The organism is Phyllobacterium sp. 628, from assembly GCF_014189505.1.
Lineage (GTDB): Bacteria > Pseudomonadota > Alphaproteobacteria > Rhizobiales > Rhizobiaceae > Phyllobacterium.
In genome coordinates, this window is record NZ_CP050302.1 from 57,672 (window position 1) to 115,342 (window position 57,671).

The 57,671-nt window shown below is 54.2% G+C and carries 54 protein-coding genes (1 of these 54 only partly in view); 28 read left to right on the plus strand and 26 right to left on the minus strand.

Annotated elements, in window-relative coordinates; translation table 11 throughout:
* Positions 1-1,464, plus strand: partial view of a VirB4 family type IV secretion system protein gene (locus tag HB779_RS20860; RefSeq protein ID WP_188346260.1) — the 3' portion only. 957 nt of this gene lie to the left of the window's left edge; only the last 1,464 of its 2,421 coding nucleotides appear in the window; its start codon lies beyond the left edge, outside the window; it ends in the stop codon at positions 1,462-1,464.
* Between the two features lie 197 nt (positions 1,465-1,661).
* Complete coding sequence (locus HB779_RS20865; protein ID WP_188346261.1) at positions 1,662-2,840, plus strand: type IV secretion system protein; 1,179 nt, start codon at positions 1,662-1,664, stop codon at positions 2,838-2,840.
* A 48-nt stretch (positions 2,841-2,888) separates the two neighbouring features.
* Here HB779_RS20865 and HB779_RS20870 read toward each other — a convergent pair whose 3' ends face one another.
* From HB779_RS20870 to HB779_RS20880, 3 genes are all read right to left on the minus strand, one after another.
* Complete coding sequence (locus HB779_RS20870) at positions 2,889-3,356, minus strand: N-acetyltransferase (protein WP_188346262.1); 468 nt, start codon at positions 3,354-3,356, stop codon at positions 2,889-2,891.
* 85 nt (positions 3,357-3,441) lie between these two features.
* Positions 3,442-7,572 carry a Pls/PosA family non-ribosomal peptide synthetase gene (locus HB779_RS20875; protein WP_371823951.1) on the minus strand — a complete coding sequence of 1,377 codons (4,131 nt, stop codon included), beginning with the start codon at positions 7,570-7,572 and terminating at the stop codon, positions 3,442-3,444.
* A gap of 401 nt (positions 7,573-7,973) precedes the next feature.
* Positions 7,974-8,936 (minus strand): dienelactone hydrolase, encoded by a 963-nt coding sequence (locus HB779_RS20880; RefSeq protein WP_188346264.1) that lies wholly within the window; start codon positions 8,934-8,936, stop codon positions 7,974-7,976.
* Positions 8,937-9,259: 323 nt separating this feature from the next.
* Here HB779_RS20880 and HB779_RS20885 point away from each other — a divergent pair, with 323 nt between their 5' ends.
* On the plus strand, positions 9,260-9,844 hold the full coding sequence (locus tag HB779_RS20885) for a DUF1349 domain-containing protein (protein WP_188346265.1): 585 nt from the start codon (positions 9,260-9,262) through the stop codon (positions 9,842-9,844).
* A gap of 68 nt (positions 9,845-9,912) precedes the next feature.
* Here the strand turns inward: HB779_RS20885 and HB779_RS20890 are convergent, their stop codons facing one another.
* Positions 9,913-10,641, minus strand: a complete 729-nt coding sequence (locus HB779_RS20890) for a pentapeptide repeat-containing protein (protein WP_371823955.1) — start codon at positions 10,639-10,641, stop codon at positions 9,913-9,915.
* Between the two features lie 179 nt (positions 10,642-10,820).
* On the opposite strand from HB779_RS20890, the gene HB779_RS20895 reads away from it, so the two are divergent.
* The gene (locus HB779_RS20895) at positions 10,821-11,276 is read left to right on the plus strand and encodes a MarR family winged helix-turn-helix transcriptional regulator (protein WP_188346266.1); all 456 of its coding nucleotides are present in this window, start codon (positions 10,821-10,823) and stop codon (positions 11,274-11,276) included.
* 54 nt (positions 11,277-11,330) lie between these two features.
* Here HB779_RS20895 and HB779_RS20900 read toward each other — a convergent pair whose 3' ends face one another.
* From HB779_RS20900 to HB779_RS20910, 3 genes are read right to left on the minus strand one after another with little or no spacing between them, the layout of a single operon-like run.
* On the minus strand, positions 11,331-11,972 hold the full coding sequence (locus tag HB779_RS20900; protein ID WP_188346267.1) for a ThuA domain-containing protein: 642 nt from the start codon (positions 11,970-11,972) through the stop codon (positions 11,331-11,333).
* Positions 11,973-11,991: 19 nt separating this feature from the next.
* Positions 11,992-13,092 carry a Gfo/Idh/MocA family protein gene (locus HB779_RS20905; RefSeq protein ID WP_188346268.1) on the minus strand — a complete coding sequence of 367 codons (1,101 nt, stop codon included), beginning with the start codon at positions 13,090-13,092 and terminating at the stop codon, positions 11,992-11,994.
* A gap of 37 nt (positions 13,093-13,129) precedes the next feature.
* Positions 13,130-14,335 (minus strand): ROK family transcriptional regulator, encoded by a 1,206-nt coding sequence (locus HB779_RS20910; protein WP_188346269.1) that lies wholly within the window; start codon positions 14,333-14,335, stop codon positions 13,130-13,132.
* A gap of 196 nt (positions 14,336-14,531) precedes the next feature.
* Between HB779_RS20910 and HB779_RS20915 the strand changes: the two genes are divergently transcribed.
* The 5 genes from HB779_RS20915 to HB779_RS20935 all read left to right on the plus strand — a co-directional run bounded on the left by HB779_RS20915 (position 14,532) and on the right by HB779_RS20935 (position 19,976).
* Positions 14,532-15,839 carry an ABC transporter substrate-binding protein gene (locus HB779_RS20915; protein ID WP_188346270.1) on the plus strand — a complete coding sequence of 436 codons (1,308 nt, stop codon included), beginning with the start codon at positions 14,532-14,534 and terminating at the stop codon, positions 15,837-15,839.
* 61 nt (positions 15,840-15,900) lie between these two features.
* Positions 15,901-16,776 (plus strand): carbohydrate ABC transporter permease, encoded by an 876-nt coding sequence (locus tag HB779_RS20920; protein ID WP_188346271.1) that lies wholly within the window; start codon positions 15,901-15,903, stop codon positions 16,774-16,776.
* The gene (locus HB779_RS20925) at positions 16,769-17,617 is read left to right on the plus strand and encodes a carbohydrate ABC transporter permease (RefSeq protein ID WP_188346272.1); all 849 of its coding nucleotides are present in this window, start codon (positions 16,769-16,771) and stop codon (positions 17,615-17,617) included. The genes HB779_RS20920 and HB779_RS20925 overlap by 8 nt, the downstream gene beginning before the upstream one ends.
* A 70-nt stretch (positions 17,618-17,687) precedes the next feature.
* Positions 17,688-17,993, plus strand: a complete 306-nt coding sequence (locus tag HB779_RS20930) for a phosphoribosyltransferase family protein (RefSeq protein ID WP_371823956.1) — start codon at positions 17,688-17,690, stop codon at positions 17,991-17,993.
* Positions 17,994-18,251: 258 nt separating this feature from the next.
* On the plus strand, positions 18,252-19,976 hold the full coding sequence (locus tag HB779_RS20935) for a radical SAM protein (RefSeq protein WP_188346274.1): 1,725 nt from the start codon (positions 18,252-18,254) through the stop codon (positions 19,974-19,976).
* Positions 19,977-20,107: 131 nt separating this feature from the next.
* Here HB779_RS20935 and HB779_RS20940 read toward each other — a convergent pair whose 3' ends face one another.
* The 3 genes from HB779_RS20940 to HB779_RS20950 are packed head-to-tail and all read right to left on the minus strand — an operon-like array spanning position 20,108 to position 20,947.
* Positions 20,108-20,431: a DUF982 domain-containing protein gene (locus tag HB779_RS20940; RefSeq protein WP_188346275.1), complete on the minus strand. Its 324-nt coding sequence runs from the start codon at positions 20,429-20,431 to the stop codon at positions 20,108-20,110.
* Positions 20,432-20,459: 28 nt separating this feature from the next.
* A complete protein-coding gene (locus tag HB779_RS20945) occupies positions 20,460-20,708 on the minus strand; it encodes a DUF982 domain-containing protein (protein WP_188346276.1) in 249 nt (82 codons plus the stop codon).
* Positions 20,708-20,947 carry a hypothetical protein gene (locus tag HB779_RS20950; protein WP_188346277.1) on the minus strand — a complete coding sequence of 80 codons (240 nt, stop codon included), beginning with the start codon at positions 20,945-20,947 and terminating at the stop codon, positions 20,708-20,710. The genes HB779_RS20945 and HB779_RS20950 overlap by 1 nt, the downstream gene beginning before the upstream one ends.
* Positions 20,948-21,080: 133 nt before the next feature.
* Between HB779_RS20950 and xth the strand changes: the two genes are divergently transcribed.
* Positions 21,081-21,860, plus strand: coding sequence for an exodeoxyribonuclease III (gene xth, locus HB779_RS20955; protein ID WP_188346397.1), 780 nt, complete (start codon positions 21,081-21,083; stop codon positions 21,858-21,860).
* Between the two features lie 94 nt (positions 21,861-21,954).
* Here xth and HB779_RS20960 read toward each other — a convergent pair whose 3' ends face one another.
* Together HB779_RS20960 and HB779_RS20965 are read right to left on the minus strand one after the other, a co-directional pair.
* A complete protein-coding gene (locus tag HB779_RS20960; protein ID WP_188346278.1) occupies positions 21,955-22,224 on the minus strand; it encodes a hypothetical protein in 270 nt (89 codons plus the stop codon).
* Complete coding sequence (locus HB779_RS20965; RefSeq protein WP_188346279.1) at positions 22,205-22,402, minus strand: hypothetical protein; 198 nt, start codon at positions 22,400-22,402, stop codon at positions 22,205-22,207. Before HB779_RS20965 ends, HB779_RS20960 begins: the two co-directional genes overlap by 20 nt.
* A gap of 295 nt (positions 22,403-22,697) precedes the next feature.
* Here HB779_RS20965 and HB779_RS20970 point away from each other — a divergent pair, with 295 nt between their 5' ends.
* Positions 22,698-24,788 carry a catalase gene (locus tag HB779_RS20970; RefSeq protein WP_188346280.1) on the plus strand — a complete coding sequence of 697 codons (2,091 nt, stop codon included), beginning with the start codon at positions 22,698-22,700 and terminating at the stop codon, positions 24,786-24,788.
* A gap of 256 nt (positions 24,789-25,044) precedes the next feature.
* On the plus strand, positions 25,045-25,953 hold the full coding sequence (locus HB779_RS20975) for a hypothetical protein (protein ID WP_188346281.1): 909 nt from the start codon (positions 25,045-25,047) through the stop codon (positions 25,951-25,953).
* Positions 25,954-26,089: 136 nt separating this feature from the next.
* Here the strand turns inward: HB779_RS20975 and HB779_RS20980 are convergent, their stop codons facing one another.
* Entirely contained in the window at positions 26,090-27,091 is a 1,002-nt protein-coding gene (locus HB779_RS20980; protein WP_188346282.1) for a DNA topoisomerase IB, read from the minus strand.
* 235 nt (positions 27,092-27,326) lie between these two features.
* On the opposite strand from HB779_RS20980, the gene HB779_RS20985 reads away from it, so the two are divergent.
* Together HB779_RS20985 and ligD are read left to right on the plus strand one after the other, a co-directional pair.
* Positions 27,327-28,175 (plus strand): Ku protein, encoded by an 849-nt coding sequence (locus tag HB779_RS20985; RefSeq protein ID WP_371823952.1) that lies wholly within the window; start codon positions 27,327-27,329, stop codon positions 28,173-28,175.
* A 3-nt stretch (positions 28,176-28,178) separates the two neighbouring features.
* Entirely contained in the window at positions 28,179-30,725 is a 2,547-nt protein-coding gene (ligD, locus tag HB779_RS20990; protein ID WP_188346284.1) for a DNA ligase D, read from the plus strand.
* A gap of 6 nt (positions 30,726-30,731) precedes the next feature.
* Here the strand turns inward: ligD and HB779_RS20995 are convergent, their stop codons facing one another.
* The 3 genes from HB779_RS20995 to HB779_RS21005 form a co-directional block, all read right to left on the minus strand.
* A complete protein-coding gene (locus HB779_RS20995) occupies positions 30,732-31,538 on the minus strand; it encodes a Ku protein (RefSeq protein ID WP_188346285.1) in 807 nt (268 codons plus the stop codon).
* Between the two features lie 158 nt (positions 31,539-31,696).
* Positions 31,697-32,326 (minus strand): L,D-transpeptidase, encoded by a 630-nt coding sequence (locus HB779_RS21000; RefSeq protein WP_244642794.1) that lies wholly within the window; start codon positions 32,324-32,326, stop codon positions 31,697-31,699.
* Positions 32,327-32,342: 16 nt separating this feature from the next.
* Positions 32,343-33,380, minus strand: coding sequence for an EscU/YscU/HrcU family type III secretion system export apparatus switch protein (locus HB779_RS21005; protein WP_188346286.1), 1,038 nt, complete (start codon positions 33,378-33,380; stop codon positions 32,343-32,345).
* Positions 33,381-33,546: 166 nt separating this feature from the next.
* Between HB779_RS21005 and HB779_RS21010 the strand changes: the two genes are divergently transcribed.
* Positions 33,547-34,311, plus strand: coding sequence for a lipopolysaccharide assembly protein LapB (locus HB779_RS21010; protein WP_256440680.1), 765 nt, complete (start codon positions 33,547-33,549; stop codon positions 34,309-34,311).
* An 8-nt stretch (positions 34,312-34,319) separates the two neighbouring features.
* Here the strand turns inward: HB779_RS21010 and HB779_RS21015 are convergent, their stop codons facing one another.
* The 7 genes from HB779_RS21015 to HB779_RS21045 all read right to left on the minus strand — a co-directional run bounded on the left by HB779_RS21015 (position 34,320) and on the right by HB779_RS21045 (position 40,187).
* Positions 34,320-34,691 carry a hypothetical protein gene (locus tag HB779_RS21015; RefSeq protein ID WP_244642798.1) on the minus strand — a complete coding sequence of 124 codons (372 nt, stop codon included), beginning with the start codon at positions 34,689-34,691 and terminating at the stop codon, positions 34,320-34,322.
* Positions 34,692-34,764: 73 nt separating this feature from the next.
* Positions 34,765-36,036 (minus strand): type II and III secretion system protein family protein, encoded by a 1,272-nt coding sequence (locus HB779_RS21020; RefSeq protein ID WP_244642800.1) that lies wholly within the window; start codon positions 36,034-36,036, stop codon positions 34,765-34,767.
* A 105-nt stretch (positions 36,037-36,141) separates the two neighbouring features.
* A complete protein-coding gene (gene sctV, locus HB779_RS21025) occupies positions 36,142-38,253 on the minus strand; it encodes a type III secretion system export apparatus subunit SctV (RefSeq protein WP_188346289.1) in 2,112 nt (703 codons plus the stop codon).
* A 2-nt stretch (positions 38,254-38,255) separates the two neighbouring features.
* A complete protein-coding gene (locus HB779_RS21030) occupies positions 38,256-38,615 on the minus strand; it encodes a lipopolysaccharide assembly protein LapB (RefSeq protein ID WP_188346290.1) in 360 nt (119 codons plus the stop codon).
* Positions 38,596-38,991: a hypothetical protein gene (locus tag HB779_RS21035; RefSeq protein WP_188346291.1), complete on the minus strand. Its 396-nt coding sequence runs from the start codon at positions 38,989-38,991 to the stop codon at positions 38,596-38,598. The genes HB779_RS21030 and HB779_RS21035 overlap by 20 nt, the downstream gene beginning before the upstream one ends.
* Positions 38,992-39,009: 18 nt before the next feature.
* A complete protein-coding gene (locus HB779_RS21040; RefSeq protein WP_188346292.1) occupies positions 39,010-39,915 on the minus strand; it encodes an FHA domain-containing protein in 906 nt (301 codons plus the stop codon).
* A gap of 101 nt (positions 39,916-40,016) precedes the next feature.
* On the minus strand, positions 40,017-40,187 hold the full coding sequence (locus HB779_RS21045) for a hypothetical protein (RefSeq protein WP_162700357.1): 171 nt from the start codon (positions 40,185-40,187) through the stop codon (positions 40,017-40,019).
* A 358-nt stretch (positions 40,188-40,545) separates the two neighbouring features.
* Between HB779_RS21045 and HB779_RS21050 the strand changes: the two genes are divergently transcribed.
* From HB779_RS21050 to sctT, 12 genes are read left to right on the plus strand one after another with little or no spacing between them, the layout of a single operon-like run.
* On the plus strand, positions 40,546-41,217 hold the full coding sequence (locus tag HB779_RS21050) for a type III secretion protein (protein ID WP_188346293.1): 672 nt from the start codon (positions 40,546-40,548) through the stop codon (positions 41,215-41,217).
* 11 nt (positions 41,218-41,228) lie between these two features.
* Positions 41,229-41,414, plus strand: a complete 186-nt coding sequence (locus HB779_RS21055) for a hypothetical protein (RefSeq protein WP_188346294.1) — start codon at positions 41,229-41,231, stop codon at positions 41,412-41,414.
* Positions 41,415-41,449: 35 nt separating this feature from the next.
* Positions 41,450-41,863, plus strand: coding sequence for a hypothetical protein (locus HB779_RS21060; RefSeq protein ID WP_188346295.1), 414 nt, complete (start codon positions 41,450-41,452; stop codon positions 41,861-41,863).
* Between the two features lie 16 nt (positions 41,864-41,879).
* Positions 41,880-42,677: a type III secretion system inner membrane ring lipoprotein SctJ gene (gene sctJ / locus HB779_RS21065; protein ID WP_188346296.1), complete on the plus strand. Its 798-nt coding sequence runs from the start codon at positions 41,880-41,882 to the stop codon at positions 42,675-42,677.
* Positions 42,674-43,324: a hypothetical protein gene (locus HB779_RS21070; protein ID WP_188346297.1), complete on the plus strand. Its 651-nt coding sequence runs from the start codon at positions 42,674-42,676 to the stop codon at positions 43,322-43,324. Before sctJ ends, HB779_RS21070 begins: the two co-directional genes overlap by 4 nt.
* A complete protein-coding gene (sctL, locus tag HB779_RS21075; protein WP_188346298.1) occupies positions 43,321-43,932 on the plus strand; it encodes a type III secretion system stator protein SctL in 612 nt (203 codons plus the stop codon). The genes HB779_RS21070 and sctL overlap by 4 nt, the downstream gene beginning before the upstream one ends.
* A gap of 4 nt (positions 43,933-43,936) precedes the next feature.
* Positions 43,937-45,274: a FliI/YscN family ATPase gene (locus HB779_RS21080; RefSeq protein ID WP_188346299.1), complete on the plus strand. Its 1,338-nt coding sequence runs from the start codon at positions 43,937-43,939 to the stop codon at positions 45,272-45,274.
* Between the two features lie 26 nt (positions 45,275-45,300).
* The gene (locus tag HB779_RS21085) at positions 45,301-45,759 is read left to right on the plus strand and encodes a hypothetical protein (RefSeq protein WP_188346300.1); all 459 of its coding nucleotides are present in this window, start codon (positions 45,301-45,303) and stop codon (positions 45,757-45,759) included.
* 2 nt (positions 45,760-45,761) lie between these two features.
* The gene (locus HB779_RS21090) at positions 45,762-46,811 is read left to right on the plus strand and encodes a FliM/FliN family flagellar motor switch protein (protein WP_188346301.1); all 1,050 of its coding nucleotides are present in this window, start codon (positions 45,762-45,764) and stop codon (positions 46,809-46,811) included.
* Positions 46,804-47,457, plus strand: a complete 654-nt coding sequence (gene sctR / locus HB779_RS21095) for a type III secretion system export apparatus subunit SctR (RefSeq protein WP_188346302.1) — start codon at positions 46,804-46,806, stop codon at positions 47,455-47,457. Before HB779_RS21090 ends, sctR begins: the two co-directional genes overlap by 8 nt.
* A 5-nt stretch (positions 47,458-47,462) precedes the next feature.
* Complete coding sequence (gene sctS / locus HB779_RS21100) at positions 47,463-47,729, plus strand: type III secretion system export apparatus subunit SctS (protein ID WP_182550183.1); 267 nt, start codon at positions 47,463-47,465, stop codon at positions 47,727-47,729.
* Between the two features lie 20 nt (positions 47,730-47,749).
* Positions 47,750-48,559 (plus strand): type III secretion system export apparatus subunit SctT, encoded by an 810-nt coding sequence (sctT, locus tag HB779_RS21105; RefSeq protein WP_244642803.1) that lies wholly within the window; start codon positions 47,750-47,752, stop codon positions 48,557-48,559.
* 9 nt (positions 48,560-48,568) lie between these two features.
* On the opposite strand, the gene HB779_RS21110 is transcribed toward sctT, so the two are convergent.
* Positions 48,569-49,066: a PaaI family thioesterase gene (locus HB779_RS21110; protein ID WP_188346304.1), complete on the minus strand. Its 498-nt coding sequence runs from the start codon at positions 49,064-49,066 to the stop codon at positions 48,569-48,571.
* Between the two features lie 518 nt (positions 49,067-49,584).
* Positions 49,585-50,055, minus strand: a complete 471-nt coding sequence (locus HB779_RS21115; protein ID WP_188346305.1) for a hypothetical protein — start codon at positions 50,053-50,055, stop codon at positions 49,585-49,587.
* A gap of 206 nt (positions 50,056-50,261) precedes the next feature.
* Between HB779_RS21115 and HB779_RS21120 the strand changes: the two genes are divergently transcribed.
* Positions 50,262-51,077, plus strand: coding sequence for a helix-turn-helix domain-containing protein (locus HB779_RS21120; RefSeq protein ID WP_188346306.1), 816 nt, complete (start codon positions 50,262-50,264; stop codon positions 51,075-51,077).
* Positions 51,078-51,145: 68 nt separating this feature from the next.
* Here the strand turns inward: HB779_RS21120 and HB779_RS21125 are convergent, their stop codons facing one another.
* Positions 51,146-57,562 (minus strand): DUF4781 domain-containing protein, encoded by a 6,417-nt coding sequence (locus HB779_RS21125; RefSeq protein ID WP_188346307.1) that lies wholly within the window; start codon positions 57,560-57,562, stop codon positions 51,146-51,148.
* Positions 57,563-57,671 lie beyond the last annotated feature (109 nt).

Here is a 57,671-nt window from a genome sequence, read left to right on the forward strand (position 1 = left end):
AGCCAGCTCAACAGCGCGCGTGATGAGCTTTTGAGCTCGCGCTCCATTTATGGCAATCACCACCTTTCCATAATGTGTCTGGGCGACGACAAGCAGGAGCTCGACCAATGTATCCGCTCGGTCGGTGCAACGCTGACGGATCAGGCGATTATCTGGCTGCGCGAGGATTTGAACTGTGAACCGGCATTCTGGGCACAGTTGCCGGGAAATTTCTCCTATATTGCCCGGTCTGCAATGATCTCGTCCAAGAATTTCGCCGGTTTTTTGTCACTGCATAATTTCCCGAGCGGCAAGCCAAGCGGCAATCATTGGGGCAGCGCCATATCTCTGCTCGAGACAACCAGTCAGACCGCCTACTTCTTCAATTTCCACGTGCGCGATCTCGGCAACTTTACCATGATCGGCCCATCCGGTTCGGGTAAGACCGTAGCGCTCTCTTTTCTTATGGCGCAGTCGCAGCGCATCAAGCCAACGCCCCGCTGCATCTTTTTCGATAAGGATCGCGGTGCAGAGATTTTCATTCGCGCGCTGGGTGGCAATTATGAAATCCTGCAACCGGGCGTTCCCTCAGGGTTCAATCCGCTTTGTCTGCCGGATACGGGTGCCAATCGCGAATTCCTGCTTCAGCTTTTCTCGTTGATGCTGCGCCGCCCGAACGGTGAGCCGCTCCCCGCCAGCGAAGAGAGTGTCATCCGGGCAGCCATTGGCCAGATCTTTGCATCTGGCCCCGAGGCACGTTCGCTCAATGTCTTCGGCTCCTTGCTGCGCGGACGAATCCGGGCGGGCGACGATGACCTTCTCGCACGATTTGATAAATGGTTGCGTCCGGACCAATTGGGCTGGCTGTTCAACAATCCGGAAGACCGCTTCACCTGGTCCGATGTCGCGGGTTTCGACATGACCAAGATACTTGATGACCCGCTGACCCGCAGTGCTGCCCTGATGTACATTTTTCACCGGCTGGATGAGTTGCTCGACGGAAAACCGCTGCTGATCTTCCTCGATGAAGGGTGGCGTCTTCTGGACGACGGGGTCTTTGCCGCTTTCATCAAGGACAAGATGAAGACAATCCGCAAGTTCAATGGCGTGGTGGGTTTCGGTACCCAGAGCGCATCGGACATTGCTTCTTCAACACTTGCCAATACGCTGATCGAACAAAGCGCCACACATATCTTCTTCCCCAATCCGCGTGCGGACCTGCAAAGCCACAGCACTGGCTTTGGCCTTTCAGCCCGGGAGATTCAATGGATCAGGACTGCCGATCCGGCAAGCCGGTCTTTTCTGATCAAACATGGACAGGAGTCGGTCATTGCGCGGCTTCGGCTAAGCGGCATGGACGATCTCATCAAGGTTCTGTCGGCACGCGCTGAAACAGTTGAAGAACTGACTGAACTACGAAGCAGGCTCGGCGACGACCCGCAGAAATGGCTCCCTGTCTTTTGCAAATCTGGAGACAAGATATGAAGATTTCCAACCTTGGCCTGCTGGTTGGCATCATGATGGTTTGTACCGCCTGTGCGAGCGGTCATAAACTCAAAATGCCCTGTTCCTTGTCTGTCTTCTCATCCGCGTTTGCAGCCGATGATTGCGGTCCGTTGAGACCGGTGAACCAAGCCATATTCACCTTCTTCAATCCTTGATCGCAGGAGCTTCCAGCCTCAATGGAGACGACGCCCAACTACATTGCCCAGATGTCAGACAGTATCGACCAGCTGGGCAAAAGCTTCACGGCGTCGACCTATGGTGCGTTTGCGAGCGAGATCGCCCCGGTCTTTTCAGGGCTTCTCGTGCTCTATCTGGTGTTTTGGGGCTTCCGTTTCTGGCAAGGCAGAGGCGAACGCAGCGTTATCGAAATTGTATTTCGTCTCTTCCGCATCGCCGTCATTTTCTCGATTGCCACCGGATGGGGCCCTATCCAGACCGTAGTGTATCGCATCATCACCGATATCCCATCCTCGGTCAGTTCCGTGATGATGAACAATATCATCAATGTCGGGCGCGGTTCCATGTCTCAACAAACAGTGGAACGGGATCTCTACGATTTCTATCGCATTGCCATGCTGGCATCGGCGCGAATATCCGGCCAGTCTCCAGCCGCGGGCAAACCGGCAGCACCGGCAGGAAAATCAACAGATCCTGCCGCTCAGCCTGCACCAGCCCCCGCACCTGCACCAACAGGTAATTCAGCCCCCCCTCAAGATACCCTGACATCGTCAGTCCATTCGGGCATTGTCTGGATCGCCGCCGCGCTGTTTGTGGGATATGCCGTCTTCATGATGCTGTTCTGTAAACTGGCGCTTTGGGTCGTGCTTGCTTTGGCTCCCGTTTTTATTGTTCTTTTGCTGTTTCAGGGCGTATCGCGGTTTTTCTCCGGCTGGCTGACCACCGCCGTCCAGACCATGCTGATCCCAATTTTCTTCTATGCATTCCTGGCTTTCTTCCTCATTGCCATCAAGGATATTGTCATTGCTCTGAAAATATCGATGGACCACGGGGCGATACCAGGCACCAAAGAGATTGCACCCTTTGTATTGGTCTGTTTCTCCGGCCTTTTCCTCCTGATACAGATCATCCCTTTGAGTGCGCGGATTGCAGGCGGTGCACAGCAATGGATCAATGATGCTATTCAGACCGGGGCAGCCCGCGCCTTGGGTGCTTTTCCGTCCGCTATGGGGCGAAACGGTGCGCGTGGAGCATCGGCGAAATCATCACAAGGCAATGCCGGGATGCAAGCCTCGCCCCTGGGCGGGCCACCCACCGCATCTGAAGTCAGTGATACGCTGATACGCGATATTCAGGACCGCAATCTTGCGATCAACCGGCAAACGCGTAACCGTTAGACCAGGTTTCGCGTTATAGAGCGGAGTATAGCCGATCATCCTTCCAACCTAAATTGGCAGGTCCAGATTGGCGATCATTTCTCCGTCTTCGTCGAGGCCTTCTTCCAAGAAGCCCGCTGTGCGATAGAGGTGCCGTGCGCCTTTATTCTCAGGCTCATAGCAAATCGAAACGTGTCTGACATGGCCGAGGCGCCTGATTTCCTCAAGCAGCTCGCGCAATGCAGCCCTGCCATAGCCCCTGCCCTGGAAGGCCCGATCAATCATGAAGCGGTAGATTAGTGCTTCATCATCGTCGATAGGTGCCTCGTACATCAGGAAGCCGACCACACGGTCTTCCGCCAAAATGGCACGTGGCCGTGCGTCCGCATCCAGAGCGGCCTCATCCAGAGAGTCCGCATTGTTCGCAACGAAATCCAGCTGCTCATAAGCAAGCTGCAGGGATGTAACCAGTTTACGGTTTGCCTCGGTGACCGCAACCAGACGAATTTCTGCTGTCTGCCGGTGCTGCTCAGTCAAAACATAACCTCCCGCTCAATTCCGTAACGTGCCGGCAAACCAAAAGCGGCGACCGGCTCAACGAACCATATGGCCGGTCCGACAATCAAGCCGATACTTTGGAGCGATCCTGTCGAACAGGGGTCACGAACCGATGCAGCTTGGCTGGATTACCACGCCAGATGGAGTTCGGTTCTAGCACTTCGCCCTTCATGACGAAGGAGTCTGTATCGATCATCGATCCATCTCCCATCACGACGCCATAGTGGACAAAAGCCGCAGGTCCGAGCGTACAGCCTCTGCCGATGCGGATGAAATCAGACTTGAACGCGCCCTCTTCCAGCGAATGGGCCTGAATGACGCAGCCTTCGTTGAGAGTTACGTCATCGCCGATTTCCACCAGTGAACGTTCGGTAAGATTGCTGCCGCCGTCATAGACCCTTCGGCCCACTTTGACACCAAGCATACGCAGGATCATAGGGCGCAACGGCGTACCGGCAAACAGACGGGTAATGGGCGAATCCGACAGTTTCCAATGGCGTTCGTGGTGCCAGAAAGTAACGTCATAGATTGTCGTCATCTGTGGCTTGAGCTTGCCAAACCCGAGACTTGCCCGCTCCAACAGAATATAGAACGGAATGGTGATCGCTGACGTCGCAAGTACGGCGACAAACAGCGCGATCTCAGCCCATTCGGTATAATAGTTGAGAGCGCGGTCCCAGATCACCAGTGTGACAAACAGCATAACCCACTGGGCCGCCAGAAACAGAAGCGCGGTCATGAAGTTATAACGGTTCTTGAACGTCAGGCGATACTGTCTGTCCTCTTCGCTGACACCAGCAATGAGCTCCTTGTCGCGATTCACCATGCGCGGGATTTCAAAGGACGGCGAACCGAGAAGACCGACATTCTCGCGCACTGGCCCGTCGATAGGGATCATCACCTTGGTGCCAAGCAGGCAATTGTCGCCTGTCTGTCCATCCGGAGGGTAGTAGATGTTATTACCCAGATAGTTGCGTTCGCCGATCTTCGTATGTTCAAGCCTGAATGCGGAAGCAGATTTGTGCATGTTGATCATGAAAAGTCCGTCGGACACCATGGTTTGGCTGCCGATCTCGCACAGGAGCGGGTTTTCATGTTGCTGGTTGCTGCCAAAGTTGGAACCTGTTTGGACAACTTTATTCAGATTCCAGCCGATGGAACGCATGTAATGGACAATTGCAGAACTATCGCCAAAAAGAATATTGAGAACGCGGGAATTGCTGCTGAGTTCGACGACGGTCTGCAGCCAGTAACGGAAACCGTAGAGTGTATAGGTACGCCCGGACCGCAAAACCAGACTGATCAGGCGAGGCATGAAAACCGCCGCGATAAACGCCACGGCAATATAGCCAAGCAGCGTAACGGTGGTGCCGATCGCGACAATGCCGATTGTTTCCTGATAATCGTCACTCACATTCTGCCAATAGCTGTGGAACAGAAGCGGAAGTGGCGTGACAATGGCGAACAGCCCGAACAGCTGTACCGCTTCAAACAGTACACGCCGGACATTGGACGGATTGATATTGCGGACTTTGCAATAGTCGGCGGTGGTGCGTACGGCTGGAGACCCGTGCCAATGCTCGTAATCAGGAATGCTCTGCCCGCGCTGGAGCGAAGAAGCATGGCCAAGCTGGGTGCGATCACCCATTGTGGTGTCGATGTCGAGCGTGGACCCGACGCCCACAAAAGCGTCGTGACCAATGGTCAATGGACCGGTATGAATGTAGCCAGCCTGAGCGCGATAGCCAAGGATCATGGATTCCTTGCGCAGAATAGCGTTGTCACCAATCGATATGAGATCCGTGCACACCGGTACGGTGCGGCATTCAATAACAGTGTTTCGTCCAAGCTGGGTGCCGAGGAGCCGTAAATAAAGGTTATAAAGCGGGCTGCCACGGAACAGAACAACCGGCGCGGTACGGATCAGTGTCTGAACCACCCAAAAACGATAGTAGCGCATGCCCCAAATGGGGAACACTTCCGCCTTCCAGCGTCCGATGAGCAGCCATTTTGCAACAATGGCAACACCGGACATTCCAAAGAACACGCCTCCTGAGAGCAGCACGCAACGCAGGTAGAGTTGCAGCGGTTCGTCGAGCTTGTCATAGGTCCAGTCAAGGCCCTTATTGAAAGCCCACAATCCGATATAGCTATAGAGCCCATAGAACAGCATCTGTGCCGCTCCACAGGTCCAATAGGCAATGTTTGACGCACGGTGCGTGAGAACAGTCTCGTTGACAGCTGCTGTCATCTCTTCCGGTTTGCACAGGTGCTGCGCGAGGCGGGCCAAGGTCGGATAAAGATAAATGTCCCGCATGGACGTTGTCGCCCATTCTTTTCTTGTACGTACACGCGCACAAAAGCGGGCCATGAGCAGGGAATTGGCGCCAAGATCATCAAAGAAGTTATCCTCCATGGACACTTCATCGAATTTCAGCACATCGGTCAGCGCGTTTGCGAGAAAACGTTCGTCGTCATTGCTGGGTGGCACAATTGTTCGATCAGCCGACAGCCGAAGGCTTGTCGGTTTGGGCAACTGGCGAAGATCGGCCTTGTTCGAAACCGTCATCGGGATCGCAGACAATTCTTCCAGATAGGACGGCACCATATAGTCAGGCAGACGCCGTTTCAGCTCTGCTGCAATGTCCGAACGCAAGATCGGTGGCAGCCCGGACTTGGATGCATAATAGGCAACGAGTTCCACACGGCCAGGCTCAACTTCCCAGGTTGTGACGGCAGCTTGCGCAATCGCTGGCTGATCCAGCAGCACCGCCTCAATCTCACCAAGCTCGATCCGGTATCCGCGGATTTTCACCTGGGTGTCTATGCGCCCGTGATATTCGATCTCGCCACTATCGTTGATCCGGCCGAGATCGCCTGTCCGGTAAATGCGCTTGGATGGATTGTTCGGCAGATTGAGAAAATCAGGGATGAATTTCTGTTCTGTCAGATCAGGCCTGTTGAGATAACCGACCGCGAGCCCGATACCGGCAATGCCGACCTCGCCCATGTCGCCCGGCGCGGTAAGTGCTGGCGCCGTGGGATCGATAATGACAATGGAATACGTTGGCAGCGGCGAACCAATTGTCACCGCTCTGTCAGGCGTGAGCACACCCATCGTTGCGGTAATGGTGGCTTCCGTCGGACCATAGGTATTGAGGATTTGCCGTCCCGGCTTCGACCAGCGTACAACGAGATTGTGGGAGCAGGCCTCGCCGCCGACCAGCAGCACCCGCAAGCTGGGCACATCGCTTTCAATGGAAGAAAGCAGGGTTGGGCTGCAGGCCATGCAGGTAATTGTGTTCGCACGCAGGAAATCCGCGAGTTCCTCGCCCACAAGCGTGAGCTGACCCGGCGCAGGCACCACCGTCGCACCAACGGCAAATGGCACCCATATTTCTTCGGCAGAAAAGTCGAAGGCGATGGTCATGCCCTGATAAACGCGGTCACCCGCCCGGTATCCATAAGATGCGGCTGCAACCCGTACAAAGTTGCAAATGCTCTGATGCCTGATGGCCACGCCCTTGGGCCTGCCTGTGGTGCCTGACGTATAGAGGATGTAGCAAATGTCATCCGCAGTGGCAGCCGCCGCAGTCAAAGGCAGCGGTGCATTGGACATCGCCGAGATTTCAGCGGCGGCACCGTCAATAAGAATGTGTGGCACGGGAAGCTGTTCAACACGGGACGTGTAGACAGCGATGGTAATCACCAGACTGACATTTGCATCTTCGATGATGAGCTTCATCCGCTCTTCGGGAAAGGCAGTGGCAAGTGGAACGAATGCTGCTCCGGCCTTCATGACGGCGAGCAATGCAATATAGGTTTCGGCAGACCGGTCGAGAAGGAGCCCTACCCTGTGCCCCGGCAGAACACCCTTGTCGATGAGGACGCGAGCAAACTGATTGGCACGCTTGTTTAATTCCGAGTAAGTCCACACCCGGCCGTCAGAAATCACAGCTGGTGATGAATCATAAGCGACGGCAAGCTGTTCAAAATACCTGTCGAGCCGGTCATCCGGCCGACCTGCATCAGCAAAGTCAGCACCTGTCAGAATTTGCGGACGTGCGATCATTCCGGAATCGGAAGCATTCTTTGGTGCCTCAACGCTTCCAGAACCAGCGTTTACTGCAGGTTGATCATTTGAATTATCCGCCGCACTCTTGCCGAGTCCGCCGCCATCAACACCGTGATCCATATCCATACTCTCTAGTCATAGGCCGAGCATGGCCGGTCCTATGTTCGCGCAAGCGTCATGCTGTTTCTTCAGCAAGCATTGTTTATCGGCTGGCTGTATGTAGCGGCCGCAACCGGCCTACTATCACGGACGCGTGAATACTCCATGCGGCCACAAAAGAAAAGCCCGCAACTATAAGTAGCGCCACTCTGAAGCCCGCTTTATGAGCAAAAAGAGCCGGACCTGATGGTCCGGCCAAATTGTGAAGGCCAAAGCCTTCCCTGGGGGGAACGTCGGTGCAACTGGAGTCAATCACACCGACAATTTTGGATGTAGGCTCTTGATCGCATACATGCAACCAGAATGTCTGTTTGCTCGGGATAGATTACGGCCCGATGAGACTTACCGGTGCCTGTCTGCGCTTACAGATTGTCTAGGAAAAACGACCCGACTTTCTTCTCAACCTCCGCGTGAACGGCAGCCCGATCAACGCCCTGCGCGTCCTTACACACGTCCGGAGCCTCTGACATAAGAGCCGGGGGGCAGATATCTGTAAATACGAAATGCCCGCCCCGCACATATTGAAGAGGCGGCGATACCGGCAGATCAGCGATAAGTCCACGCGTATTGTCCTCACCCAGCAAGCTATGCTTGGGCCGGAACAAAAAGACCGGCATGCGTACTTCTTTCAACCCGTCGCGATTGAACAGAACACTGAACGGATCAAGCAAAACCAGCGCTTTCAGGGAAAGATGAGGGATCTTGGACACCGGGCCAGCTTGCTTGGATGCGGCATCACTTTTATCCCCGCCGGGGCCGCCGCTGCAGGACAGGATATCGTCTGTATGGGCCGCACAATAATCCGCGAGCTGCACAAAATCGGGCTTGCCGCCTGCCAGTCCCAGCGAAACAGCGCCCCCAAGCGAAAAGCCAATCATACCAAGCTTGTCTGCCGCCGCATGTTTGTTGAACCGTTGATCTGCCACCACGGTTTTAAACGCTTCGTCTACTTGAAATATCCGGGTAAGAAATCGGGATTTTCCATGCATTGGAGCAACCACGATGAACCCCTGCCGGGCAAGGGAAATCGAAAGATCGCGCAGTAGCAGCGGACTACCACCCGTCTTCCCGCCGCCATGTGACATCAACAGAACCGGAAACGCCCCATTCGCTACGGCGGCGTCGCGAGTCGCCCGAATCGGGAATGGGCCAACCTGCCAAGCCACCTCTTCTGCCTGTGTTGGATACCAGACAAATACATCGAAAGGCTCATCTGCACTCACAGTTATGCGCGCGACGCCGGCATGGAATGGCAGCGGCCGTGCCCACACAACCGATACAAAACATGTAAGCAGAATAGTCAGAGCCAAGATAAGTACACGCATGATCGCTCCTGATCGTGGCGATGAGATGGGCTTTGGCAAAGCATGAACAACTTGCTTCATGGACATGACTACGTGTTGTCGCGGTTGTCAAACCACTGTGGTGTATCTTCTATGCCGGCGCGAGCAAGTTGATCCAGATGCCCAATAGTTAAATTTACTCAAGACGACGCATATCCAATGCAGGGCGCTTCCAAGCAGTTATAAGAACACGGAAAACTCAGGAAGTGTCAACGACACCGTATTATGATGCAACCAGAGAGTGAATACCCTACGCTCGAACAAAGATGAATTGATCCGCACATATACTCCTTCAGGAAAACGCAATGACTTCGACATTCGACAACGGGACATGGCTGAACGAACCGAAGCATTGGACTTCGGATGCCTCCGGCCTGACGCTGACAACTGACGAAAAGACTGATTTCTGGCAGGAAACCTATTACGATTTCAAACGTGACAGCGGCCACTTCCTCGGATTACCCGCCAATGACCGTTTCACCGCGACAATCCGCGTTCAGGGCGAGTTTCGCACGCTCTACGATCAAGCCGGTCTAATGGTTCGCATTGATGAAACCCGCTGGGTCAAGACAGGCGTTGAATTCACCGATGGCGAACTGTTCCTCAGTACGGTGATCACAGACGGAAAGTCCGATTGGTCCGTGTCGCAGCCGCTCCAAAACCACGAAGACTTTTATCTTCGACTGACTCTGGCAAACGGCTCCATGCGCATTCAATGTTCGCAGAACAAGACACGCTGGCCGCTCTTGCGCCTTGCCCCCTTTCCGCTCGCCCCAACCTATCTTGTCGGACCAACGGCCTGTACGCCGGAACGCAGCGGTCTTACCGTACGCTTCTCGGAATTCTTCATTGGCCCGGCCATTACCACTGATCTGCACGATTTGAGCTGACGGCCCCTTTTTCAACAAGAGACCAGTCGGATGGGATAGATTCCTCGCGCTTCAACTTTAGAGGTTGATTAGTCGGGATCATCCGCCGGACAAGGCCAGCTCGGTGGTGCCGATAATCCACGGGGAAGTTTTGTGGCATTGTCTCCGCAGGCCAAATCGATCTGCGCTTGTTGCAGCCCTTGCACCATTGTCAGATTCAGGCCTTCAATTCGCGTGCGGAACATGAAAGCTTTGTCGAAATTAATCGTACCGTCGATAACGGCGCCTGTAAGATCAGCCCTGGACAGATTGGCGAAAGAGAATTGGACTCCAGACAGGTCTGATTTTTGGAAATTCGCCCGGCCAAGCTCGGCTCTCTCAAAACTTGCGCCTTTCAGATTTGCGGCACTAAAATTGCTGCGTTGAAGTTCGGAACTATTGAACGTCGCGTTCTCGGCTGAGATATTTGAAAAGTTTGACCGATAAGCTTCGACACGATTGAAATTGGCGTTGGAGGCTTTTGCCTTGGCAAGCGATGATTTCATCAAACCAGATTTTTCGAAGTTCGCTGATTTCACATTCGCGCCACTAAGATCAGTCCACGTGAAATCCGTACCCGACAAATTTGCGCCTTCCAGATTACTATCCGGGATGATGATATTTCGCTTGTTGCACTCACTCCAGTCTAGACCGGGGGCAGCGGTGCTGCCACAATCTGCGGCGGATGCGAGGTTGGGTACCATTGCCAGCATGAAACATGCTGCTGCAAAGGTTAAGCCGACGTCCCGCCTCTTTGTATTGCCAAAAATGTGCAACATATCACTCCATGTAATACCGGGCTTATAGCCAATTCCCGCCAAGTCACCTCATCTTAGTATAAATGGTGGAGTGTAGGTTGCATATTCAAGTGCAGACCCAAGGCTGCCTTCAAGCTCTTTGACGAATATACATAGGCACGTATATAAATGGCCCGAATATATAGTTAAGTTGGGAAACGATGATAGACTGGGACATATTCGCCAACCCCGCACCGCTCATCAATATGGCATCACGGAGCTTCGCCAAGCTTGGAGAACGCCGGGTAAAGGCTTTGGGCTTTAGTATTGGTCAAATGCCGGTCCTTTATCTTCTGCGGGACGGCGGAGCGATGTCGCAAAAGGAATTGGCGCAGTTTGCCAAGATTGAACAACCGTCGATGGCGCAGATGCTCGCACGAATGGAGCGTGATGGTTTAATCAAACGCACCCCGGATCCGAATGATGGCCGGAGCAGTCTGATTTCATTGACAGAGGAAGCATTGGTCAAGCTTCCCGCCGTACGGGAAGCCTTGCAAAAGGGGAGAAAAGAAACATTCGCTGACTTCAGTGTTGACGAAATTTCGACGATGGTCAGCCTCTTGCAGCGGCTTAACAAGAGACTTGACCAACTCGTAGAGCACGATGAGGCGGACTAGGACCAGGTGATCCATTTGAATGACCGTTGAATGGATTTCATGGAACTCTGGGTATCAGCGCGCGGCCCAATTGGCTCCCCGCTGGAATATTGTTCGCATCTGCGGGACTTCAAATTCCTTGGCAACGTGTCCAAGCGCGGAATAGAAGACCCGGCCTTTGCCATATTTCCGCTTCCAGACAACCGGCATGACGACGCCGTCAATCCAATAGGCATGATCGCCGTTGAATGTCGTCGTTGCGAGCACTTCATTGGAAGGATCAACATGCATGTAATATTGTTCTGACGTGTAGGGAAAATCTTCGATCCCGAACATGACTGGATCTTCCGGTTTCGTTACATTGACCGTGTAGTCGATAATATTACCGGGATGAGCAACCCACTGGCCGCCGATGATGAATTGATATTCGACACATTCGCGAAAGGCGTCCCCAGCCCCACCATGATAGCCGGCTATTCCGACGCCATTTTCGACCGCTGCAGCAAGGTTCTTGGCTTCCTCCTTCTCGATCTTTGACATTGTCATGATCGGCACGATCAGACTGAGATCATGGATCGACGGATCCGCGAAAGCTTCGGTACTGTGCTCGACATAAACCTTGAAGCCATCGCTCTCTAGAATATCCTTGATGATGACAGCGCATTCCTGCGGTTCATGGCCACTCCAGCCGCCCCAGACGATAAGTGCTTCACGCATATTTTTTCCTCCTGAAACTTTATTGTCCGATCCGTCCGTCAACCAATGAATCAGCCAGCGGAGCCGGGCGCTCGGTTGTCGTCGTGATCGTCACGGTTCGAGCGGTTTGCGAGGCTATTTCAAACGCCTCCATAACTTCCAGAACGTGCAACGCCAGGGCTCCATTTGCCCTGTGCGGACGGTTTGACCGAATAGCGTGCGCCATATCCGCCACGCCCAGAGACCGGTAATTTCCATCCGCATAGGGATGGCGCGTATCCTTGTTCTCGAACGCGCCACCCTTTTGCAAATATTCGATCTGGCCGCCAAAATGATTTGGATCGGGAACGATCAGCGTCCCTTCCGTGCCATAGATTTCGAGCGGCACATGTTTATGACCGGCCACGTCGAAACTCATGCCGATCTGCACAATTGCGCCATTGGCAAAAGCCAGAACGCCGGCCACATGCGTCGGCACTTCTACGGGAATATGCTCGCCCTTGCGCGGTTCACTGGTGATGATGCGCTCCTTGCGCGGGGCGAATGCAAACCCCGCCACCTGCGCGACAGGCCCGAGCAAATTGACCAGATTGGTGATGTAATAGGGACCCATGTCGAGCATGGGCCCGCCACCAACCTCATAATAAAAGTCCGGGTTGGGATGCCATCGCTCGTGACCCGGACACATAAAAGTTGCCGTCCCGCCGACCGGCAGCCCGATAGCACCTTCATCAAGAATAGCGCGGGCAGTTTGATGTGCGCCGCCCAAGAACGTATCGGGTGCCGCTCCGATCCGCAGTTGCTTTATCTCGGCAGTTTCCGCGAGCTTTTTACCTTCGGCGAAATTGATGCCCAACGGTTTTTCCGAGTAAGTATGTTTTCCGGCATCGAGAGCCTGAAGTCCGACGGCAACATGGGCTTTTGGAACGGTCAGATTGACGATGATTTCAATATCGGGATCCGCCAGCAACGCAGCCACATTTGTAGCGGGTATGTGGAACTCTGCTCCCCTGGCACGCGCCATGTCTTCATTGAGATCGGCGAGCCCGACAACATTCAGGATCGGAAAAGACGCCATCGCCTTCAGATACGCGCTTGAAATATTACCGCAGCCGATAATACCTATGCCGACAGGTTTCATTCCATTTCCTCCCGAATGCACGTGTAAGCCAACATGATTAAAGTCCTTGGGCTGGTCCTGTGGTTCCCCAAGGGGATTCGTAAAGTTCACACAGCGCCACCACTGCCGCGCCTTGTGCCCATATCTCTTCCGCCGAATGATCGAAGACCAGTTCCGCGACGTTCTTGAGCGATGGTGGCATGGCAGCCGCATAAGCTGTGCTCATGCTCTCAAGGAAGGGCTTGCCCAGCATGAGACTTGATCCCAGAACGATGATGCGCGGCGGGGCGAACAGCGTCACGATGTTGGCAAGCGCTATTCCGACGGCCTCCCCCGCATTGGCCGCTGCGCTGACAAGCGCATTGTCTTCCGCTTCAATAAGGCCTTGGGCATGCTGCATTCCGCGCCCCAGTTGAATGGCTTCGGCAAAGCGGCTTGCTGCCGGATGGGCACCCAGAATGGCACTTTCGCCAGCCTTGCTTGACAGACGCACCGGCCCCTCAGGACCCATACCAAGGACAAGATCACCAAGATTATGATTCAACCCACCAGCGCCCCGGAACAATTGCCCGTCATGCAGCACGCCGAGACCAAGGGTGCGCTCCAGCGAAACAAGAACGACATCGTTCAGATCGCGCGCCTTGCCGAACCAGTGATGCGCCAGCGTTACAGCATGGGCATCGCTTTCAACGATCGTCGCGGTTCGCAGCCGCTCGGTCATTTCGGCAGCAAAATTCACTTCCGTATCGCGAAACACCGGGCTTGTGAGGACACGGCCCGTCCGGTGCTCGATCACTCCCGGCAGACCGATGCATACGGAATCAATTTCATCGAGTGACAGACCCGCATCAACAACGCAGCGCCGCACCCCGTCCTCGATCAAGTCGGCAATGACGCCGATCGGCTGCCGGTCAACCCGCAGGTCAAGCGTCAAAGCGGAACGCACCTCTCCCTTGAAATTCGTCACAACGAACGTCATGCGGTTCGACGCTATCTTAGCGCCCACGACCCGCGCAGCGTCCGGGTTGAGTTCCAGCATCACCCTGGGCCGGCCGCGAACAGCGACATCGCGCAAGTCACCTTCATGCCGCGTCAAAATCAGACCGTCATCAAGCAAGGACGCCGTGATCGCCGAAACGGTCGTCGTTGATAACTCGCTCCGTTCGCTGATTTCTATGCGGGATATCGGCCCATGGCGGCGGATCGTGTCCAATATGGTGAAGCGATTGATCGCTCGCATCAGTTCTGGGTCTGCGGTTTTCATCGAACTTACCGGGCAGTTGAAGGCGCATGCGATGATACGCTATTTTAGACGTGATGCGGAATAAATAGCAGGCCGCATCCCTTCCATGTCAAGCGAATAAAGCAGCGATCGCAATTTTTGGTTGACATCCCGCAATTATTCCTTTGAATTAATCCGCATTAAGGAAAAATTCTCTGGTTTCTCGGGAGGAGAAATTATGAACAGGATTATGAGCATCGCCCTCAAAGGCGAGCGTATAGCCGTGCGCGCCGCGACGACTGGATTAGCCTTGATGCTGTGTGCGACAGCAGCAAACGCTCAAACTGTGGTCAAGTGGCTTCATCTGGAAACAGATCCGCGATACGTCGCCATCTGGAATGATATCGCCAAGAAATACGAAACCGATCATCCGAACGTCGATGTCCAGATGCAGTTCCTGGAAAATGAAGCATTCAAGGCAAAGCTTCCCACCCTGCTCCAGTCACCCGATGCTCCGCATATTTTCTACACCTGGGGCGGCGGCGTTCTGAAGCAGCAGTCGGAAACCGGCTCCCTCATGGATCTGACAGCCGCCATGCAAGCCAAGGATGGCGCGTGGGGGAAATCCTACAATCCTGCAGCGATTCAGGGCCTTACCTTCGACGACAAAATATGGGCTGTTCCCATGAAAATGGGCACCGTCAGTTTTTTCTATAATAAGGCGCTTTTCACCAAGGCAGGGATAGATGCGACTGGCATCAAAACCTGGACCAACTTCCTCGATGTTGTAAAGAAAATTAAAGCTGCAGGGATCGTTCCCGTTGCGGGCGGCGGCGGCGAAAAATGGCCTCTGCATTTCTACTGGAGCTATCTCATCATGCGTGATGGTGGCAAGAATGTGTTTACCGCCGCAAAGAATGGCGAAGGCAAGGGCTTTCTCGATCCGGCCATCATCAAGGCTGGCGACCAGCTTGCGGAATTTGGGGCACTGGAGCCATTCCAGCCAGGTTATCTCGGCACAACATGGCCACAGGCACTTGGCCTGTTCGGTGATGGAAAGGCCGCCATTATCCTCGGCTTTGAGAACACGGAAGCCAACCAGCGCAACAATGCAGGCGATGGCAAAGGCCTTGCCCCAGAGAACATCGGACGCTTTGCCTTCCCGGTCGTTGAAGGCGGCGCGGGGGCAGCCACTAACACATTGGGCGGACTTAATGGCTGGGCTATATCAAAGGACGCGCCACCCGAAGCACTCGACTTTCTGGCTTATCTGACCAATGCCGATAATGAGCGCGTTATGGCCAAAGCAGGCATGCTGATTCCCGTTGCCATTGGCGCAGAAGACGGTGTCGTGAACCCGCTTGTGCACCAATCAGCCGCACAGCTTGCCGCCTCAACCTGGCATCAGAATTTCTTTGATCAAGATCTTGGTCCGTCGGTTGGCCGTGTTGTCAATGATGTTGCCGTTGAAATCACCTCCGGCCAGATGAAATCGCAGGACGGTGCCCAGATGATTCAGGACGCTTTCGAACTGGAAAAGTTCTGAAGCTGCATCCGCCCTCAGCCGCAATATCGCCGGACAAAATGCCCGGCAAGGTAGGACGCGCATGACTGATTTGACCGTATCAACCCCGCTGTTACCCTCAGCAGAATTGGTAAAGGCCGGAAGGTCCGGTAATCCATGGGCGCGTGGGCGGCTTCCGGTGCTTCTGCTGTTTCTGCCGCCAGCTATCCTGCTCTTTACCCTCTTCGTTATTCTGCCGATGGGTGAAGCGGCCTGGTACAGTCTTTATCATTGGAATGGGTATGGCTCGCCACAGCAATTCATCGGATTGCGCAATTTTCAGGTCCTTTTCAACAATGCAGCGTTTACCCAGGCGCTGTGGAACAATGGTCTGATCATTCTGGTGTCGATAGTGATCCAGATTCCACTGGCAATTTGGTTGGCCATGATGCTCGCCCATCGCATTGCGGGTGTTGTGGTGTTCCGTCTCATCTTCTTCCTGCCCTACATTCTGGCAGACGTCGCAGCGGGCTTGATCTGGCGCTTTGTCTACGACGGTGACCGCCACCTAGCGATTTATGCGGTACTTGCCGTTATCGTCTGGAAATATTTCGGCTTCCACATGATGCTGTTTATCGCCGGACTGCAATCGATAGACAAAAGTGTGCTGGAAGCGGCCGAAATAGACGGCGCAACCGGCTGGCAAAAGTTCCGCCATGTCACCCTTCCTCTCCTGGGTTCAACCGTACGCCTGTCGATCTTTTTTGCGGTAATCGGTTCGTTGCAGCTGTTCGACATGATCATGCCCCTCACGGGTGGTGGTCCGTCCAACTCAACGCAAACCATGGTGACTTTCCTTTATACTTACGGCGTCACCCGTATGCAGGTTGGTCTGGGCAGTGCGGTCGGCGTCGTCCTCTTCGTCATTTGTGTCACCCTCGCCTTTGGCTACAAACGGATATTTATGCGCAATGACTGATGCAGATACCTCCACGCGCACAAGCGTAGCCACCCGCGTCTATCTCTATGTCGCGTTGTCGATCATTGCCGTTCTGGTGCTGATCCCGCTTCTGACAACCGCGCTTGGCGGATTCAAGTCACTGGGCGAACTTCGCACCAACCCGTTCGGTCTGCCATCGACATGGTATTGGTCGAACTACACGGATATTCTTTTTGGTGACCGCTATTGGCGGCAAATGGTCAATTCTCTTATTATTGCTGCTTTGACCGTATTTCTGACCCTGGCCGTCTCGGCGATGGCAGCTTTTACTTTTGCTCATGTCCGGTTTTTCGGCTCCGGCTTTTTGCTGAACTATTTTCTCGTGGGGCTCATGTTTCCGGCAGCGACCGCCATCCTGCCTCTGTTTATCCGCATCCGCGATCTTGGGCTCCTTGACTCCTACTGGGGCGTTGTCCTCCCACAGGTCGCCTTTGGACTAGGCATGAGCATCCTGCTGTTTCGCAACTATTTCCGCAATCTGCCGGAGGAACTGTTTGAGGCCGCCTTCATCGACGGTTGCGGCTATATTCGTTTCTTCTGGTACATTTCACTTCCCCTTGCCCGTCCCATCATCGCAACGGTTGGCATCATCTCGTTCGTAGGGAGCTGGAATAGCTATATCCTGCCCCTCATCATGCTGAACTCCGAAAGCAAGTACACATGGCCGCTTGGGATCATGGTGTATCGGGGCGAATACGGCACCAATTGGCAACTTGCGCTAGCCTTTATCACCCTTACAATTCTTCCCACGATCATAGTCTTTTTCATTGCCCAGAAACATATCATTGCCGGGCTGACGGCTGGCGCCGTCAAATCTTAAATCGAATGTGCTGGAGTGACCACGCGGTGTCGCGTTCTCCCGTGATGACCCCAGCTTCGGCTATCCCTCCATCACCAGCTCCGGCCATACGAAGCAGCTTTTCATTGATCCCCGGATGTTGCCGCTTCTGTCGGGCAAGCGCGTGGCGCTGATTGACGATGTCATCAGTTCAGGAACATCGATTGTTGCAGGCCTGAACTTGCTGAAACTCTGCAATATCGCTCCGGTCTGTATCGGCGCGGCCATGCTGCAATCCAGCAGATGGATCCCCCTACTCAATACCGTTGACCCACGATGGCCTGCTTTCACCCGTGGCGTGATCAGGTCACCTATACTGAAACTTGATGCAATGGGCGGCTGGCTTCCCGAAAGCTGATACTAGCACCGAAATTTACGGTTCGATTTTTGGGTTTGGGCGACTTTGTTCGAGGCGTTGTGTAGAAAGGCATCAAAATATTTGGGTAATAAGACCCGTAAATAGCCATTCCCATTCTTGCTATACTGACATCGTGGTAACATTTAAGAAAAACTCTGCCATACTCAAGAAGAAGCCAAGAAAATACTGGCAACGCCTCATGATAAACGCTAGGCTTCATTTAATATTCCATGAAACTCCTTAATATAGGCCCCTTTCATGCTCGATGTTCACCTGATCAGGCCAACGCGTTACGATCTCGACGGCTACCCGTTGCAATGGTGGCGTTCTCTCGTCCCAAGCAATTCGCTTGCCTGCCTGACCGGCATCGTCGAGGATGCGGCAACCCGCAACGTGCTCGGCGAGGGCGTCGGCATCACCGTGCATGCCCGGGATGAGATTCACGCTGATATCAGGCTTGAGGATATTATCGCCGCAGCTCGGCGCGGAGACCGCACGGTTTTTGTCGGGCTTGTCGGGGTCCAGACCAACCAATATCCGCGTGCGCTCGATATTGCCCGCATCCTCAGGCGCGAGGGCATTGCGGTCTGTATTGGCGGGTTCCATGTCTCAGGTTGTCTGGCGATGCTGCCGGGGCTGACACCGGAATTGCAAGAGGCAATCGATCTGGGAGTGAGTTTGTTCGCTGGCGAGGCCGAGGATGGCCGCATCGATGACGTGCTGCGCGATGCCTATGCGGGCACGCTCAAGCCGCTCTACAATTACCTCAAGCACACGCCTAATCTGGCAGGCGCTCCGGTTCCGGTTACCGCCGAGGCTGATATCGAGCGCAGCGTCGGAAGGTTCTCAAGCTTCGATCTTGGGCGCGGCTGCCCCTTCGAGTGTTCGTTCTGCACCATTATCAATGTCCAAGGCCGCAAGAGCCGGTTCCGCACGCCAGACGACCTGGAGCAGATCATCCGCAATAATGCTGCCCGTAACGTTACCCGCTTTTTCCTTACCGACGACAATTTTGCCCGCAACAAGAACTGGGAACCCCTGATCGACCGGGTGCTCAAATTGCGTGAAGAGGGACTGCGTATCAGCTTCACCATCCAGGTCGATACGCTTGCCCATCATATTCCGAACTTCATCGAGAAAGTTTGCCGGGCGGGCGCGAACCAAATCTTCATAGGGCTCGAAAATATCAACTCTGACAGCCTCGAATACAGCAAGAAACGCCAGAACCGCATCGAGGAATATCAGGAAATGTTCATGGCCTGGCGTCAATCCGGCGCCTTGATCACCTGCGGTTATATTATTGGATTCCCGAACGATACCTATGACTCCATCATGGCCGATATCGAAAAGATCAAGGAAACGATGCCTATTGATATCCTCTATGTGAATTTTCTGACGCCTCTTCCCGGGTGCGAAGATCACCGCAAGGCGATCGATCGGGGCGACTGGATTGATGGAGACCTCAACAAGTTCACACTCTCGCATCGGGTCACGCATCACAACCGCATGACGGATGAAGACTGGGAGGCGGCCTACCGCGATGCCTATGCGAGTTTCTACAGCTGGGAGCATATGGAGCGCATTCTCAAGCGGCGCCATGTTCTGGGCGCCCCGGCACCGCTGACGACGATGCATCGCCTCATTTGTCATCGCGAGACCCAGCGCCTCGAAGACGTTTCGGCGATGGAGGGCGGGATATTCCGGATTCGCCGCCGCCGTCAACGCCGGCACGGCATGGCAATCGAACCGGCAATTTTGTTCTATCCAAAGATCGGCTGGAAAAGCGTCCACGCGGTTGCAGGCATCCTGGCGACTTATGTACGGTTGCGCTTGATGCGAAAACGCATCCGCGCCAATCCCGCCAGAGGAGCCTACAGGGATGCATCCCTGCAGATAGCCGGTACTGCGGGCGCGGATTTCGGGATATTGCAAACACGCCTCACGGAGCACGCGGAACGGCGCATCAAACGGGCCAACGCATAATCGATGCCAGTGTCATCCAATTGAATGAACTTGGAGGGCAGAAAGCCGTGGCCTGCGTTTAAGGGCGGCATATATCGTCATGATTGAGCTGTGACACCGTGACGAGAGCCTCTGACGCGGATTGAAACGCGTCAAGATTGCTTGTTGGGCTCATGGGCAGATATTTTCTGCTCGATCGCTGGGGCGATCATTTGCGGGCCTGTCCGCTCCGCGACCAGTATATGAATTTCCTGCGCCGCTTCCACAAAGGCAATTCGCGCATTGTGGCCGGATGTTGTGCCTGCAATAGCACTTCGACATGCTTCACAGGCAGCGGCATGTCTTGCAGTTGGGTTTTTCGACCAGTGTTGCGTGAGCAAGGTCAGAGCATCGCGGGCATCGCGCACCACAAGTATGCGTCCGCTCCGCGCTGATTTCACGGTGACATAGTCAAACGTGTTCTTTTCCATAATCATGAAATGTTCAATCGGGGAAGTTGTTCCATCAAGAACCATTCACAAATATATCGGCGGTCTTCGCTGCCTCAACGAAAGCGGCCCTTGCGTCCATTATGCTTTGCTGCCCCTCCATCGCATCCAGACATACCTTTTGCGCAGCAAGATAAGTCGGTCCATGCCGGGCGGGCCAATCGATCAACAAAAATTCGGCCGCTTCTTCCACCGAATGAATAATCCTTTGCTCCCCCGAACTCTTCATTTCTATTGTAACGGGCTCAAAGAGGAGGGTGTGCATCAGCACGGCTCCACGCCGGCGTGTTGCGCCTTCTCGGTTACGAGAGAGTCAATGGCTCGCCGCACTTCATGATAGCTCCAGCCGCTTATCTCGGCTTCGTCAGCAATAACCCGAATATCGCTCGTCGAGACTTCTCCCAAAAATCTCTCGCGCAGGACTTCCATGCAGTGATCATGGCGTTGCTGAGGCGTTTTATATTCGTGAGGAGTGAGCGGGCCTGCGATTGTCGCATATATCATAATAGTACCTCCCTTTAATCGACTCCCTAACGCCGCGCGGCAGGTTCAGTTCCACATGGCGAGCCTTGCCGGCCACCGCCGGAACGTTTCAGGCCGATGGGCATTTGACATGGAGGAGCAGGAGTACGGAGCCGTGAAAATCGCAACTTTCAACGTTAACGGGATCAACGGGAGGCTGCCTGTACTACTGAAATGGCTCAATGAATGTGAACCGGATGTGGTTTGCTTGCAGGAGTTGAAAGCGCCGAACGAAAAGTTTCCGGCAGACGAGCTCGAACGGGCGGGTTATGGGGCGGTTTGGCATGGGCAAAAAAGCTGGAACGGTGTTGCCATTCTGGCCCGCGACATGGTTCCCATTGAGACCCGCAGAGGATTGCCGGGAGAGCCTGGAGACAATCACAGCCGCTATATCGAAGCCGCGATCGATGGCATCGTCATCGGCTGCATATACCTTCCCAATGGCAATCCTGCCCCCGGCGCAAAGTTCGATTACAAGTTACGTTGGTTCGAACGGCTGACGGCTTATGCGGCCGAACTGCTGGCTCTTGAAGTCCCGGTGGTGCTGGCCGGTGACTATAACGTCATGCCGACGGATCTGGATGTTTATGCCCCTGAACGGTGGCGGGATGATGCGCTGTTTCGTCCGGAGGTCCGAACAGCATTTCACGAGCTGGTCGCGCAGGGATGGATTGATGCGTTACGGCACCTTCACCCGGATGAACGCGTCTACACTTTCTGGAAATACTTTCGCAACGCATTTGCCCGCGACGCAGGTTTGCGGATTGACCATTTCCTTGTCAGTCCTGCGCTGGCGCGAGGTCTCAATCAAGCAAAAGTGGACAGAACAGTTCGTGGTTGGGACCATGCAAGCGACCATGCACCGGCCTGGATAGAACTCAACAAATCAAAATAGTTTCAAGGAGAAACAATCCATCATTGCGTTTCGAGGATTGGCGGCAATTTCAACTTGCCGACACATCCCTCAATGCCAGTGCTTTCGCCGCATTCTAATCGTTGAAACGACGGCCCTCCCGCTCGGGATCGCGGGCGATTTCACGCTCCTCATCGTCATCGGGCAAGGCCTCGTCACTTTCCTGATACGAATTATCGTCATCATCCTCGGATAAATCGCCTGCGTCCTCCGACTCCACCAGGTGCTCGCCTTGAATTGCCAGTTCGTCCTCTGCAATCCTATCTTCATTCAAAAATTGATCTTCAATTTCTTCCGGCTCAGGGCGGAAAGTCGATCTGTCTTTATCATCGGGTTTCGTTGGCATGGAATGAATCCTTTGTTTCAAGTTCGGTCAAGCGATCGGCCGGTTCTTCACTGCGCATGGAATTATGCATCTGCACTCGCGATGAGTTGACACCGCGCACTTGCATTGCAAGAGCGATCACAGCGCCAAGCACAACGGGACCACCCACCAGAGCAAGTACCCATAGAAAATCTTCCATCACCGGGTTCCTTCCCCGGCAGACTGGTCGAGGGCATGCGGGGCAGGCTTGCCTCGGGACGGCTCCTGAATCGGTACGAGCCAAAAATATGCTGCCAAACCTATGATGAGGACAGCAACTCCGATGAGTACTGGTTGCATACGCATTTGTGCCTCCGGTTTTATGGATAACCGTGCAAGGGCGAGATGGTTCCAGATACTCTGCCGCGCCTGTTATTTCTCGTTGCCTCTGCAATCAGGAACCATAGCTGTCATGCGCCGTTAGACTGTATTCAATCAAACCGGAGCATTTTCTCATGAAAAGCACATTCGACACCGATCGAGGCAATGGCGGCGAGACCCATCAACATGTGCCGGAGAAAGGTCCACATAATGCCACGGACCATCTGACGACAAATCAGGGCATCCGGGTCAAAGACAATCAGAACAGTTTGAAATCCGGCGAACGTGGACCAACATTGCTGGAAGATTTCGTTCTGCGCGAAAAGATCTTTCATTTTGACCACGAACGTATTCCCGAACGCATTGTTCATGCCCGTGGCTCGGCCGCACACGGATATTTCGAACTTTATGAATCATTGGCTGACATCACAAAAGCTGACATCTTTCAGCGGGCGGGTGAGAAAACCCCGCTATTTACGCGATTTTCCACGGTTGCCGGTGGTGCAGGGTCGGTTGATACGCCCCGGGATGTCAGGGGATTTGCTGTCAAGTTCTATACCAAAGAAGGAAACTGGGACCTCGTCGGCAACAATATTCCCGTCTTCTTCATTCAGGATGCCATCAAGTTCCCGGATTTGGTGCATGCGGTAAAGATGGAAGCTGACCGCGCGTTCCCGCAAGCCGGAAGTGCCCATGATACATTCTGGGATTGGGCATCGCTGATGCCGGAGACGACCCACATGTTGATGTGGGCCATGTCCGATCGCACCATTCCCCGGTCGCTGCGTATGATTGAAGGTTTCGGCATTCACACCTTCCGGCTGGTCAATGCGAAGGGCAAATCGACTTTCGTCAAATTCCATTGGAAGCCAAAGCTTGGACTTCAGTCGACGGTCTGGGATGAGGCATTGAAGCTTCAGGCGGCAGACAATGATTATCATCGCCGCGATCTCTGGGAATCCATCCAATCCGGCAATTACCCGGAATGGGAGCTTGGCATGCAGTTGTTTGATCAGGAATTTGCTGATGCTCAGCCCTATGACGTACTCGATGCCACAAAGCTCATTCCCGAAGAGGTCGTTCCGATCAGGCTAGTCGGGCGGATGGTTCTTGACCGCAACCCGGACAATTTCTTTGCGGAAACCGAGCAGGCTGCATATTGCCCGGCCAACATTGTTCCAGGCATTGATTTCTCCAATGATCCCCTTCTTCAAGGCAGGCTCTTCAGCTATCTCGACACACAAAAATCCCGGCTCGGGACCGCAAATTTTCATCAGTTGCCCATCAATGCACCGAAATGCCCGGTCATGAATTTTCAACGGGACGGTCAGATGCAAATGAATGTTCCCAAGGGACGTGCCAATTATGAGCCAAACAGCTTGGCTGATCACAACGAGGAAGGCGGCCCGCGTGAATGCCCGGTGACGGGTTTCAGCACATTCGAAGGACGGCCTGAGCATAGCGAAGAGGGTGACAAACTGCGCATTCGTGCCGAACTGTTCGCCGATCATTACAGCCAGGCGCGTCTGTTCTGGCAGTCGCAACAGCCTGCGGAACAAGCTCATATCGCGTCGTCATTTGTCTTCGAATTGTCGAAAGTGGTTCTTGAGCAAGTCGCGCCACGTATGGTCGCCAATTTGCGCAACGTCGACGAGGATCTGGCGAAACGTGTTGCAAATGGTCTTGGTATAGACTTGCCGAAAAAGAACGTCGCTGCGCGTGCGCCCGTCGATATGGCTCCCTCACCTGCTCTGAGTATCCATGCCAATATGAAGGAGACTTTGGCAGGCCGCACGATTGCCGTGCTTGTAGCAGACGGTACAGATGCTGTAGCTTTGGCCACACTTAAAAAATCCATCGAGAAAGCCGGCGCCACATGTGCAGTCGTGGCTCCAAAGATCGGTGGAGCAACCCTGTCCGATGGCAAGAAAATGAAAGCCGACGGTCAGTTGCAGGGCTCGCCCTCGCAGCTGTTTGACGCAGTTGCCGTTTTGACAACGAAAACCGCAACTGAAACTCTTTTAAAAGAAGGAGCAGCACTCCAATGGGTGATGGATGCCTTCGGACATTTGAAAGCGATTGGATACACTGCCGACTCCAAGCCGTTGCTTGATAAAGCGGGCGTTACGCCTGATGAGGGTGTGACGGATGTTACCAAAGGTTTCGTGGAAGCAGCCACTAAGCGATACTGGGCACGCGAGCCGAGTGTACGTACCTTGGCCTAAGACTATGGCTTCAACAACGCCATCATGGCGTTGTTGAAGCCCGCTTTATGTCCGCATGGAACCAATTGCCCGCAATAACCCTTTAATGAAGAGCGGGAGACAGAAGCATCTGTTCTCCGCCACAGAGGCAACAATGCCTTGGCACATTAAAAACATGCAGGAGGTTTCTATGGGACGCGGCATTCTTCTTTGGCTACTCGGAGTTCCACTTCCAATCATTCTTATCCTCTTCCTGTTCATGCGATAGGAGAGCGATATGTCCCTCACAGAATTAAACGCTGGGGCAAGTTCCGGCATAGAATCCAGTGCAAGCGCCGTCAGCTGGGGACCGATCATCGCCGGTGCCGTAGCAGCCGTCGCAATCACGATCCTGCTTACACTCTTGGGCTCGGGCTTCGGATTGACCATGGTCTCACCTTGGGCTTCCGAAGGGTCGTCAGCGGCAACCTTTGCAGTCTCAACGGCCATTGGCCTCATTGTCATCCAGTGGATTTCAGCTGGCGTTGGCGGTTACCTGACGGGGCGGCTACGGACGAAATGGTCTGGTGTCCATAATGACGAAGTGTACTTTCGCGATACGGCACACGGCTTTATCGCTTGGGCTTTGTCGACGTTGTTTATTGTTGCAGTCCTTGGATCGGCAATCACATCAACCATCAGCGGCGGCGTTCACACTGCGGCGACAGTCGCTTCGGGTGCGGCAGGCGCGGCAACATCGGCTGCGGGATCAGCTTCCAACGATTCCTCAGTAACCTATTTCGTTGATAGTCTTTTGCGACCCGCAACCATACGGTCCGGTTCGTCTGAAGGATCCGAAACCGCCACATCACAGGTCTCCCGCATTCTGCTGAATGCTGCAGCGACAGGAACACTCCCTGCAGACGATCGCACTTATCTCGATCAGGTCGTAGCCGCACGCAGCGGTTTGTCGGAAGCAGATGCCAAGGCACGTGTGGATGCAATCCTCGCCCGCATTGAAGCCGCAAAAACAACGGCGAAAGAAGCCGCTGACAAGGCACGCAAAGTTGGCGCAACCACAGCGTTCATGGGCGCTTTCTCCTTGCTGATCGGTGCATTTATTGCAAGCGTTGCTGCGGCACTTGGCGGTAAACAGCGCGACGACGATGAAGCCTATTCGTCCGGGTCAAAGACCGCGTATAAATAACTCACGTGGTGATATCAAAGGCCGCTTGTCCAAATTGGCAGGCGGCTTTTTTGCGCCCCGCCATCACCGGATATCAAACAGCTTGATGCTCCGGTTAACACACCGCAGGTTGGGGCTCAGACACTGGTCTTGTCACTTAGCAGCGCTCAAGCAGACGCATGAGCGCTGTTTCAGCCATGTTCAGGCCTTTGCGAAAAGGTCCACGCAATAGGGAAAAGGAGAGTTCATTACGAATGAAGGCTTCTGTTACAAGCGGATGAACGTAACTTGACCGTGTCACTGCCGGGGTATTGCGCAAAAAGGTGCTTACATCCCGCATCGCTGCAGCAATTGCCCGCTTTTTTGCCGTGTCGGTTTTAGCATCAACTCCGGCAAGGAAAGCCAGCGCCCGCGCCGAACCATGAAAGGTGCGGAAGTCCTTTGCGCTGACTTTGGAGCCGGAAATTTCCCGAAGATACTCGTTGAGTTCTGTCGCCTGCAGCGCGCGCCAGCCCTGTGCCGTCTGATATTGAAAAAGTCGGCCGCGACGTGAAAACGTTTGCAGCCCCCTAACCAGTCCCTTGTCTTCCACAACAACGAAATTCTTCTTTTTTGATTTACCGGCAAACACAAAGCGCGCGACATTCCCTTCAATTTTAAGATCGCTCTTTTTGAGCGTGGCTATGCCACGGCCACCATCCTTTGCATATTTCTCATGCCCTGCGCGGAATACACTTTTGTCCACAAGCTTCACCGCAAGAGCGACAATCGATGCCTTCGAGTTCTTTTGCTGGATGGCTCGCGATGTCCGTTTGCGAATGAGAGGCAATGCTTTTCCGAAAGCGAGAAGACGCTGGGTCTTGATCCGATCTCGAACATCCACCCATTTGGAATGATAAATATATTGACGCCGTCCGAGGTCGTCCTGTCCGACAGCTTGAATGTGACCGTCTTCTTCTTCACAACATCGAACAGAAGTCCAGGCGGGTGGGATAACCAAGGCGTCAAAACGTTTCCTGAGAACCACGCTGACGGCGCGTCCACTATTTCTGATGTAGGTAATCCCTTTAGAAGATGTATGCCGGCTTATTTCAAACGTATCTGGATCGACGATTTTCAATCCTAATGCAGTTGCTGCTTCTCGGTATTCTGGCTGCATGTGTGCCCTTTTGATAACCAAAGACCTTTCTGTGCAGAAAAATAGTATCGCTCACTGTTTTTCCTCACTCCTTGGAACAGAAGCTACAAAGAGGGATTTGGTTCCCCGGCAACTGCATCGATAGAGAGGCCCGTCGTCTTTACGCATTTCTCCCGGGCCTAAGTAATCAAACGTCGTGTTGAGGAACAAAATCGCGTCAAAGACATTTTCCATTATGGAAACAAGGAGTGTTCCTGTGCCGCGTGCCAATTGGAAGGGATTCCTCAAAATTGCCGAGCTTAGCTGCCCGGTAGCCCTCTATACTGCCGCCTCCACATCGGATCGAATTGCCTTTCATACGCTAAACCGGGCCACTGGACATCGGGTCCGCAGGCAATACATTGACAGCGAAACGGGAAAACCTGTCGAATCCGAAGATCAGGTCAAGGGTTACGAAATAGGCAGCGACGATTATGTCGTATTGGAACCGGACGAAGTGGCTGCGGCTGTTCCTGAGAGTGACAAGACATTATCCATTGAAGCCTTTGTCAAAGTCGATGCCATAGACGATGTCTATATGGATAAGCCCTACTATCTGTCTCCCTCAGACTCATCCGCGAATGAAGTATATAATCTTGTTCGCGAAGCCATGAAATCCACGCAATCGGTTGCGCTGGTACGAACGGTTCTGTTCCGGCGAATGCGCACGGTTCTCATCCAGGCCCACGACAATGGACTGATCGCGACGACGCTTAATTTCGATTACGAGGTACGTTCCGCGAAAGACGCTTTTGACAGTATCCCTGAAATGAAAATCAGCGGTGAAATGCTGGATCTGGCCAAGCACATTATTGGCACGAAAAAGGGCACGTTTGATCCTGAGCAGTACGATGACCGCTACGAAGCAGCGCTTGCCGATCTGGTCAAAGCCAAAATGGAAGGCAAAACACTTACTGTTCCCAAACGCGCAAGCGAAGCCAAGGTTGTCGACCTCATGCAGGCGCTGCGTGAAAGTGCGGGTATCAAGGCTGGGAAATCCAGCACCAAAGGTCAAAAGAAATCCGTGAAAAAGCCTGCAGCCTCCACGCAGAAGAAGGCGGGCTGATCCATGGCCGTATTGGAGACATACCATCAGAAGCGCGATTTTTCGAAAACGCGTGAACCCAAGGGCTCGAAAGGCAAGAAGGCCGGAAACAGTTTCGTCATCCAGAAACACGATGCTACGCGCCTGCACTATGATCTGCGGCTGGAGATGGACGGTGTGATGAAAAGCTGGGCTGTTACACGCGGCCCAAGTCTTGTGCCAGCTGAAAAACGTTTAGCCGTTCACGTGGAAGATCATCCGATTGAATACAATGCGTTCGAGGGGACCATTCCCAAGGGCGAATATGGTGGCGGCACTGTCATCATTTGGGATCGCGGTTATTGGACGCCTGTTGATGACGCGGCCAAGGGATATCAAAAGGGTCATCTCGAATTCGAGCTGCATGGTGAGAAGCTGCATGGCCGCTGGCATCTTGTGCGCATGCAGCGCAAGCCACGGGAAAAGCGTGAGAATTGGCTGCTTATCAAATCCGAAGACGATGCGGCACGGGACGCAAGCGATCCTGATATACTGGAAGAACGGCCGGAATCTGTCAAAACGGGCCGTGTAATCGATGAAGTCGCGGGCGAAGAGCCGGGATGGTCGTCAAAAACTGGGAAGATTAGCGGAAAAAAGCGGCACCTTAAGTCGCCGAAGACACCGGCATCAAAGACTGAGCAGGTCGAACTCGATCCTTCCGAGTTGAAAGGGTCCAAAAAGGGAGCGCTGCCGCGCTTCATTGAGCCAACCCTTGCCACGCTGTCACAAAAGCCACCCGCAGGCGCAGAATGGATTCACGAGGTCAAGTTTGATGGCTACAGACTGCAGGCGCATATCCATGCGGGGAAGATCAAGCTTTTCACCCGGACTGGCTTGGACTGGACGGCAAAATTCGGCAAGGAATTGGTTTCCGCATTTCAGGCGCTGCCTATTGGCAATGGGCTCATCGATGGCGAGCTCGTTGTCGAAAACGCCTCCGGCGCATCAGACTTTTCCGCTCTGCAGGCAGCGCTGAGCAATGATGACAGCAGCTGTTTCCGTTTCTATGCCTTCGATCTGCTTTACCTCGATGGCTACGACTTGAGAGCTGCACCATTGATCGAACGAAAATCGCTCTTGCAGCAGGTTGTCGGATCGGACGAAGGCTTGATCAAATACAGCGGTCATTTCGAAGAGGATGGCAAACTTGTCCTGTCCCATTCATGCCGCCTTGGTCTGGAAGGCATCGTATCCAAACAGCGCGATGCTCCCTACCGGTCGGGACGCGTGAAGACATGGATAAAATCCAAATGCTCGTCGCGGCAGGAATTTGTCATTGCCGCATACACGCCGTCATCGGCATCACGCAAGGCAATCGGCTCACTGGTCCTTGGCGTCTACGCAAAAGGCAAGCTTGAACATGTGGGTCGTGTCGGCACCGGTTTTACTGCACAATCGGCGGGAGAGCTGTTTCATAAACTCAGCGGGCTGCGCATTCAGGAAAGTCCCTTTGCTGAAAAGCTGAGTGCGATCGAGAGCAGGAATATCCGTTACATCAGGCCGGAGCTTGTAGCTGAAGTTGAGTTTCGCGGGTGGACGGCCGACGGAAGCCTGCGTCACGCTTCGTTTCGCGGATTACGGGAAGACAAGGTAGCAACGGACGTCATCAGGGAAACGCGCAAAATGTCTGCCACACCCAAACAACCGAAACGGACAGTCCAACTCACGCATCCCGACCGTATTTATTGGCCGGATGCGGGTGTCACCAAGGAGGGACTGGCTGATTATTACACGGAGGCCTGGCGGTACATCGAACCTTTCATTGCAGGCAGGCCGCTGGCGCTTTTGCGCGGTCCGTCCGGCATCGACGGACAGCTGTTTTTCCAGAAGCATGCATGGAAAGGCCTGAATGCCAATATCGATCTGATCAAGGATCCAAAGGACAAGGCGGGCGAGCCGCTTATCAGCATCAATGATCTGGATGGGCTCATGGCTCTGGTTCAATCCGCCGTGCTGGAAATCCATCCATGGGGGTCAACACTCAAGGATTGGGAACACCCGGATATGATCATCATGGATCTGGATCCGGGTCCAGATGTCGGCTGGCAGACTGTCATTGACGCTGCATTGGAAACCCGTGACAGGCTCAAGCAGTTTGGCCTCAAATCCTTTGTTAAAACATCAGGTGGAAAAGGACTGCATGTGGTTGCGCCGCTCCAGCCGAAAGCCACATGGCCAACCGTCAAAGCCTTCACCAAAGCCATCGCCGATGCCATGGCTGCCGATGATCCTGACCACTATGTTGCAACGGTGACGAAATCAAAACGGCAGGGGAAAATTCTGATTGATTATCTGCGCAACCAAAGAGGTTCGACCGCTGTCGCGCCCTATTCGACGCGGGCACGTGCAGGTGCACCTGTTTCCATGCCGCTTGGTTGGGATGAACTCGATCTTTCCATCGGACCAGCCTATTTCACTGTCGGTAACGCGATGACGCGCATCGACGCATTGGCCAGCAATCCGTGGGAGGATTTCCACAAAGCGGCGAAGCCACTGCCAGCGGCAAAGCCCGGCCGCAAGCCAAGCTCATAGGTTGGGTCAGCGCTTCTTCGGGGCCTTGGCTTCGGCAGCGAGACTTTTCTTCAACGCGTCCATGATATTGACGACATTGCTTGGACGTTCCGGTTGGACTTCGGCTTTCGGAGGCTTCTTCCTGCCCTTCTTTCTCGCGCTGATAATATCCAGCAGGCGATCCTGAACCGGATCATCCAGCATCAATGTATCCCAGGGTTTGGTTCGTTCCTTGATCAGATCGGTCATAAGACCAAGGGATTTTGCGTCGGGTTTTGCGGTCTTTATGTCACCGAAATATTCGCTCTTGTTGCGCACCTCGTCGCCATAGCGAAGCGTCCATACAATAATGCCCTTATCTCTTGCTTCCAGCATGACCGCGCGCTCCCGGCGATAAAGTACAAGGCGGGCTATGCCAACAGTTTTCGTGGCGGCCATGGCATCTCTTATGACAGAAAATGCTTCTTCACCGACGGGATCGTCAGGCAGGAGATAGTGGGGCTTGTCGTACCAGATCCATTCAATACTATCGCTTGGAACAAAGACATTGATGTCGATGGTCCGTGTGCTTTCCAGAGCGACGGCCTGTAATTCATCATCCTCGAGCATGACGTACTCGTCTTCGCCGCGCTGATAGCCCTTGACCTGATCATCATCGTCAACGGCCTTTCCACTGACTGAATCGATGTATTCACTGACAACGCGATTACCGGTTGTCCGGTTCAGGGTGTGAAAGCGGACTTTCTCATTCTCCGTGGTTGCCGGCATCATCGTCACCGGACATGTGACCAATGACAATTTCAAATAACCCTTCCAGAAAGTATGTGGCGCCATAGCGGATACTCCGACAATCCTATGAAACGACCCACATACTGTTCGGTTCCACCTGGTCAGGACAAGATCGTGGTACCATTGATCCCGAAACTTCCGCTACAGTCAGCCCTGTGCACGACCGGACCAGGCAGTTTGATTTTTGGCGCGTTCATATGCCTTCACATCACGACCACTTTCGCGCCAATCCTGACGCGCTCGTAGAGGTCGTTGACGTGACTGTTTAACATCCGGAAACATCCGGAAGACGATGTTGTTCCGATGGTTTCTGGTTCATTCGTGCCGTGGATACGGTAAAGCGTTTCACCTAGGTAAATAGCGCGCGACCCCAAAGGATTGTCCGGACCGCCGGACATGGAAACCGGCAAATCCGGACGCCGCTTCAACATGTCGGCAGGCGGCGTCCAGTTTGGCCACTTTGCCTTGCGGCTCACTTGCTCAACTCTATGCCATGCAAACCCTTCACGCCCGACACCGATCGGATAGATGAGCGCCTTGTCTCCAAGAACGAGTAAAAGCGACATCTTCTGCGTATCGATGATGATCGTTCCCTCGGCTTCATTGCCTGAATATGTGACATATCGCGGTGCTTCTACGGGGGCCGCGCGATGCTTTTGCCGCATGGTGCCGGGATTGGACTCGCCAAACAGAAAGTCCCTGTATTCGGGTGAGATGGCGTTGGCGCGTTCAGTCCGATAGCCGGAGTCTGGATTGGTCTGCGCATGCGAGGCTTGAGCGCTGAAAAAAAGCGCGAGCATAACGAGAACGGCAGAATACTTTAATGATGGCAAGGGTTGTCTCCCGGCGTTAGATAACCTTGGCTGCGACGAGATAATTGGCGACGGCGCTGAATCTGCGCTCCGGTACCGGTGTACCCAGGCTCACGGCTTCCAGATCCAGTGCGAGCTCTTCGTCTTCGTACATCGGAATTGCCAATGTCTGAGCTCTGGCCAACATCACCTGATAATTCTCCGGCGTAGAACGACAGGTCAGAACCGGCACCGGCGTCTCTCCGGCGGCGTAGCGTATGCCAATAACAAGACGGTCGCGGCTTATGATCAGAAGCGAGCTGTTCTTGAGACCAACCTTCACCGCACTGGTTGCGCGCCGCTCCGCCAACCGCTCGCGCTGCACGGCCGGGTCACCTTCAATATCCTTGCGTTCGCGCTTGAGTTCGCTTTGCGTCATTTGCATTTCGCGCAAAAACAGCCAGCGCTGCAAAAGAACGTCGAACGCCCCAACAATCAGAAAGGCAATGACCGACGTGATGGCCAAGGGGCGAACCATCGCCCAAAACGTTTCCTGTGTGCAGGCGCCGCCACAGGAAGGCGACTGGAACAACGCCTCCAAACCCGACCGGAACACGATGATGAAAGCCACGCCAAGCAACGTAATTTTGACAATCCCCTTCAAGAACTCAACGACGCTCTTGAGGGAAAATATCCGCTTGAAACCTGTCGTTGGACTGATACGGCTGAAATCTGGCTTCAACGGATCTGAAGAGAACACAAAGCCACCAGTGATTGCAGCATTTGTGACTATGATGATGGCAATTGTGATAATCATAATTGGCAGAACAGACGTCAGAAATCCGCCGATCGCTATCCGGGTCATCCGATACAAGACATCCGCGAATGGCTGTTCGTAAAATCGCGATGCTTCTTCAAACATGGTTTCAGCACGAAACTGTAGCGATGCCAATATACTGGAAAGAAACACGATTCCACCGAGCAATGTTGCGCCGGACACCATATCCGTGCTGTGCGCCACCTGCCCTTTTTCACGGGCGTCATCAATTTTCTTCTCTGACGCCGGCAGATTTTTTTCTTCACTCGTGTCGGTCAAGGCTCATATCCGCGTTTCGCTTCGCCATTTGTGCCACAAACAACCATACTCACAAAACAAAATATGAAACTTGTGAAACTGCCTTCATATGCGCTATTGAGTTAGCTCTGAATATTCGTGGGGGGGGGGAGTCGCATGGCACTATATTGGGTGAATGCCTTGGCTTATGGGGGGTGCATTGCTCGCTCTATCCGGCTGCAACACCTCATCCCAGACACAACAGCCGCAAATGACCGATCAGGCCCGGCTGGTGAAGCTCGCCGCCGATGTCGAGCGGCGCGGCGACAGCGGAACAGCGCTTGCACTGTATGAACGCGCGGCAACCTCTTCCACAGATCCGGCCATCCAATTGCGGCTGGCGAAAGCACGGGAAGCTGTCGACGATTTCGAGGGCGCCGAAACCGTCTATCGTACCATCCTGACCGCAAACCCCAACAATGCCGAAGCACTCACAGGCTTGGGATCGATCCAGTTGCAGAGCGGGGATGCACAAGGTGCCGTTCGCTCGCTCAATGCGGCGGCAACGCAGAAACCGTCCGGCCGAACTTATAATAAGCTTGGAACAGCCTATATCCTGCTGGGTCAAACCGACAATGCTGAAACGGCATTCAGCAAGGCGCTTACAATGGAACCGGGCAAGCTCGATACCCGGACAAATCTTGCATTGGCTCAGGCCATTGGCGGAAAATTCCCGGTCGCGACCTCGACAATGCAGGAGGTGGTTGCTTCACCCTTGGTCGAGAGACGGCAGCTGATCAATTACGCAGTTATTTTGCGTATGTCCGGCCGGGCCGATGAAGCGCGGGCGGTTCATGTTCCAGAGATGACGGCTGCCGGCAAGGAAACCATCCTGCGACAGGCAGCCAATGCAATCTCCATCAAAGACCCCGCTTCCCGTGCCAAAGCGATCGGTATGATCGCATCAGGATAACGGCGAATTCAGATGCCGCCGAGATTGGTGGTGGATTGGGTTGGTTTGCTGCCTGTGCGCTCATCCCCCTCAATAATGCGCTTGGCGGCCCGCGCCACGGGCGCAGCCATGGCGGGTCCCATATCCCGGCCGCGCACCAGATCGCTTTCCTTTTCGGCCATCAATTGAAGGTTGAGATTATTGGCGCAGCCTGACGGCAGATAAAGCGCATCTGCCGTGTTGTCGGGCGTTGTACATGCATCGGGCACAAGCATGCGTCCTTCAGCAACGGCGCCCGGCTTGTCATAGCCTTTCCGTACAACTTTGCCATTACCGCCAGCCGCAACCGGGCCGGTGGAGACATAGTGATAGTTGGGAGAATAGGGTTCAGGCTGAGTCATGCATCCGCCTACACCAAGAACGGCAAGCAACACGGCCGGACAAAGGACCTTATGCGGGATAACCATCATATTCTTAATCTCCCACATAGAACCCATATCCTTTTTTCGTAACCTGCCGTTTTTTGGCAACCGGCGCTGACAACACACCTCCGGGACTATCCAGTGGCGTCTTCAACGATCTGTCGGATCGCGGCTGAACAAGATAGGGCGTAATAAGGATGACAAGTTCAGTCTCGTTGCGTTGAAACTTCCGCGATTTGAACAGGCTTCCCAGAATGGGGACGTCACCCAAAATAGGCGTCTTCTCCAGCTCCCGTGTTTCCTCCCGTTGAAAGAGGCCAGCTATGGCGAATGTCTGGCCGCTGCCGATTTCAACAGTGGTGTCCGCCTTGCGAACCTTGAAACCCGGAACGCTGACCCCGCTGATGGTCACGCCCGTAGCAGCCGAGATGGTGCTGACCTCCGGCTTTACCTGCAGAGAAATGCGGTTGTTGGGAAGAAGCGATGGCGTGAACTGCAGCGATACGCCAAATTGCTTGTATTCGATACCGATCTGTCTGTCGCCCGCCGGGACCGGGATCGGAACTTCGCCACCCGCAAGGAAACTGGCAGTCTGTCCCGTCACTGCTGTGATATTCGGCTCCGCGAGCACCGTCAAAATGCCGTTGTTCTGAAGCGCATCAAGCAGGACATCGACGTTCACATTTCCCGTCCCCAGATGCCCGCTGATCCCGCCGGTGCCCGTCTGGAGTGGATTGCCCTTTACAATGCCGAATGAAAACGAACCGCTATCAATCAGGGCACTCCAGTTAAGGCCGTAGCGCTCCAGAGAATTGCGCGAAACCTCGGCAAACCGCACGCGGATGTTGACCTGATTGGCGCCCTGAATCGTGGTGTTGTTGACCGGGGGAACACCGGGCTTTGCATAGGATTGGATTACAGACTCGGTGTCCACCGCCTCGCCCACCGAGCGGGCTTTCCCCGTCGCAACCGTCTTCTCACCAAACAGCTTCACATCGATAATCGTGTTGGGCTGCAAGGTCTTCATAGATTGCTTGGCGGGATCGGTATTGCCTGAGATGATCAGCTTCATCGTACCGCGCAGACTCTGGTCTGCATTGAGTGCGATAAGATTGGTGGTGCCGACAGCAGAGCCAAATACATAGATGGCTCCCGGCGAGACAACGCGAACATCGGCAATCTGCGTATCGGCCACGAACACTGACTCGACAGGCTGATCAAAGCGGATGATGACGCCCTGCCCCTGGGTCAGCTTCAATGGCTGGCCGGTCATTGCATCAACGCTGATCGTTTGCGCAAACGCGGTTCCGTTCACGAGCATCATTGATATCACGCCCAGAAGCAGAGCTGCGAGCCTCATGCCAAAGAGCCATTTCCTATTGCGTATAAAGTCATTCACTAGTCTGGGTCCCCCGACCTTGCTGCCGGTCTATCCGGCTGTTTCCGTCTGGTCATTACGTTCCGCCGTCAGTGATGACGGCTTGTCCGGTGCAGGAAGTGCGATTGTAGCCAGTGACTGCACGTTAAATTCCGAGGCAATTTCCTGATAAGAAAGCACAGGGATATCCACGTTCTGACCAGCGAGAATACTGAAAATCTGCCGGCGGATATCGATTGACGTCAGTATAGAACGCTTCAACATCGGGTCGCCGGAATTCAGCAATGCAGTCACCTGATCGATAAGCGGTTTCAGCACATCATCCTGTATATAGTTTCCTTGCCTTAAGGCCGTTCTGATAGCCTCTTCGATCTGCCGGGTCAGGATGAACACCGGAATGATCCGGTTCTTCTCAGCGCGCCGGTGGCTGATCTGACGTGACAGGCCGCCTCGCACCAGCTCTGCCATTTGATGTGCACTTTCAATCTGTGGCGCATTCTCGACGATTGTTTCCAGGATCGCCCGCATATTGGTAACGGGCACATCCTCCTCGACAAGGCGGCGCAGAACTTCCGAAATTTTTTGTACGGAAGAGACTTCAACCGCCTCTTTCACCAGCTCGCCATACTGGCTTTCAGAAGCGGCAAGCAAAGCCTTCGTCTCCTGTATGCCCGCGAAATGCGAGGCATACCGGCGCAGGGCATGGAACATAATTTCAAGCAGAACCGCGTCCGGTGCGTAGAACGTAACACCCGCATCAATCAGTGATTGCTCGTGCTGTTTGTGTACCCAGAAGGTGGGCCTGCGGCCAATGAGCGACCCGGCATCCTCATAATCGATGCTCATCAAGTCGAGATCGGTTGCTGTATCCAGCACAAGCAGGTGCTCGGGCTCAATCGCACCCTCGACGATAGGCACTCCTTCGAGGTCGATGCGGAAATCATTTTTCTCGCCGTCTTCCGTCAGCAAAAGCTGCGCCTGCGGAATATTGATGCCAAGATCGATAAAGATACGGCGCTTGATCGTATCAGCACCCGTTGCAAATTTTTCCGCAGAAATCGCCTTGCCCAGGTCTTCGCCGAGCCAGACCGCAAGGCGCGACATCGGTTCGCGGGACGGTTCTGGCGTTTCAAGCGGGACTTCCTTTGCTTCCTTCTCCAGCGCAAAAACGGCACTCTCCGTCTTGATCTGGCGCTTGCGAAAAAATGCGAGCCCTCCTGCTATCGCAGCCAGCGATAGAAAGACCATAACGGGCATACCCGGGACAAAGGCAAGCAGGAACAGAATAACCGCAGCCAGTGAAATCGCGCGGGGATCAGCGCCAAGCTGACCAATGATTTCGGATCCAAGATCCTGGTTGCCATGGGAGGCGACGCGCGTCACAACAGCGCCGGATGCAACGGATACCAGCAGTGCCGGTATCTGGGCTATCAGGCCGTCACCAACCGTCAGCAGGGAGTAGGTATGGGCCGCTTCGCCGAACGACAGCCCGCGCTGCCAGATACCAATGCTGAGCCCGCCAATCAGATTGATACCGATGATGAGGATGCCGGCAATGGCATCGCCCTTGATGAATTTCATCGCGCCATCCATGGCGCCGTAGAACTGGTTTTCCCGCTCGAGGTTCTGGCGTTTGACCCTGGCTTCGGCGGCATCAATGTCGCCGTTGCGCACTTCATTGTCGATGCTGATCTGTTTGCCGGGCAGAGCATCAAGCGTGAAGCGTGCGGCGACTTCCGCCACGCGCTCTGCACCCTTGGTAATAACCACGAATTGAGCGACGGTGATCACAAGGAAAACAACAAGACCGACGACAATCTCACCACCCACGACGAAATTACCGAACGTGTTGACGACATCGCCAGCGTCGGCCTGAAGCAGGATAAGACGCGTTGTGGTGATGGTCAGAGACAGGCGAAACAATGTTCCCAACAACACCACTGATGGCAGAGCGGAGAATTCGACAGGTTTGGAAATGTAAAACGCGACGATGAGCACCATTAAGCTGAAGGCGAGATTGATGCCAATCAGCACATCAACCATAACGGTTGGCAGAGGCAGGATCATCATGCCGATTGCCAGCAGCACCATGATGGCGACGACCAGATCGGTACGCTTCGCCGCCATGCGGGCCAGTTGGTTGAGGTGCAACAGTATCTTCATCATCACGATCCAACTGGAGCGGTTGGGGAAGGCTCAGACCTTTTGGCCATGAAATCCGAGAACGTGTCCCGGGCTTCCTGAAACTGGCCCGCGGTCCACAAGGCGCGGCTTTCCAGTGCCGCCAGTTCCGGCAGGAACTCGTCACCCAACCCCGCGATGCGGTCTATCGTTGTCAAAGCACGGTTGGCTGCACCCTGTTCGATGAACACTGTTGCCAATGTTTTGAGAATGGCGACATCATCCGGGGCCACGCGTGCCGCAAGCAGCAGGAACACCAGACCACGATCCAGATTCCCAGCCCGCCAATAAAGCCGGCCCAATGTGTGAAGGTATTCGGCGCTGTCACGCTCGCTGAAGTTCAACGGACTTTACCTCTGCAATTCGACCGTTCACTTCCCGGCATTTGTCGATTTCTTCCTGCATCAACTCCACCGCGATAGCAGCAATGTCGGGCCCAAGTTCGAGGAGAGGCAAGACATGTTCCAGAATGTGCAAAAGCATTTCTTCGCTGTGAAAGCCCTTCAGCTTTCCAATTGCCGATGAATCAACGCGCGAAAACTTATCCGTCCGCTTGCGGTTGGCATTCTTTCCACGCTCGTTGAAAAGCTTGGTCCTGCGCAGGGCGGCCTCGAACGACTGAACGTCCGTTGCTGCATTGGAACCGCCACGATCACCGACAGCAGGAAGCAAGCGCTCTGCGCGCTCCCGACTATCAGTACGACGCAGATCAAGCGCCATTGGCCTCTCTCCCGCCGGTTAGAATGTCAACGTGAATTCTTCCACATTGCGTTTGACGACAAGTCTGTCCGCGCCAATTTCCTTGATGATCCAGCCATCTTCGAGAGCAGCGCCGGTATAGAGCCGCGAGCCATCAGCCGCGATCGCGTAGGGCTTTTCTCCAAACCAGATCGCCTGTAATTTGAACTTGGGTTGAATTTTATTGGCCACCTGATGGACGCTGCTCGAGACAACGTTGTGGCTGCCATACTGGCTATCAAACCTGTACTGAACATCCGCCCATTTTTTCATCTGTTCCTGATCGACAGCACCATCGACGTGAACACGTGATCCGTCCCATTGAACATCCAGAGAGCCAAGGCCGTTGTCAGCCAGCATTTGGTTGAGCACCTGTTTGGGGTCAGCCACCGCCGCAACGTTGGGAACAACCTGTGATGCGGCACCAAGCGTCGAGTCGGTACGGCGGCCATCGAGATTGCTGGCAACCCCCGCCTGAACCAATGCGATCGATACACCGAGCAGCGCAACACAACCGCCGAACAATCCGACCTTGCGCAGCGGCTGGAGATAGGATTGCAGATTGTTCTGCACCCTGGCTGGGCCATTCAGCACCATGGAAACGCCGCCCGCCAGGATTCGTACAGGCAGCTTCGCGCGCATGCCCTGACCAATGTCGAGCTTTGTCCGGCCGTTGACAATCACTTCGCCGCCATGGGCTCCAATGACCACCATCGCGCCAGCACGGCGAATGGAAAAATGCCTGCCCACGATCGAGCTGTCGCTCAACAACAGATCGCAATCGGTAGACGAGCCGATTTCACAATCATTGCCCGAAATGGGAACAGTTACACCGCGATGGACACCATCGAGAACATTCAACGTCAATTCACTCGTGGCGCCAGAAATTTGCTTTATCAACATCATGTCAAACCTGCATTTGTTGTGGTCGCCAAAACCCGTGCCAAACGGCGCGTACAAAGAAAGAAGAGAGAGGACGGCTTTGACCGTCCCCTCTCCAGTAGAAATCAACCAATTTTTGCCTTGGCGATATCCAGCACGCTCTGGCCATCCATTGTTGCAAGCTTTGTCTGCGTTGCTTCTTTCTGGATGCGATCAAATGCTTCTTTCAAAGAAGCAAGATTGCTGTCGAAATTGGTGGATGATGAGGAAGCGTTTACGGAACCTGACTGTGCCATGATGAATCCCTTTTGCGTTTCAATTAATCACCGGCTCGGGACTCCGAGCCCTTTATAAGCACAAAGCAGTGCTAACTCACAACTAACAGCATACTCATATGTTGGCAATATTACATAAAAGAGATTACCACCGCTCATGGCTCTTTTGTCTTACAAATATTACAGCCGCCCATCGCATCGCGAACCCAAATGCAAGCTAAATAGTTGTTTTAATTTGAATTTTCTTGATCAAGAAAAGAATTCGACAATGCACACATGGCTTTCCCACCACTCACAACCCCATCACAATAACATTGACAGTGAATACTCACAATTGTAATCATTTTATGGTGAGTTCGCATAACCGGGATGTGAAAGCGTGGCAGAAAACATCGCCTATTTGGGTCATTCCGCTTTCGTGACGGCACTTGCCGCAGCGGTGGTGATGTTTGGCGTGTCGGCTGCAGCTGCGCTCCCGGAATGGACGAACAAGCCCTATCACTACGTTCTGATCAATCAGGATTTGCCTGGGGCTATGAAGGAATTCGGCCGAAATCTCGGCTTCCCGGTTGTGCTCGATGGTCAGGTGCGGGGTCAGATCCGCGGCCAGATCAAGGCACAGACTGCCGGACAGTTTCTCGACGAGCTTGCCGAAGGCAATGGCCTGAACTGGTACTTCGACGGCGCGATTCTCCACGTTAGCCCCAGTGACGAGTTCAAGACACAAGTTATCGAACTCGGCCGGCTCACGGGTGATACCGTACTGCAGGAAATGAAGCGCATGGGACTTTATGACGAACGCTTCTCCATCAACTACAGCAAGAATGCCGCGGCACTGCGTGTCTCAGGCCCGCCTTCCTATATTGAGGTTACACGAGAGGTTATCTCGACCATACAGCCTCCCCCCGTTGCCGCAGATGATCCCCGAGTACGCGTGTTTCGTGGCCGCGGTTCAACGGTTGATGAGACCGTTGAATTGCAGGCCAACCGCAAACGCGGAGATGCGCAGGAAGCGCAGCCTAATAACAATTCGCCCAAAACGATAAACTGAGGAGTTCAACCATGACAGTAGAACGGACAACGGCGATTACCCAGCAGCAAGCCACCTCTCCGGCTGATGATGCGGCGCAGAAGAAGTTCGAAGAGGAATTGCAAAACTCGATGCTTTCCGGGGCAACGTCCATGTTCACACAGTTCATCATGGATATTGCCGGCGACCAAATGAGCGAAGCCAATTCATCTGAGTAAGTATCAGGCTTAACCGATCAACGAGGTACTCTCCAATGGTCACTCAAATTGCCCCGGTCAGCGGCGTTTCACAGCACCAGCTCGTCGAGCCTATCTCTGCAAACCAGCAGAATATTTATGAACATGTCGCAACGACCATCCAGTCGATGCCGCATGGTGCAAGCCCGGTCGATGTAGGCCGGAGTCTCGGCACTGCATTCAAAACAGTTGCAGACCGTCTTGAAAGCGGAAAGCTCGAGGTTCAGCGCTTCTTTGCTTCCAGTGATGGAACGTCCGCGACGGCTGGACAGCCCAAGGACCAGCAGTCCTCGCTGAACAAGGACAAGATGGGAAATCTTATCCAAGGCCTCACCATGTCTTTTGATCTGATGCAGCGCCAGCACATGATTGCCAACGTGCCTGTCCAATTGACCACCAGTGTTCGTGAAACGACACGCGGTGGTGGTTGAGGTCAATAGCAATCCCATGACGCATACGTTTCAACGCATGATTTTGGCGATTGTCGCCGTGTGCTTTCTGCAGGCATGCAAATCGGATCTTTATACCAATCTCGATCAGCGCGAAGCCAACCAGATTGTGGCGACGCTGCTGACACATGGGATTTCCGCGACCCGCAAGCCGCAGAAAGATGGCAAGCTGACAGTGGTCGTCGATGAGGATCAATTTGCCGAAGCGGTGACGCTGCTGGCCGAGAACGGCCTGCCGAAAGCCGAATTTGCCACCATAGGCAGCGTATTCAAGAAAGAAGGACTGGTCGCGTCACCGGTGCAGGAGCGGGCTCAGATGATCTACGCTCTGAGCGAGGAACTCTCCCGCACGGTTTCCGAAATTGACGGTGTCCTGTCCGCCCGTGTTCATGTGGTTCTGGCAGACAACGACCCGCTCAATCGCTTTGCAGCCCCGGCATCGGCCTCCGTCTTCATCCGGCACGAACCCTCACTCAATATCAATGCGCTGATTCCACAAATCAAGACTCTGGTTGCAAACGGCATTGCCGGACTGAGCTACGAAAAAGTTTCCGTCATTCCTGTTGCCGCCCCGCAAAAGGCGCGCGAAACGCCCCCGGCTCTTGAGGTACGGGAATTCATGGGTCTGTGGCTGACAAGAGAAAGCGAAACCCGGGTTCTCTGGATTGCAGCAGTGGTCGGGCTGTTTGTTCTGGCTCTGCTGGGCGCCATTGGGTTCCTCCTCTGGCAACGCCGGACACCTGTCACGTACGCACTTGAGCCTGCCGAAATCGTTCGAAATGGAAAGACGCCATGACAGTGTCCGTGCCCGGCGCTCAGGATTTTGCATTCGCCTGGAGCACCTATCTCAACAACACTGCCAGGTTTGTCCATCCGAGCCGCTTATCGGAATGTTTTGGCGGTATGCTCCTGCCTGAAGGCATCGAGTATTTGCGCAACTCGCGGCGTGTCGGGCGCAATGTGCGACGGCTTATAGGCGAACATTTTGCGCTTCCCGCCTTACCGGATGACTTGACACTGGAGGCGCCTGATCTGCAGCTTCTGTTGATGTCGGCAGAAGACGTCACAGCCTTTGAGCTGCGGTGCGGTGCGATGTTTCTGGCAAATTCCCTCGCTCAGATCATTCAGTCGGCCGCGGTGCACAAGCTACGGGAAACATTGGGGCAAGAGGTTTATGGGTTGGCGCTGGCACACCGGCATTTGGCAATTTCGGCCGAACCCATAACTGACCCCGAGGCGCTGCTTGCTGCCATGCGGAAGGAGGGCCAAGCCTGCCTTTCCAGCTGGCGCGCGAGCATGCCTGACACCGTCAACCAATGGTACGGGCTCAAACATCCCACCAATGCGCAAATCCAGCCAGCGCACAGTGGCGACCGGGGAAAGCGCGCGCTTTCTATTGTCCGGCATTCGTCGACCTCAGCAGCAGATATGGCGGCCGCATGATGGACATGCCAAGGGCTCCCATATCCCGTATTGTCTCTGCACGTGACACCGTCCTATGGACTGACGCACAGGAAATGCTGGAAGCCGCCCGCAAGGAAGCAGCTGCTATCCGTAGTGCAGCACAGGCGGCCTTCGATGAGAGCAAGGCCGAAGGTTACCGCCTGGGCTTGCATGAAGGTGAACAGGATGCAGCGATCCTTGTTGCCGAAACGGTTACAAAGCTTGATCGTGATCTTGCGGCTCTGCAGGAACAAGTCGTTGATCTCAGCCTCTCTGTCGTCGAACAGCTGATTGGTGAAATCGATAACCCGGCCGTTATCGCCAGACTTGCGGCCAATGCCATTGAACTTCTGCGTCATGAACGTTCTCTAACCATTTATGTCGCTCCCGAACTCGAAAGGGATGTCGGGAAATTGCTGCATGACATTTCAGCTGGTCTGGAAAAAGGTCTGCCGGTTCGCATATCTGGTGATCCCCGGCTGGATAAAAAGAGCTGTCTGATTGTTTCTCCCAATGCAGTGGTCAATGCGGGTCTCGACGCTCAGCTGTCCATCATTCGCCAGGCTTTGATTGCCGCCCGCGACGAAGCTGAATTTGGAGCATTGTGACCGCATGCAGAGCGATCTAAGCCGGCTGATGAACCGCTTTCAAAAGGCAGCGATCAGTGCGCATCCACTGCAGGTGCATGGTCGCGTTCGCCGTATAACGGGCGTCATCATCCACGCGTCTCTGCCGATGGTCCGTATCGGCGAGTTGTGCGAAATCCGCGACCCGGTTTCAGGGCGCACCATTCCGGCAGAAGTCATTGGCTTTGACAATGACGAAGCAGTCCTTAGTCCAATCGGCGACATGGCAGGCATGTCCACACGGGCCGAGGTCATCCCTACCGGCAGCATCATGCAGGTTCCCGTTGGGCCTGGTTTGCTGGGATGTGTGGTCAATGCTCTAGGCGAGATTGTGAGTGACAACAGCCATGATCCGGATGCGACCAGCGAAATCGTAGCACTCTATCCGACACTTTCAGAACCGGTTGATGCCTTGCAACGGGATCTTGTACGCGATCCATTGCAGCTCGGCATCCGCGCCATCGACGGTCTCCTGACGGTCGCGCGTGGGCAGCGCATTGGCATTTTTGGTGCGCCGGGTGCCGGCAAGTCCTCCCTGATATCCAGTATTGTTCGCGGGACCAAGGCTGACGTTGTGGTTATTGCGCTGATCGGCGAACGCGGCCGCGAAGTCCGCGAGTTTATCGACGTCCAGCTTGGTGTTGAGGGCAGGAAACGCGCCGTGACAGTCGTGGCTACGTCTGATCGTCCCGCAATCGAACGCGTCAAAGCCGCCCATTGCGCCACAGCGATCGCCGAGTATTTCCGTGATGAAGGCAAGGACGTCCTGCTGCTCATGGACAGCGTTACCCGCTTCGCCCGGGCACAACGGGAAATCGGTCTTGCTGCTGGCGAGCCCGGTACGCGCCGTGCCTATCCGCCTTCCTTGTTCGCCGCCCTTCCCCGCCTGCTGGAGCGTTCAGGACCCGGCACGGGTGGTTCCATCACCGGACTCTATACCGTGCTGACTGAGGGCGACGAAACACTCGATCCGGTTGCGGAAGAGGTGAAAGCCATTCTGGATGGCCATATTTCGCTGAGCAGCCAACTCGCCGAAAAGAACTATTTTCCGGCGATTGATGTCTTGCGCAGCCGCAGCCGTCTGATGGATGCCGTCGCCGGTGAAGGCCACAAGGCGAATGCCACTGCGATCCGCGAAATGATGGCACGCTATGAGGAAGTGGAGCTGCTGCTTCGGGTTGGAGAATACAAGGCAGGCTCAGATCCCGTCACCGACAAAGCGGTAGAGAAGCATCAGGCAATTACAGATTTCCTGCGGCAGGAAAGCCACGAGCACACGGCGTTCCACGACACTTTGGACCGGATGTGGGAGCTCGCCAATTGAAGAACCGGCAACGATACGAGAAACTTGTGCGCTTGCGAAAACTGCGCCTGCAGATTGCCGTCAATGCTCTGACAGTACAGCAAACACTCGTCAGCAATGCTGAAGCACAAAAGCAGAAGACCTACAACGATATGCTGCACCTCGCAGCAGAGCTGAACGCACGTGATGAGGAGAACCGGCGCAATCTGACAGGGAACACCGTCAGTCAGGCCACGCTTGAACGATACCGCCAGGATATCCTCGCTATCGACCAACAACTCGCCGAAAGCGCGGATTCCCACGCACAGGCACGGGAACACCTTGAGCAAATGCGGAGCGATTTGACGAAGAAATCTGCGGACTATCTGGCCAAGAAGAAATCGCTCGAACAATTGGAGACGGCATTTCAGGAAGAAAACAATGCTGCAGCTCTGTTGCAGGCGGAAATAGAAGATGAGGATCGTGACGAATTCCATAGCCCAACCCTCAATGCAGGACGGGCCTGATCATGCGCCGGAACACAAAACCATCTCCGCAGCCAGCTTACACAGCAGTTGATGATCCGGCGTTTCCGGTCATCTCACCCGCCTCACTGCTCGCGCACAACGCACTCTACCGCCGACGCCAGACATTGAAGACCGACATGCGCGGCAAACCGCTGTCCATTGGTCTATCAGCTCGTCCTTGGGCAGACGACGATACATCCCGCCGTTTCACTGTTTCAGCCGGTATCTGGAATCTTCGACTGGATATGCCCGGCAGTCTTGTCGAAAGCCTCGTGGCTGGGCTTTGCAAACCCGCGATATTCCACACGCTTTCAAGCCTTCAGCAGGCCATCCTGATCGAAGCGGCACTTGAGAACCTGCTTTCTCCCTTCGAAACGGCGCTGCTTCAACCCCTGCAATTCGTCGCCGACGCCAATTTGCATCATGCAGATGTGAAGCTTGATCTCGACGTCGCCTTCTCCACCTTTGAAGGCGTTGTCCGCGTCGGATTGAATACAGAGGCGAGCAAGCTGATCGTCAAGGCGTGGGATGCCATCCCGGCAGGTGCGCCGTTCAATGTGAACGGCCTTCCCATTCCTGTCCAGTTGCTGGCCGGGGCCCAGACCTTGAGCGTGGCCGAAATAGCGGCCCTGCAACCGGGCGATACCATAATGAGCGAGAGCAGCGTGCCGGGAGAATTATGCGCGTTGTGTGCAGGCCAGCTTCAGGCCCGCTGCATCCAATCCGGGCAAGGCATCTTACTGACCAGCAATTGGAGTCCAGCCACGATTACGCGGATGGACACTGACGAAATTCCAGTGGAAAGGGGAACGGCAATGGACGAAGGAGCGATCGATAATCTTCCTGTTCGCGTCATATTCGAGCTTGCACGCACCGACCTGTCGCTACGCGAGGTCAAAGAGCTCGCCGAGGGCAGCATCGTGCCGGTTGCGGCTATCAGTGAGGGCGCTGTGGCCATCATCGCCAATGGCAGGAAGATAGGCCAAGGCGATATTGTCAGGTTGGGTGAAGGCCTAGGCGTGCGCATTTTGCAGTTGGGCACACATGACTGACCTTCAGGGCAATATCCTGCCAATCCTGTTGCTGGTCACATCGATCGGATTCATTCCGCTCGCAGTTGTGACGATGACCGGATTTTTGAAGATATCCATTGTTCTGTTCCTGGTGCGCAATGCGCTCGGCATTCAGCAATCCCCGCCCAATCTCGTGCTGTATGGCATTGCTCTCATCCTCACGGTCTATGTCACCGCTCCATTGGTCGGCAATATTTACCGCGCGGCAGAAACCCAGTCGATAGATCTCAGCAATGTCGAGGGCATCACGCGTGCAGCCAATGTTGTGCGGGGCCCGCTGCAGGAACATCTGGCGCGATATTCCTCCGAAAGCGAACGGCAGTTCTTCCTGCAATCGACGGAGGGTATCTGGTCTGAAGAAGCGCGGGCAAACGTAAAGCCCGATGATCTCGTCGTGCTCGTGCCATCGTTCGTCAGCTCGGAATTGTCCCGTGCATTCCAGATCGGGTTTCTGCTTTACATACCGTTTCTGGTCATCGACCTCATTGTCTCAAACGTTTTGATGGCGATGGGTATGATGATGGTCTCCCCTACCCTGATTTCCATCCCGCTCAAAATATTCCTTTTCGTTTCCGTCGATGGCTGGTCACGGCTCATGCACGGCCTCATTCTCAGTTACAGGTGAAAACCATGCAGACTGCCTTTCTCGCACAGATGCAAAGTGCGCTGCTCACTGTTCTCCTGGTCTCAGCGCCGGCGCTGATTGTCGCCATTATCGTCGGCATCAGCGTCGGTTTGTTGCAGGCGCTGACACAAATTCAGGATCAAACGCTGCCGCAAACAGTCAAACTGGTGGCCGTGATGCTGGTATTGATTGTGGCTGGACCAGCGCTCGGTGTGCAGGTCACCTCCCTTGCCAGCCGTGTCCTTGATGAGTTCCCCGCCATGACGCGTTGAGAACGCCGATGGAACATTCAATGATCACGCTGCCACTGTTCGAAGCGGGCTATGCCATACTGCTGGCTACGTCCATCGCGATGTCACGCGGATTTGGCTTGATGACCATCTCACCAATATTCGTCCGCCTCGGCATTACCGGGCCGATACGGTCGGGCGTGGCTCTGGCCATCTCGATCCCAGTCATACCGGAGGTCATGCGTACCCTTGCAAGCAGGCCGCCCATGACCATTCCGTGGTTAGGCGCGATGATGCTCAAAGAGTTTGTCATCGGCTTTGCCATAGGTTTTCTCTTCAGCATTCCCTTTTGGGCAGCGGAAATTGCCGGCGATCTCATAGATCTGCAGCGCGGATCAACATCAGCTCAGCTTGTCGATCCTCAATCGGTGACGGAAACCAGCATCACCGGAACATTCTTTGCGCTTGCAATTATTGTTCTGTTCTTCTCATCAGGTGGTTTTTTGGTGTTGCTCGACAGTTTCTATAACAGCTACCGCATATGGCCTGTGACAGATTTCGTGCCTGTGCTGACCGGTGCAACCCTGCCGCTGTTCATCGGGACCGTTAATGGCATGATGCAGATGGCGCTTGTCCAGATCGGACCTATCGTGCTCGCTTTGCTGATTGCGGATCTGATGTTGGCATTTCTGTCACGCATGGCACCGCAGCTCCATGTTTTTGACTTGTCGATGGCTGTTAAAAACCTGATTTTTGCTCTGCTGATCGCGCTCTACGCGGTTTTTCTGATCCCGCAGATGCAGACTGAACTCGGACGACTGCGCCAGAACGTTGATGCCTTCTTTGACATCAAACCAGCGAACATGAAATAAAGGCGAAGCTTACCTTGCGTTGCGTTGGTCAGCCGAGCTTTTCACAACGAACGGCCGGAAGAACGAAACCGGAGGTGCGGGCGCTACTGCACGTTTCTCGAAAATACGGCATATTGTTGTAGCTTTCGCTATCGGGCGCCCATCATCGCTTGTCACCGTTACATCCACGACAGCCTGAGTAGCAGTCCGATGCACTACGGCCGCATTTGCATCAAGGTACCGGCTATCTCCCAGCGACAAAAACGTGACATTCAGCTGGGATGTCGCACAACCGGCGATAGACAGGTTTCCTGCCCCGAGCACAGCCGCTGCAGAACCCGATATCTCAATGAACGCGGCAATGGCACCACTATGAACATTGTCGGGCATCTGCGTTACATCCCCCTGCACGGGTAACCGCATCTTTACGGCATCACCATGAGTCGAAAGGAATATGATACCGAGACTACGCGCAAAAGGTGTCCTCAATAGAATTTCGTCTATCCATTCTCGGGCAAGTGACCGCATTTGGCTGGGATCCTGTTTCAGGCTAACTGCAACTGGGAGTACCACCTAAATTGTAGGAAGCATCCATTGGGGAGGGGCAACATGACATCGCGATTGCCGTTTGGCGATTACCTGCGAGGTTATGCGTGAGAGACATTTCCAAGAGAATATTCCAGACGAACTCTCCAAGACGATTTCTTCATTAAACGATAGTGTCGTGCCAAGTCTTCGTCAAAACAATTTCTCTTAACCTTTGTGAAGACGGCGCCGAACATAATCAGGCAGGGCAACCTTCCCTAAATGACATGAGTTCAATTTTTTTGAATATGAAAATTTGTGCTTGCCACGGGCCTGATATGCAGAAGGGCTGTGATTCACAGCCCTTCCCTATGCATTAAGTGCTCACAGACCCGTCAATATACGCGCTACTTCCCAACACGTGCCAACAGATGGGGTACAACCGCACGACACCAGGTCGAGGCAAAGGGATCGCCTCGATAAAAATGATTTACATGATCACACTACAGCGCCAGCTAGGATCAGGCAGCCTTGATCTGGCTTGAGCTCCAGAAGTACTTGTACTTCTTGTCGATCTTGCTGCGTTCAATCTCGTTACGGCCGAACATTGTCGACAAAGCCGCCCCGACCTGATTGATGCTGTGGGGGAAGCCTTGGCTGGTCAACTCGTTGACAATATCGCCAATACCGTGCTGTTTTTCGAAAAAACCAGCATCTCGCAGCTTTTTCACCCGTTCACGGCATGACCCGCCTGACGCTCCGCCGCTCCGCACGCGTTTACGCGAAGGAGCAGTACCAGCGGATTTGACAGAGGCGACCGCATGGAAATCATCCGGCAAACCGGCTTCTCCATCAACGTGACCATCTTCGCCAAATTTAGATCGCTCCAAAATAGGCATAAGCTTGTCAAGATAAGTTCTTACGAACTCATCCTCGCCTTCCAACTCTATTGTGAGTGATTGTGTGTTAATTAATACTTTCGCAATCGACATTTTCTTCGTACCATTTGCCCCAGGTATCTAACGTTACCATAGAACATAATAATTGATAAGCCAATGCTTCCAACGCATGGGACCGTTCACAAAACGTCATATCTCTTAAACATAAGGCTAATTAAAGGCCGAATCGATCCCCTTCTCCAATCTTGAGCTGAGCTGTGTGCATGGCATCTGAATGACTATTCGCAGGGGACATCATCATGGACTTGGGCGATAAATTGAGGCGGCTTCGCAGCGCCAGTAACGTTACACAATTGGACCTCGCGTTGCGTTTGGGGATTTCACAGCGCCATGTGAGCTTTATAGAACGGGATCGCTCCCGTCCGAGTCAGGCACTGCTCACAAAATGGCTGTTCGAACTGAACGCGCCGACATCGGTAATAAACGCGATGTTGCTGTTGGCGGGTTACACAGCACTGCATTACCGCCCGCAAGTGATGAAATCACCGTCTCTGAAAGGTATGCGCGGCGCAATCGAAGCTCACAGCCCAATGCCGGCACACATATTCTGTCCCGAATGGCACATCATGGAAATTAATCACGGCGCCCGGTGGTTGTGCAGCGAGTTGATGCCTGGATATGTGAGCCGTCTTGGCGATGCTGCTGCACATATCGATATGATTGATTGTCTGACTGCTGATGATGGAATGCTGTCACAGATGCTGGATCCGGTCTGTACGGCTCTGGCTTTTCTGAACCAGCTCCGTGTTGAAGAATGGGTGACACCTGCACTACGCCCGCGGATCGATCTCTTTGAAAAAAGCTTATGGAAGCGCTTCGACATTTCGACGGATCAGCGCCCCAGCGAAGCAGTCGATACCCATCTGGTGTTGCGTTTTAACAGCCGCTTCGGTCTCCTGTCGTTTTTCACGATACAGACAGTTCCCGGATTGCCACAGGATGTAACGACTTTGTCCCCGCGTGCCGAACTATGGTTTGCCGACGACCAGAAGACTCGCGAGATCGTGCACGCCAACTGCCCGCCACCGCCTGCAAATCCGGTCCAAGCCGCATAGGGCTTGGACTAGGTCGTAGACTCATAAATCTGATTGAGATGGTATGAGTGTACGACCTAATTTTCCAATCACGCAGAGAGAGCCATATCTTCTCTCTTGGAGTCGGCCGCCAAGGTATTCATCATGTTTACGGCCGAACCGCGCATATTTTCCCAGGCAAAAACTGAATTGCCCGGTCCCGCTGCTTCGTACTCCGCCCGCTCCTTCGTATTGGCATAGGCAGGATCGAGCATGATCATCGCACGATGAAGCTGGAAATCGATTTCCGCTTCAATACTGCCGGGCTCTGCCTTCGTCTCAAAAGCGATAGACTTTACCCCTCCATGCGGCTTGGGTGGTTGCGTTGATGTCGTCAAAGGTGGCGTCTTTTTCGGCGTTGCCGGGGGAGTGATTGGTGTTGCTGGCGGAGCACTCGTCTTTACCGGCATTGGCGTGGTACCCGACGGCACAGGAACAGGCGTTGTCGGCTGATCATCACCAAATACCTTGTGGTACAAGTCTCCCAGCGTTCCCATGACGCGGTTAAAATCAAGAAGCACATCGAGATTCGACTTGTCCTTGCTCTTGTCGCGGTCATTGGGAAGGAAGGAATCGATCAGCATGTACAACGGCACACCTATGCTGGTCGCGATACCGACCATACGCATGTTTTCATTGACGCGTTCTGATAGTGTCGGCATCCACTTTGGCGGCCGTTGCGCGGCATACCACGCGAGTCCGCCAGCGGCTTGTACACCATAAAGGATCGACTTGAGCGTTCCACCTTCCGGCAGACTTGCAGCAACACCACCAAGCAACAGGAAGCCAGGCAAGCTGGTCTGCCATGCAGTCTTGTCACTCCTGAAATTCATTTCATCTTTTTTCTTGCCCAGTTCGTCTATCTTCGCCTGTTTTTCAGGCGTCATCGGCCCCTTTTCCATCTTGATATTGGCAACGTTCTGTACCGCTTTGAGATAAGCGGTCTGGATCAGCACTGCAGGAAGGGCGCGCAACAGATTTCCGGCATCCTGACCAACCCATTGCACCAAATTCATGTCACCTGTGTGCTTGGTCAGCATCACTGACAACAAAGCGTTTGTTGGAGCAGCCAGCGCCCCTGCCTTGAAGAGGAAGCCCAAATGCGTTTCGGCCGACATGGAGCTTCCAACGAGGTTTTCTGCTCTCTTCCAGTCAATCTGGCCTTTTAGCTTTGGATCTTCATTTTCGAATTTGCTGAGCAGGAAACTATGAAGATCATCATAGGCTTTTCGCGCACCTTCGGTCCGGGCATAGCGGTCATAGGCAGCAGCGAACGTGTCCGGATCGCCGTTCCATAAATCCTCTATGCGCTGCTGCGCCTCACCGACATTGTCCCGGTCAATTGTCTGGTCGACCTTGAAGTCGGCAAGCTTGTTCATTTTCTTGAGTGTTACTTTTTCCGCAACGCTCGGATGGGTGAACCTATCGCCATCAACTTTTGGTAAAAGCTTCAGATCCGCACCTGAAACGCCAGAACGCTCATCCTTGTACGCCTTTCCGTAAGCGGCCACCGTCTTCAGTGTTTCGATAAGGAATTCTTTTTGCGCTTCTGATGGTTTGGAAGCACCTTTCCATCCGCTTTTCCAGAGTTTCTCGGCTCTATCCAAAGCCTTCGGCTCATCACCGCGTATCGCATGGCTGAATGCGCGCTGCACGCCATGATTGTTCGTCCACCAGGCCAATTTCGAGCCATTGGAGCGGATCGACAGCAACATGGCGGCAGAAGGTCCGTTCAACGTGCCGGAAGCCTGCGGGAAACCAAGAGTCTTTGCCACTTGAGCACCGGCACCCACTGCAAGCGTGCCTACCTTGATCAATCCGGTTCGCAGTTGAGGCGGCTTGCGCTCGCCCATAATGTCGAGGAATTCACGTCCCTTCTCCTTTGCATTGCGCCGACGCTGGGCGAAAAGGAGAGCTGAGAGATGCTCATCCGTCTCCAGCTTGTCAGGGCTGGCTGCTTTTGCCTGTCTGCGGCGCAGAGCCTTGAGCTCTTCCGGATTCAACCGAGCAATCTCTTCAGAAGAAAGTTTCTTGATCTCTCTGGGCTTGGTGAGAAGTGTGATGACAGGTTTTTCCGGAGCAGCCAATGCACCCGAACCATCCGGTTGCTTTTCATTCGCTGTTGGCTTGGTCTGTGGGCTCTGCACCGTTTTCGCCGCCGGTTGGTCCCTGCGCTTCTTGGCAGTTTCCAGAGCAGCCAACTGCTCGTCATTCAGGTTTGCCTTGGCTGCCTTGCGGATGCTTGAGGCTTGGGCCGACGTCAGGCTCTCCAGTTCACGCGGCTCCATGCGTGCCAATTGTCCCGGCAAAATAGAGCCCATCTCCTCCGGCGTTGTATGCGGCGTGATTGTTGGCTTGTTGTAGCTGATTGAATTGATCTTCGGCTTGGAACCCGTCCCCGTTTGAGCCGGGTTCAAATGCTCAGGATTGGCCAGCCCAGGAATGTTGAAGAATTCCGGCGGAGGCCCGGCATCAGGGTTCTTGCCTTGGTGGCTTTGATAGTCTTTCCAGAGTTCGCCCCAATTCTTTTCCCTTCCTGCAGCAGATAGACTGGCGGGTTGTCTTGAGCGGGCAAAATCGACAAAATCGTTCACTTGATTGATCACATCCGCGTCGTCAAAAGCTGGCACGGCGAATTTGCCCGGACCCTTTGGTTCCGGAAGCAATGACAGGGATGCGTTGAAGGCATCACCATCGTTGGACTGCTCTTTTCGCGGCCGCGTCATCATCAGTCCGCGCACGCCAAAGACAGAACCGACAGCGCCAGTGGCAACGCCGGTAACTGCATTGAACAGGTCGAGCCCCTTCAAATTACCCGAGGCAATGTCGTGAACTGAGACTACCGTCATCGGCACACCGATGCTGAGTGATGACCAATCGAGCCCGCGTGCAGTACGGTTCAATTTTCCGCCATTGCTCATATATTCGGCAGCCCTGAGCGCCATAGGTGTGTCGGCGCGCAACGCACCAATACTGCCTCGGAGCGCCTGGGTTGCCGACATCTCGGAAACAGTGCGGAACATACCAAATGTTCGCAAACCACCTGCTGCCATGGGTATGAATGAGCTGGCTACCGATCCCATATTCATCCATGATTCCGTATCGCCCCACTCGCCGCCATGCTGGAGGTGATTGACCTGCCGGGCGACAGCGCGGCCACCGAGATAGGCACCGCCCGTCATGGCGATGGGCGCTGCTATGGGCGCGAAGGGTGGGATAAACGAGGCAACCGTTGCGACTGTCGTCACTGTTGCCACAACCGGATCAATGATTTTTTCGGCAACAGTGAAATTGCGCGCACTGACAACTTCCAGTGGAATGGTCGAATCCGGACCTTTCCGCATATCGAGACTTCGCGGCACGACGAGTTTGCCGCCCTCGCCAAACTGGGTGTTGTTGTCCTGAAAATCCTTTAGGTTTTCAAATTTCTTGCCGGTCACGTCGACATAGTAAACCTTGCCGCCGCCTTCCTTGACCGCAATCAGCGCCGTCGGCTGAGAGCCCTGGCTGCCATCGATGTGAAACATCGGGACGATTTTGTAATTGACGGAGTCACCGGCAATATCGTGAATTTCCCCTGTGATCTTCTCCAGCGTTTCCGCATCGCTGCCATTGAGCTGGAACGCACTGCGTACCGTCTTATCAAGATCGTCACCAATTTTAGTGGTCTTGAACTGCTCGGTGTAGCCGGCGCTATAAAGATCTTGCATCTTCAACTGGTAATCTTGCAGCGCCTGATCGCGGCGCTTCTCGAAATAGGTTGACTCCAGGTTCTTGGCATAGGCCTCGGAACCACCGTCGTCGATCAGCTTCATCGGCTGGGTCAGAGCGAACTCCAGCTTATTGAGGTCCGAAACGGTTCTCTTGCGGGCTTGCTCGGCCGCATCTCTTTGGCTCGTGGCTGTATCAAGCGCGGACTGGGCATTGGCAACGGCTGGATGAACCCATATCCATTGGTCGCCCTGCTGGATGCGAACCTTTTCCCCATTGCCGGCAGATGCGTCCACACCCGTTCCAAGTGGCGTGGTGTAAGCCGCATTGACCACATTCGAGCCATTGGATTGCGGTTTGCCGGAAGAGACATCAGGTGTGCCAGCGCCATATTTGGCAACAGCATCGTCACGTGCTTTCTTCAGCTCTGGAATGGCCGCATTCAGATCCTTGATCTGAACATCCAGATCAAGGATCTGAACTTTCTTGACTTCTATACCTGCCGAAGTGAGCGCGCTCTGCGCACTGGCGAGACTCCCCTGCCCGCACATTTCCGGCGGCCCCTGAATAAGGTTCTGCCATTGCTTGTTGACTTCACGGTCCTTGTATTCGGCGTAAACATTCTTGTCGGAAAGGGCATAGGTCAGCTGAACGCGCTTGAGATCGCCGTGCTCGTATTTTGTCTCGAGATAAAGCTGATGATCCTTTTCATCCTCAACAACCTTCTGCTCTTTTATCTTGCCAAGATAGTCGCCGCCGCCTGTGCTATTCTCCTTGTTCCGGTCATAGCGCCACGGGTTCTTTTGGCGGTCTTCATCAACGACTCTGTCTTTGATTCCCTGCGCTGTCTCCTTCAAACCTGTCACGGTCTTGTTGGCATCGTGATAGGTTTGATAGACCTCCGCCGTATGCACATTTTTGCCGGCTTTATCCTGCTGGCTGAGAGCCTGATCGAGCTCCTGTTTGGCTTGGGTATATTCGGCGGTCCCCGGTTTGGCGGCGCCAAGCTTCTCCTGTTTCATCCCGACGAGATAGTCGGAAAATGCCTTGTCACCCCGAGCGGTATGGGTAGCCGCCTGCGCGAAAAGGTCGTTGACTTCAGCGCTTTTTGCCTTCTGCTGAACGTCGGCTTTCTCTGGGTCATAGTGTGAACCCGCAGGCATAGCCACGGTGGCATTCTTGTCGACCGATGGCGGCAATTGCCCTTGCTTGACGATTGCTTCACCCGTCAGGCGCTCAGCCTCGGCATATTCCTTCGCAGTGGTCCCGGCTGTTGTGACTTGTTTGTTCGTAGCGGCCAGCTGTTGCCTGGCCTCCTCGAGCGTGCCCGTCGCTTCAGGCCTGTTCCACTGCAGGTCATGCGGTGCCAGCGATTTATCAAGAATCTTCTGAGCACCCTTGAAAGCGGATTTATAGTCGGGATCCAGGGCATAGACGTTCAATTGATCATTAGCCTGCTTGATCTTCGTCGATACGTCGATGAGTTTCGCGCCGGCCGTGTTCTCGGCGGCCATGGCTTTGGCGACCTCCGGATCAACCCAGACTGTCCCAACCTGAACCCAGGGCTTTCCCGATGGGGCCATAGGTGTGGGCGGCGTTGCCTGCCCGGCACCGTATTTTGCAATGGCGGCCTGCGTCTCTTTCGTTTTAGCCTGCGCGGCCGCATCGAGTTCCTGATAATTTTTCCCAAGCAGCATCGCATCAATGCTGGTCTTGACGACGGCACCTTCCTTCGCCTTGGCAGGGTCGCTGCTGTTTGGATTGACATCGAACAGCGTCTTGGCAAGCGAGGCTTCGGGGCTCCCGGCTTTCATGGCCACCTGCATGCCATCGGCTTCGCGTACAAGAGTTGAACTGCCATCCGGTGCGGTGGTCAGCTGATAGCCATTGAAGGAGAGCTTTTCGGTTTTTCTGGTTTCATTACCGGACTTCTCGGTAATGGTTTGCTTCACGCGCTTGTCCTTGTCGACGGAAGTTTCCGTGACCTTGCCTGTTTTCGCGTCCTCGACGCGGGTGCTGGTTTCCCCGCTCTTTGTGTCCGTCACTGTGTGACTGCTGGTTCCGTCACCGTACTGGACCTGCGTGACCTCTTTGCCATCGGCATCCGTGACCTTGGACGTGGTTCCACCGTGCTGGTAGTCCACATAATGCGTGGCAACAACCTTGCTGGTGGCCTTGTCCACGATCTCTGTCGTTTTGACGTCACCATTATTGCTGGTTGGCTCTGTTGTTTTGATCTGCAGTCCCGACGCCTCAATCCCGGCCTTCACCTCATCCGTGCTGATCTTACGTTCCGCAGCAATCTGCTCGATGGATTTTCCACCCTTCACATCCGCTGCAACCAATTTTGGATCAACGGGAGGTGGTGCATCCTTGTGTGTTGCAACAGCAGTGTTGAACTTCACCTCGGATGGATCGGCGACCGGATCTATTTTGGGTATAACAAGCACAACACCCGGCTCGATCACCTGATCGACGCGCAATCCATTGGCTTTGGCAATCGCCTGACCACCATCACGATGGCCCAATGTCTGGGCAATCACCTGCGGTGTTTGCCCTCTGCTGGCGGTATAGGTTGGTTTTGCAGCAGCCGCCGCAGCAGCAGCGATGGCGTTCTGCCTGAGGATTTCGATGTCACGGAAGAATTTTGCAAGCGAGATACCGTCGGGACCAAACATGAAATCACCTTTGTCTCGGGCAACGCCCGGTTGCTCTGCCCTCGGGCCATCAAAAGCTGACCACAGGATACGCATCATAATTCATACATCATGTGAAATAATATTGTGAGGAATTTGTGAAGCCAAAAAGCGACTTTTTAATTACAAAACTTACAGAGGTATCCGCTTCATAAATACTCTTCACAAC

Coding starts and splice junctions, on each gene's coding strand:
- HB779_RS21035 (WP_188346291.1), bottom strand. CDS start 38,991: ATGGCGCTTGATCTGCGTCGTACTGATAGTCGGGAGCGCGCAGAGCGC.
- ligD (WP_188346284.1), top strand. CDS start 28,179: ATGGCCGTATTGGAGACATACCATCAGAAGCGCGATTTTTCGAAAACG.
- HB779_RS21125 (WP_188346307.1), bottom strand. CDS start 57,562: ATGATGCGTATCCTGTGGTCAGCTTTTGATGGCCCGAGGGCAGAGCAA.
- sctT (WP_244642803.1), top strand. CDS start 47,750: ATGATCACGCTGCCACTGTTCGAAGCGGGCTATGCCATACTGCTGGCT.
- HB779_RS20910 (WP_188346269.1), bottom strand. CDS start 14,335: ATGAAAACCGCAGACCCAGAACTGATGCGAGCGATCAATCGCTTCACC.
- HB779_RS21040 (WP_188346292.1), bottom strand. CDS start 39,915: ATGATGTTGATAAAGCAAATTTCTGGCGCCACGAGTGAATTGACGTTG.
- HB779_RS21120 (WP_188346306.1), top strand. CDS start 50,262: ATGGACTTGGGCGATAAATTGAGGCGGCTTCGCAGCGCCAGTAACGTT.
- HB779_RS20915 (WP_188346270.1), top strand. CDS start 14,532: ATGAACAGGATTATGAGCATCGCCCTCAAAGGCGAGCGTATAGCCGTG.
- HB779_RS20995 (WP_188346285.1), bottom strand. CDS start 31,538: ATGGCGCCACATACTTTCTGGAAGGGTTATTTGAAATTGTCATTGGTC.
- HB779_RS20965 (WP_188346279.1), bottom strand. CDS start 22,402: ATGGAAGATTTTCTATGGGTACTTGCTCTGGTGGGTGGTCCCGTTGTG.
- HB779_RS20980 (WP_188346282.1), bottom strand. CDS start 27,091: ATGCAGCCAGAATACCGAGAAGCAGCAACTGCATTAGGATTGAAAATC.
- HB779_RS20970 (WP_188346280.1), top strand. CDS start 22,698: ATGAAAAGCACATTCGACACCGATCGAGGCAATGGCGGCGAGACCCAT.
- HB779_RS20865 (WP_188346261.1), top strand. CDS start 1,662: ATGGAGACGACGCCCAACTACATTGCCCAGATGTCAGACAGTATCGAC.
- HB779_RS21045 (WP_162700357.1), bottom strand. CDS start 40,187: ATGGCACAGTCAGGTTCCGTAAACGCTTCCTCATCATCCACCAATTTC.
- HB779_RS21060 (WP_188346295.1), top strand. CDS start 41,450: ATGGTCACTCAAATTGCCCCGGTCAGCGGCGTTTCACAGCACCAGCTC.
- HB779_RS20925 (WP_188346272.1), top strand. CDS start 16,769: ATGACTGATGCAGATACCTCCACGCGCACAAGCGTAGCCACCCGCGTC.
- HB779_RS20880 (WP_188346264.1), bottom strand. CDS start 8,936: ATGCGTGTACTTATCTTGGCTCTGACTATTCTGCTTACATGTTTTGTA.
- HB779_RS21080 (WP_188346299.1), top strand. CDS start 43,937: ATGCAGAGCGATCTAAGCCGGCTGATGAACCGCTTTCAAAAGGCAGCG.
- HB779_RS21055 (WP_188346294.1), top strand. CDS start 41,229: ATGACAGTAGAACGGACAACGGCGATTACCCAGCAGCAAGCCACCTCT.
- HB779_RS21020 (WP_244642800.1), bottom strand. CDS start 36,036: ATGATGCTCGTGAACGGAACCGCGTTTGCGCAAACGATCAGCGTTGAT.
- HB779_RS21010 (WP_256440680.1), top strand. CDS start 33,547: ATGGGGGGTGCATTGCTCGCTCTATCCGGCTGCAACACCTCATCCCAG.
- HB779_RS20875 (WP_371823951.1), bottom strand. CDS start 7,572: ATGGATCACGGTGTTGATGGCGGCGGACTCGGCAAGAGTGCGGCGGAT.
- HB779_RS21070 (WP_188346297.1), top strand. CDS start 42,674: ATGACAGTGTCCGTGCCCGGCGCTCAGGATTTTGCATTCGCCTGGAGC.
- sctL (WP_188346298.1), top strand. CDS start 43,321: ATGATGGACATGCCAAGGGCTCCCATATCCCGTATTGTCTCTGCACGT.
- HB779_RS20890 (WP_371823955.1), bottom strand. CDS start 10,641: ATGTTGCACATTTTTGGCAATACAAAGAGGCGGGACGTCGGCTTAACC.
- HB779_RS20950 (WP_188346277.1), bottom strand. CDS start 20,947: ATGATATATGCGACAATCGCAGGCCCGCTCACTCCTCACGAATATAAA.
- HB779_RS20885 (WP_188346265.1), top strand. CDS start 9,260: ATGACTTCGACATTCGACAACGGGACATGGCTGAACGAACCGAAGCAT.
- sctR (WP_188346302.1), top strand. CDS start 46,804: ATGACTGACCTTCAGGGCAATATCCTGCCAATCCTGTTGCTGGTCACA.
- HB779_RS20960 (WP_188346278.1), bottom strand. CDS start 22,224: ATGCCAACGAAACCCGATGATAAAGACAGATCGACTTTCCGCCCTGAG.
- HB779_RS20895 (WP_188346266.1), top strand. CDS start 10,821: ATGATAGACTGGGACATATTCGCCAACCCCGCACCGCTCATCAATATG.
- HB779_RS20940 (WP_188346275.1), bottom strand. CDS start 20,431: ATGATTATGGAAAAGAACACGTTTGACTATGTCACCGTGAAATCAGCG.
- HB779_RS20905 (WP_188346268.1), bottom strand. CDS start 13,092: ATGAAACCTGTCGGCATAGGTATTATCGGCTGCGGTAATATTTCAAGC.
- sctJ (WP_188346296.1), top strand. CDS start 41,880: ATGACGCATACGTTTCAACGCATGATTTTGGCGATTGTCGCCGTGTGC.
- HB779_RS21015 (WP_244642798.1), bottom strand. CDS start 34,691: ATGACTCAGCCTGAACCCTATTCTCCCAACTATCACTATGTCTCCACC.
- sctS (WP_182550183.1), top strand. CDS start 47,463: ATGCAGACTGCCTTTCTCGCACAGATGCAAAGTGCGCTGCTCACTGTT.
- HB779_RS21110 (WP_188346304.1), bottom strand. CDS start 49,066: ATGCGGTCACTTGCCCGAGAATGGATAGACGAAATTCTATTGAGGACA.
- HB779_RS20975 (WP_188346281.1), top strand. CDS start 25,045: ATGTCCCTCACAGAATTAAACGCTGGGGCAAGTTCCGGCATAGAATCC.
- HB779_RS20935 (WP_188346274.1), top strand. CDS start 18,252: ATGCTCGATGTTCACCTGATCAGGCCAACGCGTTACGATCTCGACGGC.
- HB779_RS20945 (WP_188346276.1), bottom strand. CDS start 20,708: ATGCACACCCTCCTCTTTGAGCCCGTTACAATAGAAATGAAGAGTTCG.
- HB779_RS21090 (WP_188346301.1), top strand. CDS start 45,762: ATGCGCCGGAACACAAAACCATCTCCGCAGCCAGCTTACACAGCAGTT.
- HB779_RS20900 (WP_188346267.1), bottom strand. CDS start 11,972: ATGCGTGAAGCACTTATCGTCTGGGGCGGCTGGAGTGGCCATGAACCG.
- HB779_RS20920 (WP_188346271.1), top strand. CDS start 15,901: ATGACTGATTTGACCGTATCAACCCCGCTGTTACCCTCAGCAGAATTG.
- sctV (WP_188346289.1), bottom strand. CDS start 38,253: ATGAAGATACTGTTGCACCTCAACCAACTGGCCCGCATGGCGGCGAAG.
- HB779_RS21115 (WP_188346305.1), bottom strand. CDS start 50,055: ATGTCGATTGCGAAAGTATTAATTAACACACAATCACTCACAATAGAG.